The 57,209-nt window shown below is 56.2% G+C and carries 54 protein-coding genes and 1 tRNA gene (1 of these 55 running past the window's edge); 35 read left to right on the top strand and 20 right to left on the bottom strand.

Features of this window, described 5'->3' with window-relative positions:
* From TH4_RS04255 to TH4_RS04245, 3 genes are all read left to right on the top strand, one after another.
* Positions 1-675, top strand: partial view of an efflux RND transporter permease subunit gene (locus TH4_RS04255; protein WP_064780074.1) — the end only. The gene continues 2,505 nt to the left of window position 1, outside the view; 675 of the gene's 3,180 nt are visible here — the last part of the coding sequence; its start codon lies off the left edge, out of view; it ends in the stop codon at positions 673-675.
* A gap of 209 nt (positions 676-884) precedes the next feature.
* Positions 885-1,886 carry a zinc metalloprotease HtpX gene (htpX, locus tag TH4_RS04250; RefSeq protein WP_064780073.1) on the top strand — a complete coding sequence of 334 codons (1,002 nt, stop codon included), beginning with the start codon at positions 885-887 and terminating at the stop codon, positions 1,884-1,886.
* A gap of 191 nt (positions 1,887-2,077) precedes the next feature.
* Positions 2,078-3,676 carry a hypothetical protein gene (locus TH4_RS04245; protein ID WP_064780072.1) on the top strand — a complete coding sequence of 533 codons (1,599 nt, stop codon included), beginning with the start codon at positions 2,078-2,080 and terminating at the stop codon, positions 3,674-3,676.
* 77 nt (positions 3,677-3,753) lie between these two features.
* Here TH4_RS04245 and TH4_RS04240 read toward each other — a convergent pair whose 3' ends face one another.
* The gene (locus TH4_RS04240; protein WP_008888536.1) at positions 3,754-4,473 is read right to left on the bottom strand and encodes a Bax inhibitor-1/YccA family protein; all 720 of its coding nucleotides are present in this window, start codon (positions 4,471-4,473) and stop codon (positions 3,754-3,756) included.
* A gap of 259 nt (positions 4,474-4,732) precedes the next feature.
* Here TH4_RS04240 and TH4_RS04235 point away from each other — a divergent pair, with 259 nt between their 5' ends.
* Positions 4,733-6,253: a hypothetical protein gene (locus TH4_RS04235; protein WP_245227732.1), complete on the top strand. Its 1,521-nt coding sequence runs from the start codon at positions 4,733-4,735 to the stop codon at positions 6,251-6,253.
* Positions 6,254-6,372: 119 nt separating this feature from the next.
* On the top strand, positions 6,373-7,989 hold the full coding sequence (locus TH4_RS04230) for an acyl-CoA synthetase (protein ID WP_064780071.1): 1,617 nt from the start codon (positions 6,373-6,375) through the stop codon (positions 7,987-7,989).
* Between the two features lie 107 nt (positions 7,990-8,096).
* On the opposite strand, the gene TH4_RS04225 is transcribed toward TH4_RS04230, so the two are convergent.
* Both TH4_RS04225 and TH4_RS04220 read right to left on the bottom strand, forming a co-directional pair.
* Positions 8,097-10,655, bottom strand: a complete 2,559-nt coding sequence (locus TH4_RS04225; RefSeq protein ID WP_064780070.1) for an ABC transporter permease — start codon at positions 10,653-10,655, stop codon at positions 8,097-8,099.
* Positions 10,652-11,398 (bottom strand): ABC transporter ATP-binding protein, encoded by a 747-nt coding sequence (locus TH4_RS04220; protein WP_064780069.1) that lies wholly within the window; start codon positions 11,396-11,398, stop codon positions 10,652-10,654. The genes TH4_RS04225 and TH4_RS04220 overlap by 4 nt, the downstream gene beginning before the upstream one ends.
* 168 nt (positions 11,399-11,566) lie before the next feature.
* On the opposite strand from TH4_RS04220, the gene TH4_RS04215 reads away from it, so the two are divergent.
* The 7 genes from TH4_RS04215 to TH4_RS04185 all read left to right on the top strand — a co-directional run bounded on the left by TH4_RS04215 (position 11,567) and on the right by TH4_RS04185 (position 18,715).
* Positions 11,567-12,292: an arylesterase gene (locus tag TH4_RS04215; RefSeq protein WP_083996969.1), complete on the top strand. Its 726-nt coding sequence runs from the start codon at positions 11,567-11,569 to the stop codon at positions 12,290-12,292.
* An 879-nt stretch (positions 12,293-13,171) separates the two neighbouring features.
* A complete protein-coding gene (locus TH4_RS04210) occupies positions 13,172-13,876 on the top strand; it encodes a J domain-containing protein (protein WP_008888530.1) in 705 nt (234 codons plus the stop codon).
* 176 nt (positions 13,877-14,052) lie between these two features.
* The gene (locus TH4_RS04205) at positions 14,053-15,171 is read left to right on the top strand and encodes an FIST signal transduction protein (RefSeq protein WP_064780068.1); all 1,119 of its coding nucleotides are present in this window, start codon (positions 14,053-14,055) and stop codon (positions 15,169-15,171) included.
* Positions 15,172-15,310: 139 nt separating this feature from the next.
* Positions 15,311-16,351 (top strand): NADP(H)-dependent aldo-keto reductase, encoded by a 1,041-nt coding sequence (locus TH4_RS04200; protein WP_063086634.1) that lies wholly within the window; start codon positions 15,311-15,313, stop codon positions 16,349-16,351.
* 103 nt (positions 16,352-16,454) lie between these two features.
* The gene (locus TH4_RS04195; RefSeq protein WP_064780067.1) at positions 16,455-17,321 is read left to right on the top strand and encodes a pirin family protein; all 867 of its coding nucleotides are present in this window, start codon (positions 16,455-16,457) and stop codon (positions 17,319-17,321) included.
* Positions 17,322-17,348: 27 nt separating this feature from the next.
* Positions 17,349-17,945 (top strand): RNA 2',3'-cyclic phosphodiesterase, encoded by a 597-nt coding sequence (thpR, locus tag TH4_RS04190; protein WP_064780066.1) that lies wholly within the window; start codon positions 17,349-17,351, stop codon positions 17,943-17,945.
* The gene (locus TH4_RS04185; RefSeq protein ID WP_064780065.1) at positions 17,942-18,715 is read left to right on the top strand and encodes a pyrroline-5-carboxylate reductase; all 774 of its coding nucleotides are present in this window, start codon (positions 17,942-17,944) and stop codon (positions 18,713-18,715) included. The genes thpR and TH4_RS04185 overlap by 4 nt, the downstream gene beginning before the upstream one ends.
* 78 nt (positions 18,716-18,793) lie before the next feature.
* Here the strand turns inward: TH4_RS04185 and TH4_RS04180 are convergent, their stop codons facing one another.
* Positions 18,794-19,456, bottom strand: coding sequence for an NAD(P)-dependent oxidoreductase (locus tag TH4_RS04180; RefSeq protein ID WP_064780064.1), 663 nt, complete (start codon positions 19,454-19,456; stop codon positions 18,794-18,796).
* A gap of 35 nt (positions 19,457-19,491) precedes the next feature.
* Positions 19,492-20,403: an EamA family transporter gene (locus TH4_RS04175; protein ID WP_064780063.1), complete on the bottom strand. Its 912-nt coding sequence runs from the start codon at positions 20,401-20,403 to the stop codon at positions 19,492-19,494.
* Positions 20,404-20,485: 82 nt separating this feature from the next.
* On the opposite strand from TH4_RS04175, the gene TH4_RS04170 reads away from it, so the two are divergent.
* Positions 20,486-20,992: a MarR family winged helix-turn-helix transcriptional regulator gene (locus tag TH4_RS04170; protein ID WP_064780062.1), complete on the top strand. Its 507-nt coding sequence runs from the start codon at positions 20,486-20,488 to the stop codon at positions 20,990-20,992.
* A 1-nt stretch (position 20,993) separates the two neighbouring features.
* On the opposite strand, the gene TH4_RS04165 is transcribed toward TH4_RS04170, so the two are convergent.
* Together TH4_RS04165 and TH4_RS04160 are read right to left on the bottom strand one after the other, a co-directional pair.
* Positions 20,994-21,176 (bottom strand): hypothetical protein, encoded by a 183-nt coding sequence (locus TH4_RS04165; RefSeq protein WP_064780446.1) that lies wholly within the window; start codon positions 21,174-21,176, stop codon positions 20,994-20,996.
* Between the two features lie 152 nt (positions 21,177-21,328).
* A tRNA-Ser gene (locus TH4_RS04160) sits at positions 21,329-21,418 on the bottom strand.
* Between the two features lie 349 nt (positions 21,419-21,767).
* Here TH4_RS04160 and TH4_RS04155 point away from each other — a divergent pair.
* The 3 genes from TH4_RS04155 to TH4_RS04145 all read left to right on the top strand — a co-directional run bounded on the left by TH4_RS04155 (position 21,768) and on the right by TH4_RS04145 (position 24,547).
* Entirely contained in the window at positions 21,768-22,073 is a 306-nt protein-coding gene (locus tag TH4_RS04155; protein ID WP_008888520.1) for a hypothetical protein, read from the top strand.
* A gap of 127 nt (positions 22,074-22,200) precedes the next feature.
* Complete coding sequence (locus TH4_RS04150) at positions 22,201-23,193, top strand: NADPH:quinone oxidoreductase family protein (RefSeq protein ID WP_064780445.1); 993 nt, start codon at positions 22,201-22,203, stop codon at positions 23,191-23,193.
* Between the two features lie 76 nt (positions 23,194-23,269).
* Positions 23,270-24,547 carry a class I SAM-dependent methyltransferase gene (locus tag TH4_RS04145; protein WP_064780061.1) on the top strand — a complete coding sequence of 426 codons (1,278 nt, stop codon included), beginning with the start codon at positions 23,270-23,272 and terminating at the stop codon, positions 24,545-24,547.
* A 243-nt stretch (positions 24,548-24,790) separates the two neighbouring features.
* Here the strand turns inward: TH4_RS04145 and TH4_RS04140 are convergent, their stop codons facing one another.
* Positions 24,791-25,000, bottom strand: coding sequence for a DUF1127 domain-containing protein (locus tag TH4_RS04140; RefSeq protein WP_063086655.1), 210 nt, complete (start codon positions 24,998-25,000; stop codon positions 24,791-24,793).
* Positions 25,001-25,168: 168 nt separating this feature from the next.
* On the opposite strand from TH4_RS04140, the gene TH4_RS04135 reads away from it, so the two are divergent.
* The 7 genes from TH4_RS04135 (at position 25,169) to TH4_RS04105 (ending at position 33,692) form a co-directional block, all read left to right on the top strand.
* A complete protein-coding gene (locus TH4_RS04135) occupies positions 25,169-26,089 on the top strand; it encodes a LysR substrate-binding domain-containing protein (protein ID WP_008888516.1) in 921 nt (306 codons plus the stop codon).
* A gap of 266 nt (positions 26,090-26,355) precedes the next feature.
* Positions 26,356-28,251 (top strand): extracellular solute-binding protein, encoded by a 1,896-nt coding sequence (locus TH4_RS04130; protein ID WP_064780444.1) that lies wholly within the window; start codon positions 26,356-26,358, stop codon positions 28,249-28,251.
* A 3-nt stretch (positions 28,252-28,254) separates the two neighbouring features.
* On the top strand, positions 28,255-29,373 hold the full coding sequence (locus TH4_RS04125; protein ID WP_064780060.1) for a microcin C ABC transporter permease YejB: 1,119 nt from the start codon (positions 28,255-28,257) through the stop codon (positions 29,371-29,373).
* Positions 29,374-29,375: 2 nt separating this feature from the next.
* Positions 29,376-30,407 carry an ABC transporter permease gene (locus TH4_RS04120; RefSeq protein ID WP_064780059.1) on the top strand — a complete coding sequence of 344 codons (1,032 nt, stop codon included), beginning with the start codon at positions 29,376-29,378 and terminating at the stop codon, positions 30,405-30,407.
* An 11-nt stretch (positions 30,408-30,418) separates the two neighbouring features.
* On the top strand, positions 30,419-32,053 hold the full coding sequence (locus TH4_RS04115) for an ABC transporter ATP-binding protein (protein ID WP_064780058.1): 1,635 nt from the start codon (positions 30,419-30,421) through the stop codon (positions 32,051-32,053).
* Positions 32,054-32,223: 170 nt separating this feature from the next.
* Positions 32,224-32,829, top strand: a complete 606-nt coding sequence (locus tag TH4_RS04110; protein WP_245227730.1) for a hypothetical protein — start codon at positions 32,224-32,226, stop codon at positions 32,827-32,829.
* 155 nt (positions 32,830-32,984) lie between these two features.
* Entirely contained in the window at positions 32,985-33,692 is a 708-nt protein-coding gene (locus TH4_RS04105; protein WP_064780056.1) for a LysE family translocator, read from the top strand.
* Positions 33,693-33,975: 283 nt separating this feature from the next.
* Here TH4_RS04105 and TH4_RS04100 read toward each other — a convergent pair whose 3' ends face one another.
* Positions 33,976-34,323 (bottom strand): MarR family transcriptional regulator, encoded by a 348-nt coding sequence (locus tag TH4_RS04100; protein ID WP_008888509.1) that lies wholly within the window; start codon positions 34,321-34,323, stop codon positions 33,976-33,978.
* Positions 34,324-34,425: 102 nt separating this feature from the next.
* Positions 34,426-35,826, bottom strand: a complete 1,401-nt coding sequence (locus tag TH4_RS04095) for a leucyl aminopeptidase family protein (protein ID WP_064780443.1) — start codon at positions 35,824-35,826, stop codon at positions 34,426-34,428.
* A gap of 316 nt (positions 35,827-36,142) precedes the next feature.
* On the opposite strand from TH4_RS04095, the gene TH4_RS04090 reads away from it, so the two are divergent.
* From TH4_RS04090 to TH4_RS04080, 3 genes are all read left to right on the top strand, one after another.
* Positions 36,143-36,802, top strand: coding sequence for a glutathione S-transferase family protein (locus TH4_RS04090; RefSeq protein WP_064780055.1), 660 nt, complete (start codon positions 36,143-36,145; stop codon positions 36,800-36,802).
* Between the two features lie 3 nt (positions 36,803-36,805).
* A complete protein-coding gene (locus TH4_RS04085) occupies positions 36,806-37,441 on the top strand; it encodes a uracil-DNA glycosylase family protein (protein ID WP_064780054.1) in 636 nt (211 codons plus the stop codon).
* A 91-nt stretch (positions 37,442-37,532) separates the two neighbouring features.
* Positions 37,533-37,823, top strand: coding sequence for a 4a-hydroxytetrahydrobiopterin dehydratase (locus TH4_RS04080; protein WP_064780053.1), 291 nt, complete (start codon positions 37,533-37,535; stop codon positions 37,821-37,823).
* A gap of 90 nt (positions 37,824-37,913) precedes the next feature.
* Here the strand turns inward: TH4_RS04080 and TH4_RS04075 are convergent, their stop codons facing one another.
* Both TH4_RS04075 and TH4_RS04070 read right to left on the bottom strand, forming a co-directional pair.
* A complete protein-coding gene (locus tag TH4_RS04075) occupies positions 37,914-38,675 on the bottom strand; it encodes an SDR family NAD(P)-dependent oxidoreductase (RefSeq protein ID WP_064780052.1) in 762 nt (253 codons plus the stop codon).
* A 124-nt stretch (positions 38,676-38,799) separates the two neighbouring features.
* Entirely contained in the window at positions 38,800-39,330 is a 531-nt protein-coding gene (locus TH4_RS04070; protein WP_167351194.1) for a Crp/Fnr family transcriptional regulator, read from the bottom strand.
* 70 nt (positions 39,331-39,400) lie between these two features.
* On the opposite strand from TH4_RS04070, the gene TH4_RS04065 reads away from it, so the two are divergent.
* Positions 39,401-40,012, top strand: coding sequence for a hypothetical protein (locus TH4_RS04065; RefSeq protein WP_157097705.1), 612 nt, complete (start codon positions 39,401-39,403; stop codon positions 40,010-40,012).
* Between the two features lie 21 nt (positions 40,013-40,033).
* On the opposite strand, the gene TH4_RS04060 is transcribed toward TH4_RS04065, so the two are convergent.
* From TH4_RS04060 to TH4_RS04050, 3 genes are read right to left on the bottom strand one after another with little or no spacing between them, the layout of a single operon-like run.
* Complete coding sequence (locus tag TH4_RS04060; RefSeq protein ID WP_064780050.1) at positions 40,034-40,915, bottom strand: DMT family transporter; 882 nt, start codon at positions 40,913-40,915, stop codon at positions 40,034-40,036.
* A gap of 4 nt (positions 40,916-40,919) precedes the next feature.
* Positions 40,920-41,870, bottom strand: coding sequence for a DMT family transporter (locus tag TH4_RS04055; protein WP_063086684.1), 951 nt, complete (start codon positions 41,868-41,870; stop codon positions 40,920-40,922).
* Complete coding sequence (locus TH4_RS04050) at positions 41,863-42,810, bottom strand: DMT family transporter (RefSeq protein ID WP_280806644.1); 948 nt, start codon at positions 42,808-42,810, stop codon at positions 41,863-41,865. The genes TH4_RS04055 and TH4_RS04050 overlap by 8 nt, the downstream gene beginning before the upstream one ends.
* A 207-nt stretch (positions 42,811-43,017) precedes the next feature.
* Between TH4_RS04050 and TH4_RS04045 the strand changes: the two genes are divergently transcribed.
* From TH4_RS04045 to TH4_RS04025, 5 genes are all read left to right on the top strand, one after another.
* Positions 43,018-43,479, top strand: coding sequence for an Lrp/AsnC family transcriptional regulator (locus tag TH4_RS04045; RefSeq protein ID WP_008888499.1), 462 nt, complete (start codon positions 43,018-43,020; stop codon positions 43,477-43,479).
* 157 nt (positions 43,480-43,636) lie between these two features.
* Complete coding sequence (locus TH4_RS04040; RefSeq protein WP_064780048.1) at positions 43,637-45,682, top strand: potassium/proton antiporter; 2,046 nt, start codon at positions 43,637-43,639, stop codon at positions 45,680-45,682.
* A gap of 126 nt (positions 45,683-45,808) precedes the next feature.
* Positions 45,809-46,750, top strand: a complete 942-nt coding sequence (locus TH4_RS04035; protein ID WP_064780047.1) for a DMT family transporter — start codon at positions 45,809-45,811, stop codon at positions 46,748-46,750.
* A gap of 27 nt (positions 46,751-46,777) precedes the next feature.
* Positions 46,778-47,278: a DinB family protein gene (locus TH4_RS04030; protein ID WP_063086694.1), complete on the top strand. Its 501-nt coding sequence runs from the start codon at positions 46,778-46,780 to the stop codon at positions 47,276-47,278.
* Positions 47,275-47,934 (top strand): LysE family translocator, encoded by a 660-nt coding sequence (locus TH4_RS04025; protein ID WP_064780046.1) that lies wholly within the window; start codon positions 47,275-47,277, stop codon positions 47,932-47,934. Before TH4_RS04030 ends, TH4_RS04025 begins: the two co-directional genes overlap by 4 nt.
* Before the next feature lie 20 nt (positions 47,935-47,954).
* Here the strand turns inward: TH4_RS04025 and TH4_RS04020 are convergent, their stop codons facing one another.
* The 4 genes from TH4_RS04020 to TH4_RS04005 all read right to left on the bottom strand — a co-directional run bounded on the left by TH4_RS04020 (position 47,955) and on the right by TH4_RS04005 (position 51,784).
* Positions 47,955-49,172: a cation:proton antiporter gene (locus TH4_RS04020; RefSeq protein WP_064780442.1), complete on the bottom strand. Its 1,218-nt coding sequence runs from the start codon at positions 49,170-49,172 to the stop codon at positions 47,955-47,957.
* Between the two features lie 82 nt (positions 49,173-49,254).
* Positions 49,255-50,040 carry an inositol monophosphatase family protein gene (locus tag TH4_RS04015; protein WP_064780441.1) on the bottom strand — a complete coding sequence of 262 codons (786 nt, stop codon included), beginning with the start codon at positions 50,038-50,040 and terminating at the stop codon, positions 49,255-49,257.
* A gap of 59 nt (positions 50,041-50,099) precedes the next feature.
* Positions 50,100-50,882 (bottom strand): histidinol-phosphatase, encoded by a 783-nt coding sequence (hisN, locus tag TH4_RS04010; RefSeq protein WP_064780045.1) that lies wholly within the window; start codon positions 50,880-50,882, stop codon positions 50,100-50,102.
* A gap of 206 nt (positions 50,883-51,088) precedes the next feature.
* A complete protein-coding gene (locus TH4_RS04005) occupies positions 51,089-51,784 on the bottom strand; it encodes a c-type cytochrome (protein WP_064780044.1) in 696 nt (231 codons plus the stop codon).
* Between the two features lie 352 nt (positions 51,785-52,136).
* Here TH4_RS04005 and TH4_RS04000 point away from each other — a divergent pair, with 352 nt between their 5' ends.
* Positions 52,137-52,877, top strand: coding sequence for a 3-deoxy-manno-octulosonate cytidylyltransferase (locus TH4_RS04000; protein ID WP_064780043.1), 741 nt, complete (start codon positions 52,137-52,139; stop codon positions 52,875-52,877).
* A 69-nt stretch (positions 52,878-52,946) separates the two neighbouring features.
* Positions 52,947-53,807, top strand: a complete 861-nt coding sequence (locus tag TH4_RS03995; protein WP_040822211.1) for a prephenate dehydratase — start codon at positions 52,947-52,949, stop codon at positions 53,805-53,807.
* 72 nt (positions 53,808-53,879) lie between these two features.
* Here the strand turns inward: TH4_RS03995 and TH4_RS03990 are convergent, their stop codons facing one another.
* Complete coding sequence (locus tag TH4_RS03990; RefSeq protein ID WP_064780042.1) at positions 53,880-55,550, bottom strand: methyl-accepting chemotaxis protein; 1,671 nt, start codon at positions 55,548-55,550, stop codon at positions 53,880-53,882.
* 416 nt (positions 55,551-55,966) lie between these two features.
* Here TH4_RS03990 and TH4_RS03985 point away from each other — a divergent pair.
* The coding region (locus TH4_RS03985) for a DEAD/DEAH box helicase (RefSeq protein WP_064780041.1) at positions 55,967-57,209 on the top strand (1,243 nt) is incomplete at its 3' end.

Genomic DNA, 57,209 nt, shown 5'->3' with positions numbered 1-57,209 from the left:
AATGGCAACGCGGCACCTGGATATTCCAGTGGCGATGCACAGGCGGCGATCACCAAGATCCTTGATGAAACCTTGCCACCCGGCATGTCCTATGAATGGACGGAGCTGACCTATCAGCAGATCCTGGCGGGTAATACAGCGATCTTTGTCTTCCCGATCTGTATCCTGCTCGTGTTCCTGGTGCTGGCAGCACAATATGAAAGCCTGACCATGCCATTGGCGGTGATCCTGATCGTCCCGATGAGCATCCTGTCAGCCATCTTTGGCGTCTATCTGTTCGGGGGTGACAATAACATCTTCACCCAGATCAGCCTGTTTGTGCTGGCCGGACTGGCATCAAAGAACGCCATCCTGATTGTCGAGTTCGCCCGCGAACTTGAACATCAGGGCCGCAGCACCGTTCAGGCCGCAATCGAGGCCAGCCGCCTTCGTCTGCGCCCGATCCTGATGACTTCACTGGCCTTCATCATGGGTGTCGTCCCGCTGGTTCTGTCCAGTGGTGCCGGTGCCGAGATGCGCCACGCGATTGGTATTGCCGTGTTCTCGGGCATGCTGGGCGTGACGATATTTGGCCTGATCCTGACCCCGGTCTTTTATGTTCTTGTACGCATGATTGGCCGGCGCAACGACGTTCGTTCACTTGATGAGGCTGAAACACACCAGCCTGCGGAGTGACCGATATCGTTGCATAAACAGCCGGACCGTCTTTTTCCCCCGACCCCGCCGGTCCGGCTGTTTTAAATTCCCGAACGGGGCCGATGCAAGTCGGCCCCGTTTTGGTTTTCTGATGTGAGCCATATCTCAGTTTGGTTCGATGGCCCTTGCCTTGGCCGGACTTCGCCTTATCTTTCGGTCGGAATGTTTGTCGATAAGGGTTTTCGACCATGAACTATGTGCGTACAGGTTTGTTGCTGGCCGGATTGACGGCGCTGTTTGGCGCGGTCGGCATGATGATTGGCGGCCAACAGGGCATGATTATCGCGCTGCTGTTTGCAGCCGCCATGAATGTGTTCGCCTATTGGAATTCGGACGCGATGCTGCTGCGTATGCGCAGTGCCCGGCAGGTCGATGACAAAACAGCCCCCGAACTGGTGGCGATGGTGCGTGACCTTGCGCGCAATGCCGACCTGCCGATGCCCAAAGTCTATGTGATTGAAAACCCGCAGCCCAATGCCTTTGCCACGGGGCGAAACCCGGAAAACGCGGCGGTGGCGGCGACCACAGGGTTGCTCAAACTGCTTGATCGCAACGAAATCGCTGGAGTCATGGCCCATGAACTGGCCCACGTCAAAAACCGCGATACCCTGACCATGACCATCACCGCGACCATCGCCGGGGCGATTTCCGCATTGGCCAACTTCGCAATGTTTGCCGGCATGTTTGGTGGGAACCGCGACAACAATAACCCGCTGGGCGGGATCGGCATGATCCTGATTGCCATTCTCGCACCCTTGGGGGCGATGATCGTGCAAATGGCAATTTCGCGCACCCGTGAATATGAGGCCGACAAGATCGGGGCAGAAATCTGTGGCCATCCGATGTGGCTGGCCAGTGCGCTGAACAAGCTGGATAAGGGTGTTCACGCCATCCCGAACATGGATGCCGAACGCAACCCGGCGATGGCCCACATGTACATTGCCAACCCGCTGTCGGGCAAAGGTGTTGATAACCTGTTTTCAACCCACCCCAACATGGCCAACCGCATCGCGCGCCTGAAGGAAATGTCAGGCACGCCTGCAAGTAATGCACCGGGCCGTCCGGCAGGGCAGGGTGCCGGTGTTGCCAAGGCGGCCCCATCCCTCGGCCCTTGGGGTCGAAATTCATCAAAAACCGCTTCTTCCACGCCCAACGCATCGCGACAGCGCAAACGGCCCTGGGAGTCCTGAACCCGGTAAAACACTGTTTTGTTGGATGTCATTTCACCCTTTTTGGGATCGTGCACCCTATTCTTCGGTATGAGTGAAATGACAACCCACGCCATTGACCAACCTGATTTGTAGGACGAAAATGTCCCTACTAAAGTCTTGAGATCCCTGCTGTTCAGGCTCCGAGAAGCAGGGAACAGATAAGGACAACAATGGCTGGTTTCTGGTCAATGGTTGGCCTTGTGTTCAAATCCTTGATCACAGGTGCCGATACTGTCGATGATACGGGGGGTGCTCCCAGAGATATTCTGGCGACAGATGATGTCCTGTGCCGATATGCCATCGCCCGCTTCACGCCTGCTGAACCCAACGCCCATATCGGTGCAAGTTCCGTTGATGATATTTCAGATATCGTGACAGCCGCTGTCTCGTCCGTCCCCGAAAGCGAAGGGATTCGGATTGATCAGTTCTTTACACCAAATCCTGATGCAGCCGATCCGTTTCAGGCCATACGCGAAGCGCAACTAAGCGTTCTTAATATGGCGCACCGCAAGGATGCCGATACGGTCTTCTGGGGGCGTCAGGATGCCAGCACCGGGTATCTTAACCTTTATCTGGTCAGCGATGCCCTGACATCGTCGCTTTATGACCTGATGCTGCCCCAGACCTATATCTTCCGTCAGCCGACCCATTCCGACGTTGCCGAGGCATTGCGGGTGCTGTTGAACGCGCAGCTTGTCCTGACATCCCGGGGCGGCGAACAGCGCGCCCTTCAGATTGCGCGTCTGGCGGCGATCATGGAAGACCTTCAGGACCGCGTTCTGGGCGGTGAAGTCTTTTCGCACGCTGGCGCCGGTGCGGCGCTGGCCTATGGGTTCGGGGCGTTTGTCCTGTCGGAAACCGGTGATCGTTCCTATTGCGCAAGTGCGCTTCGTGTCATGGAACCCTATATCCGCCAGATGGTGGCCGATATTGCCGAGAAACCAGTGGCCGCCACCGGAAAAACCGCTGCACCAACCGGTCTCAAGGGCGAAGCTCTGGCGGAAAATGATCCGGCCGCACCAACCAGCCAGCTTTCGGAATTGCTTGATCGTGTCACGGATTTTTCCAAGGTCGATCCCCGCACCACGGCCGCACTCGCCCTTTATGGATCGCTTGTGAACTGGTCACTGATCGCAAACCTCAAGGCGCGCTCTGGCGAGTTGTCGATAGCGATCTGGCGCATGCTGGAACGCAGGATCGAACTTTCGATGGGCTCGCCGGTGGATCGTGCCCTTTCGATCTGCAAACTTGGCGAGGCCATGGTCCTGACCGGCAAGGACAAGGAAGATGCCAAGATCGTGGACAAGGGTGCTGGGCATTACCGCCGGGCGCTTGGCATGATCAATGCACGCGTTCACGGCCCGCTTTATGCGTTGATCGCCTATGGTCTGGCGGATGCGATTGTATCGTCTGCCACCATTCGCGATGTGACCATTCCCGATACGCAGGTTGTCCCGGTATTTCAGGCCGCCCTTAAAGTCTGCACACGGCGGGATCATCCCTATATCTGGGGTCGGATCATGTTTGCGCTTGCCACCGTCTATCTGACCAACGGCAATCTGCACAAGGATATCGAAATGCTCACCCACGCCCGGATGAGCTATTCACAGGCCTACGAGGCATTTAACGAAGCCGGTGCAAAGGGTGCTGCGCGTGCCGCGTCAGGCGGCTTTACCCGCTCCGAGAACTTCCTGTCGCAGCTTGGACATCGCAAGACGCTTATGGACGCAACCGGTGGTCTTGGCAAAGACACTGCAAACGCGTCCTGAGCCCATCCTGAGCAAAGACAAAAAGAAACCCCCGCAGCGGATGCTGCGGGGTTTTGACTGCGACTGCCGGGCAACTTCTATTCGCGATTGCCAAAGAAGTGCAGCAGCATGATGAACAGGTTCACGAAGTCGAGATACAGACGCAGCGCACCAAACAGGGCTTTTTTGCCTGCGGTCGTTGCATCGTCATGCTCGTGATATTCTTCCTTGATGCGCTGGGTGTCATAGGCGGTAAGGCCCGTGAAGATCAGAACACCAGCCGCCGAAATGACGAACTGCAGCATCGTGCTGGCAAGGAAGATGTTCACCACCATTGCGATGATGATACCGATCAGACCCATGAACAGGAAGCTGCCCCAGCCCGAAAGGTCTTTCTTGGTGGTATAGCCAAACAGGCTCATCGCACCAAAGGTACCCGCGGTGATGAAGAACGTGCGCGCGATCGACTCACCGGTGTAAACCAGGAAGATCGACGCAAGGGACAGACCCATCATTGCGGCGTAGATCCAGAATGTCGCCTGTGCGGCACCAAAGCTCATCTTGTGGATGCGCGCGCTCAGGAAGAACACAAGCCCGATCGGGGCCAGCATGACAATCCAGTGCAGTCCGGTGCCGAAAATAGCCTGCATCAGGGTCGGGCTGGTCGACACAGCCATTGCCACGATACCGGTCAGGGCAAGTGCGGATGCCATGTAGTTATAGACACGCAGCATATAGGCGCGGAGACCTTCATCGATCTCGGCCGCCGACCGGCCAACCGAGACGTCATAGCCGCGTTGACGCGTTTCAAAAGCCATTGAAATCCCTCTTTGATCCAATTGTGAGCAGAACATAGGTATACAATTCTGCGATGATCAAAATATGGCAGGATTTCCGGGAAAAGCAACGTTTTGACAGATTGTGCAACTCCGGGCCGCCGTCAGATGTGAACTTGTTCACCCTGGATGTTACGCTATCGTGAAATCGCATATTGGCGACACGTTTTGAAAACCGGTCTATGATGGTGCCCTTACGGGATGAACAAAACCGTCGTGAAACGTACACAGGCCCTGGATCATGTCACGTTCCATCGCACTCGATATGCCCATATTGACCCCTGTCGGGGTGTTGGCGCATGCCGTGGCAAAACTGGGCCTGGTCATTGTGTGTGTGCTGACTGCCGCGACGGTCGGGCATGCGCAAAATGCCGGTCTGAAACGTGCGGCCGGTGATGGCGATATTCCGGTTTTTACCGACACCTATGACAATGCAGAATTCTGTGCCGATGGCCGTGGCACGGGGCCGTGTGCTATCGCGCCGGTCGATGTGCCGGAATTCGACGCCAGCTTTGTTTATCGTTTCCTTGCCTATCACGCCCAGCGCCCGTTTGACCGGTTCTCCTGGCAAGCCTTCACATCGCTGATGGCGCCGCTCGATCATCCCGATCAGGCAGCCTTATGGGAAAGTTTCCCGACCCGGCGCGACTTGTTTTCCGAGGTGACCTATCCGAATCCCGCCTGTGCCGATGATCTTCCCGACGGGCATTTGCTGCTGGCAAGTTATCTGCAATCTACCGGTGATGTTCTGATTGATCAGGCGGGCAATTTCGTTCTTTTCGAAACCCGCATTAATCCGGTCGCTGCCGACTATATCATCGCAAACAACCTACAAACGCCAGCCGGGCGTGCCGACTTTGCCACGTCCGGGAAAAACATCGATTTCCCCACCGGCCATCTGCAGGCTGATGTCGCAACGAAGGTAAAACTCGCTTCTGCTGATGCGGTTGCCAATGATGCCGCAAACGCGTCCGGCCCTGCTATTCCAGCCTCTGCCCCCGGTATGATGGGGGCACAGCTTCTGAAGTTTTCCTGGCGTATTTTGCCAAATGCGGATGCGACAAGTCGGGATCGTTATTTCACCCGCCCGGCGCGAATATCACTTGCGGGCGATCAGACCATTGATGGCCGGGCGAAATGTCTTGATGTCACGGTCGGGTTGGTTGGCATGCATCTTGTCCAACGGGTCGCCAGCGGCAATGGGGATCGCTGGATCTGGTCGAGTTTCGAACATATCGACAATGTGCCCTTGGCCGCCAATGCCCGGCGCCCCAACAGCATCATCACCAAGCAACCGTTTGAAGACGGCTGTCTCGTGCCCGAAGCGGTCGAAGGCGAATTCGCCTTTTATGGCGGCCAACTGCCAGCCGGCAGCCCGGCCAATCAACCGATATCCGGGATTCTGAAATGGGCAGACAACCCGCCTTATGCGCGCCTTGCGTCCGGGGATCATCCGACCCCGCCCGATATTGTACGTTGCTGGCGGCTATTTTCCGGCACGGCTGAAAGCAACTTTGTCTGGCAGACCAAACTGAACGACAGCGTCCTTGCAAATTATATGCTGCTCGGCACGCAATGGATCGGCAATCCCGGCGGTGAACCGTTTGGTATTGGCGAAGTACCGCGCTTTTTGACCAACAGCACGCTTGAAAGCTTCATGCAGGATCAGTCTGATGCCACCTGCCTTGGCTGTCATGCCCGAGCAACGACCGATGTCGGACAGAACGCCAACTTCACCTTCCTGCTTGATCCGGGCAGCTAAATACCAGCCATCAGTGCCACGCAGACAGACCTTCCAATTTCGCACGATTGCCACTAGCATGCTCAGCAACATTTGCCGCACCCAAAAACAAAGAACAGCGGCGAATTCAGGGAGGAAACATGCTGGGCAGTCGTTCAGACTATGCGGCGGTACGTTCACGCTTTGCCTGGAACGTGCCAACCCATTTTAATATCGGTGTCGATGTTTGCGACAAATGGGCGGATGACCCGGATCGTCTGGCATTGATGCATCGCTGGCGTGATGGTACGCGCCGCGACTACACATTTGCACAGATCAAACGCCTGTCGAACCGCTTTGCCAATGTCATGCGCCGTCATGGCATCAGGCGTGGTGACAGGGTCGGGATTCTTTTGCCTCAAAGCCCGGAAACGGCGATTGCCCACGTTGCGACCTACAAGATGGGCGGCATTGCCGTGCCGCTCTTTACCCTGTTTGGGGTCGATGCGCTGGAATACCGGCTGGGCAACTGCGCGGCCAAGGCCTTGGTGACAGACCGCGAAGGGGCGGCCAAGATTGCCGAAATCCGCGATCTTCTGCCGGCCCTTGAATATGTCTATGTGATCGATGGCGCGCCCGATCAATGTTTTGATTTCAAGGCCCTGTCGTCAGAAGCCAGTGATGAATTCGAACCGGTCAATACCCGTGCTGATGAACCGGCCCTGATCATTTACACATCCGGCACCACCGGTCAGCCGAAAGGCGCGCTGCATGCGCACCGGGTTTTGTTGGGCCATTTGCCCGGTGTTGAAATGTCACATGACTTCTTCCCCGAAGACGGTGATGTCATGTGGACCCCCGCTGACTGGGCCTGGATTGGTGGGCTTTTGGATGTTTTGTTGCCCGCATGGCATCACGGCGTACCTGTTGTCGCCCACCGGTTTGAAAAATTCACGCCCGAGGATGCCTTTCGCCTGATGGCCGAATATGGTGTGCGCAATACCTTTCTGCCGCCAACCGCGCTCAAGATGATGCGCGCAGCTAGCGATGATATGGCGCAAAGGTTCAATTTTAAACTCCGTTCTATTGCAAGTGGTGGCGAAACATTGGGTGCGGAACTTCTTGATTGGGGGCGTCGTGTGTTCGGCCTCACCATCAACGAGTTTTATGGTCAGACCGAATGCAACATGGTGGTCAGTTCCTGTCAGTCGATCATGGAACCCAAACCCGGTGTGATGGGCCGTCCGGTGCCCGGCCACGATGTCGCGGTGATTGATCTGAGCGGCAAGGTGCTTGAACCCGGTGAAATGGGCCGCATTGCTGTGCGTGCACCCGATCCGGTGATGTTCCTGGAATACTGGCGCAATCCCGAGGCCACCCGCGATAAGTTTGTCGGCGAATGGCTTTTGACCGGTGATATGGGTTGTGTCGATGCCGATGGTTATATTCGCTTTGTCGGGCGGGACGATGATCTGATCAGCTCGGCCGGATATCGCATCGGTCCGGGCGAGATCGAAGATTGCCTGATTGGCCATCCGGCTGTGCGCATGGCCGGTGTGATTGGCAAACCTGATGAGCAGCGCGGCCAGATCGTAAAGGCCTTTGTCGTGCTGGCCGATGGCTTTGCCCAAAGCCCGGCGCTTGAAAGCGAAATCAAGGACTTCGTGAAAACCCGTTTGGCCGCACACGAATACCCGCGCGAGATCGCTTTCCTTGATCAATTGCCGATGACAACCACCGGCAAGGTCGTCAGGCGGGCGCTCCGCGACATTGCCTGATCCTCAATCAGTCAATTCAGATCGTTTTCGAAACGGTTTTTGCAAAAAACAAGGCCGGGTCCATCTGGATCCGGCCTTATCTGTTTCACGTTTTGGCAGTAGTGGGCCTACTCGTTGCGCAACAACGGTGCTGCCGGGCTGCGCAAGGCCTGCCATGTGCCGATAAAGCCCGCCGCCAGCGTGGCAAACAGGCCAATCGCAATCGGACCCAGAATGGTCATCGGCAGAAGAACCCAGTTGGCTTCCATGATCAGCACCAGCACTGACCAGGCGGCAACCGATCCGACCACGGCGGCAATCACCCCGGTGGCAAGGCCAAGGATGCCGTATTCCAGCGCATAGGCATAAAGGATGTTGGCCCGTGTTGCGCCAAGGGTCTTGAGCACCACGGCATCATAAATGCGCTTGCGCCGACCGGCCGCAACCGCCCCGCCAAGCACAAGCACGCCGGCGACAATTGCGATCATGCTGGTCGCATTAAGGGCCGTTCCGATCCCGGCCAGAATGGCATTGGCCGCTTCCAGCGCTTCACGTACCCGGATGGCCGAGACATTCGGGAAGTCCATGCCGATCATGCGATCAACCGGTTCTTCCATTTCGCGCGGCATATGGGCGGTGGCGATCAGGCTATAGGGGGCCTTGTCAATCAGGCCCGGTGAAAACACCATCGCGAAATTCATGCGCAGGCTTTGCCATTCGATCTCCCGCCAGTTGGCGATCTCGGCCGTGATATCGCGGCCCAGCACATTGACGGTCAATGTGTCGCCGGGCTCAAGATCAAACGCATTGCCGATATCCGCGCTGATCGACACCAGCGGCTTGGACGCATCGTTGTAATCGGCCGGCCACCATTCGCCGCGCACCAGCTTGGTTTCCGGCGGTGGGGTGGCGGCAAAGGTAAGCCCGCGGTCCCCGCGCAGGAACCAGCGATCATCACCCGGTCCGACATCGTTGGAATTAACACCATCAACCGCCGTTACCCGCCCCCGCAGCATCGGTGTTTGTTCGATATCCGAAACATTATCCTGCGCCAGAAGCTGGCCTCGGAACTGCTCGATCTGATCGGGGCGAATATCAAGGAAGAAGAAGGCCGGGGCAGAGTCCGGCAGGTTCTCATTGATCTCGTTATCAAGGTTGCCCTCGATCCCTGAAATCGTCACCAGCAACGTCAACCCCAAGCCAAGCGACAATGCAACCGGCACCGTGCTGGCGCCCGGACGGTGCAGGTTGGCAAGCGCCAGTCTGGAAAAGGCACTGCGACCTGTAATCAACCGTTTCGAAAGGGATACGATACCTTGTCCTGCAAAGGTGAAAATCACCACAGCTGCCGCCGACCCGCCGATAAAGCCAAGGGCAATCGCCTTGTCGGTCGCGGTTAGCACTGTGAGGATCAGCAACAGCACCAACGGCACACCGATATAGGGCAGGTCACGCTTGCGCACCGGACTGCCGCTAAACAGGCCGGCACTGGCACGGAACAATCGTGCCGCCGGGATTTCACGTGCGCGCAACAAGGATGGCAGCGCAAACACCAGGGTGGTCAGAACGCCAAAGCTTGTTGCAATGATCAAGGATGGCAATGCCGGACCCAGCGTCACATCAATCGGCAACCGCCCGGACAAGAGCGGCGCGATAAGCGCAGGTGTTACCGCACCGATCAGAAGCCCGATGGCAATCCCGATCAGGGCCAGAACAAGGATCTGCAGGAAATAAATCCGAAGCACCAAGCCGTGCGACGCGCCAATCGATTTCAGCGTGGCGATGACGGATGTTTTGCTTTCGATATGGCTGCGCACCGCATTGGCCACACCAATGCCACCAACCAGAAGCGCCGAAAGACCAACAAGCGTCAGGAACAGGGTCAGGCGCTCGATAAACCTCTTAAGGCCCGGGTTGGCATTGGCCGTATCGCGTATGCGCCAGCCCGCATCTTCAAACCGCTCTTCAAGCCGTTCGCGAAACGCGGTCGGGGTTTCATTATCATTGATATCCAATGCGTAATAATAGCGGATCAGACTGCCCGGCTGCACCAGCCCGGTCTCCATCAACCCGTCCATCGATACCATCAGGCGCGGGCCGAAGTTGAAAAAGCCAACCGCCTTGTCAGGCTCGGTCGCAATCACGCCACGGATCTGAACATCAATATCGCCAAGGGCAACCGTATCCCCGACATTGATGCGAAGCCGTTCAAGCAATCCGGCCTCGGTCACAGCCCCCCAGACGCCATCTTTTTGGTCAAGGATTCCGTCAAACGGCACGCCATCGGCAAGCTCCATCTCGCCAAACAGCGGATAGGCATCATCAACCGCCTTAAGCTCCACCAACCGGCGCTGGTCCGGGCCATAGGCTGTTGTGCGCATGGTCGCCAGTTCGGCCACGCGTTCGGTGTTCGCGGTTAGCCATTCGATCTGATCGCCGGTGGCTTCCTGATGGGTCAGGCGCAGTTCAACATCGCCACCCAAAAGCTTCCGCCCGTCACGCTCAAGTGCCGAAAGAACGGATTCCGAAACGTTTCCGACAGCGGCAATCGACCCGACGCCAAGCGCAAGGCACGCCAGAAAAATACGAAAGCCCGAAAGCCCGCCGCGCAACTCGCGCCGGCAGACCCGCCAGGCAATGGACCACAGGCGGTCTGCACCGTCAGAGGGGGAAACAGATGTGCTCATGACTGCGATTCCAGATGCGAAACGATTTCGCCGTCGCGCAGCATCACGGTGCGGTCGCACCGCTTGGCAAGGGCGGGATCATGGGTAATCAAAAGCAGGGTCGAGCCGCGCCGTTTGGTCAGATCAAACAACAATTCGATAATCGTTTCACCGGTCGTGCCATCAAGGTTACCGGTCGGCTCGTCGGCCAGCAAAAGCTCCGGATCGGTCGCAAGTGCACGTGCAAGCGCAACGCGCTGCTGCTCCCCGCCTGATAGCTGGCCGGGATAGTGATCGGTGCGGTGACCCAGCCCGACAAGTTCCAATTCTTCACGTGCCTTCTCAAACGCATCGGCGCGGCCGGCGAATTCCATCGGAAGCGCAACGTTCTCCAACGCGCTCATGGTCGGGATCAGGTGGAAGTCCTGAAACACGATGCCGACATGATGACGGCGATAAAGCGCCAAGCCGTCTTCATCAAGGGCGCGAAGGTCCTTGCCGCAGACCTTCACCACACCTTCCTGGGCTTGTTCCAGTCCGGCGATCACCATCAAAAGCGATGTTTTGCCCGACCCCGACGGACCGACCAGCGAGACGCGCTCGCCTGCACCAATCGCAAGATCAACACCTTTAAGGATCTCGACAATCCCGGCCGGCCCCTGCAGCCGCAGCTTCAGGTTTTGCACATCAATTGTCTGTTTTGGCTCTTCACCAGACGCGGCGACATTTTGTTCCGGTATCGTGGTGGTTTCGGTCACACTCATTTCGGGTCCTATCGGGTTGTCCGTTGCAAGATCAACAAAGCAGGCTACATAAGCTTACGGATCAGGACGTTTCTGGTTCAGACTTCTTTTGATCTGAATAACTTCTTTAAGGGTAAACGGTCGGAAACCGCTCCGGCAAGTTCGCAGCATGTAAAGGTGAGATTTGTAATGAATTTGGCGTTTGGGCAAGGTCGCACTGTAATCAAGTTCACGCATAAGTTGGTATCACGCTTTCGCAAATCCGCCGGTTTGGCCCTTGCCACGCTTGCCCTTGCAACCCTTGGGATGGCCGGGTTTGCTTATGAAACCAAGGCACAGGATAGCGACCAGACGCCAAAAACCCTTGTTTTGTTTGGCGATAGCCTGATGGCGGGCTATGGCCTTGATCATGAAAACGGCTTCGCGCCCAAACTTGAAGCGGCCCTTAAGGAAGCAGGCCACGATGTCCGGGTGATCAATAGCTCCGTCTCGGGCGATACCACGGCGGCCGGACTGGCGCGTCTCGACTGGGCGCTGGTTGAAAAACCCGATGCGGTGTTGCTCGAACTTGGTGCCAATGATGCGCTTCGCGGGATGGAGCCATCCCAGACCCGTGAAAACCTTGCAGAAATCCTTGAGAAGCTGCGCGGCATGGATGTCGATGTCCTGCTGGCCGGTATGATGGCCCCGCCCAATATGGGGACAGCCTATGGCGATGAATTCAACAGCATCTATCCCGACCTCGCCAGCCGCTATCAGGTTGATCTGTATCCATTTTTCCTTGAAGGCGTCGCCGCCGAGCCGGAGCTTAATCAGGATGACGGGATGCATCCCAATGCCGATGGTGTGGACGTGATCGTCAAGCGCATCCTGCCTGATGTCGTTGACCTGCTGCAAACCACTGACGCCAGCTAAGCGCGAAGTGCCTGCCAGGGTATATGCCGGACGCTTCATGATCTGGGGCGCAAAACCGTCGGCTTTCCAAGGGCTTGTGCGCTTCCCGACAGGTTATAAAATTTCACAAAGGCACAGATTGGCGCAATTTCGACGCTTGTGAAGCGTAAAAAACTACGTATGTAGATAGAAAACGTCAACAACCCGAAATGATTAAGCCGCCGGATCTTTACAAGGCGAAGTCAACGCGTCTAGAAGATCAAAATATGACAAATATCAATAAGTTAAGTTAGTTTCGAGTGTCTTGCGAACACCGTGAATTTCGCCTGAAAATCCTCATTTGAGGACCAAAACACACGGTTTGGTGTAAAATTAACACCTCATTTACTTTCGGTTCTGTTTCGAACAGCGTTTCTGCTACTGCGTATGTTGTTTTTCAACACACCTCTTCCAACGCTGTTATCCAATGATCGGGTTTCTGATCCTTTTTTGCCTTTCCGGCAGGAGTGGGGCATCGCAAGTGCACCATGTGATAAATCACATAATATCAATAACTTAATCCAATTTCCCGAAATCAGGCGACACTTATGGTCTGTGGATAACTCTTGGGAAACCAAACAGGTGTCCTAAGTGCCTGAAATGCACGCATTCAAACAAATATCCCGTCATATCAATGTGTTGGTAGTGTCCTGGGGACTCCGTGGATTCCCAACGAGTCGCAAATAGGCCTGTGAATGAATCGGAAGCGATTCAATTTTGACTGCAAATGCAGTTGCAGGGGGCTAAATCCGTCGATACACTTCATGCTATCGGGCGGAAAGGCGGGTTTGATTTGCGCTTTAGGTGCCCGGGTGGTTCGTATTTAAGTTATATACTTCAATGCCTTAAAGGGATTGTTCAGTGTCGTCTTCTTCCACCGTCAAACAGTCCTACACCATTCCCTGTTCTTCGATCTTTCGTGACGCTGTGCTGCAACTGGCAGAACGGCGCGGGGTGAATGCCGCCGATCTGGCGCGGTCGGTGATGTTGATTGTGCCCGAAAAGGCGATTGAGGATTATCAGGACCCCGGCGACCCGCCCAAGGGCGATCGCGAAACCATTGTCTTGAAGTCCGGCCCGGCCGAGGGACGCCCCTGGCGGCGCAAACCCCGCCTGCAATTGCGCCTGCCACCGGGATTTTCGGTGATCACCGTGCGCAAGGCGCTTCAGATGGCGATCGATTTCGATGCGGGTGATGTCAATATGCGGGTTGAGAAATCCGATGTTCTCGCCGCCGAACGTGCCGCCCTTGAAGAAGCCCGCGCACTTAAAAAACGTCAGGCAGAGCCACCTGTCGAACTTCTGCAATCGCGTGAAGAACTCGAACGTCTGCGCCAGATTGTTGATAACCTCGCCTTTGATCCGCTCGATCGCGGGGTGACCACCTTTAACGAGGCCCTGCATGTCATGGGCTTTGCGCCAAGTGCGCGGCCCGATTTGCGCGCCATCCGCGCCAAATACCGCGTGCTGGCCGCCATCCACCACCCTGACAGCAATTATGGCTCCCACCAGCGCATGACGCAGCTTAATGCCGCGATGGAGATCCTGCGCAAACATGTTTCCTGATCGGTTGTTTCGATCCGAATCACGAACCGCCGCCCAAGCCCTTGTCGAAGGGGTAGCCCAATGCTTAGATGTAACTGGGCTTAGATTTATCTGGGCTTGGATGTAAGCATCAGATTTCTGGTTATCACCCGGGCACAAGACCCGGGCACCCTGACCAGTCAGCAACGGGAGACAGCATGACGGCGGAATTTCGGGCGGCACATGCCAGCGGCGAAAACTGGGCTTCGGTCGCATCCGAGCTTGCAGAACTTCTCGAAAAAGAACCACTGCCCAAACAGGCGCTGGCCTTTTTGTATGTCTCCGAACCGCTGGCCGATGACCTTGGCAGTATCCTGACCTTCCTGCGTTCCCGCCTGTCGATTGAACACTGGATCGGAACCTCCGGCGTTGGCGTCTGCGGATCGGGCCGGGCCTATTTCGGTGTTCCGGCGGCCTCTGTCATGGTGGCCCCGTTTGCCCGTGATGAATTCCATATTTTTGAGCCGCTCAAGACCGAGGCCGATCTGGATGGGCGCGATCTGCAAAGCGCGATTGACCGGTTGCAGCCGATCTTTGGTCTTGTTCATGGCGATCCCGCTGCCCCGGAAAGTCTTAGTCAGCTGGCCGAACTGGCACGATTGGGCTCGACCTATCTGGTTGGCGGCATCGCATCGGGGGAACGCGGCGCGCCGCAGATTGCCGACCGGGTGGTTAATGGTGGGCTCTCGGGCGTTTTGTTTGATGGCAAAACCAGTGTTCAGGTCGGCATCAGCCAAGCCTGCACGCCAATCGGCCCGGTCCATCGCGTGACCGAGGGACGCGAAGGCATTATCTCCACCCTTGATGATCGCCCGGCCCTTGATGTGCTTAAGCAAGAACTCGAAGCAGATGGCGGCGAACAATCCATGGCATCCGGGCGCTATCACGCGGCCCTGATGGTGCCGGGGTCGGATACTGGTGATTTTGTCGTGCGCAATCTGATGGGGATTGATCCCCATAACAACATGATCGCGATCAGTGGCGATGTGCAGGCGGGGGACGCCATTCGCTTTGTCCGCCGTGACGGGGCCGCCGCCGAACAGGATTTGCGTCGCATGCTAAGCGATTTGCAAAAACGTCTGCCGGGCAAACCGCGCGGGGCACTTTATTGCAGCTGTGTCGCCCGGGGCCCGCATCTGTTTGGCACCGAAAGCCGCGAAATGATGATCATCCGTGATGAATTGGGTGATTTGCCGCTGACCGGTTTTTACGGCAATGGCGAAATCTGCAATGACCGGTTCTATGGCTATACCGGGGTTTTGACCCTGTTTATCTAAGACCGCAAATTTTCAAATCATAAGAAATTTGCCCGCAAACGGTTTCATCGCGCGGCCAAGCGGATATATTCATACCATTGCAAAATCATGTGTCGCCCCGATCCAACAGTGCGGGCGGCATAAGACAGGGGAATTTCATATGGAATATCGTCGACTGGGGCGTACAGACATTGATGTCAGCGTCATCTGCCTTGGCACCATGACCTGGGGCCAGCAGAACACCCAGGAAGAAGCTTTTGAACAGCTTGATTACGCCACTGCCAACGAAGTCAATTTCATCGACACCGCCGAAATGTATCCGGTCCCGGCGATGGAAGAGACCTTTACCGCGACCGAAACCATCATCGGCAACTGGCTGGAAAAACGCGGAAAGCGCGATGATCTGGTGATCGCCACCAAGATTGTCGGTCCGGCGGATCGTTTCCCGTATGTGCGTGGCGGGCCGCGTCTGACCCGCGGGCAAATCTTTGAGGCAATCGACGCTTCACTTGGTCGTCTGAAAACCGATTATGTCGATCTTTATCAGCTTCACTGGCCGGATCGGAATTCCAACTTCTTCTCCAAGCTCGGCTACACCCACGAGCCGGACGAGGAATTCACCCCGATCGAGGAAAGCCTCGAAGCGCTTGATGAACTGGTCAAGGCCGGCAAGGTCCGCCATATCGGCCTTTCGAATGAAAGCCCGTGGGGCCTGATGAAGTTCCTTGAACTGGCTGAAAAGAATGGCTGGCCGCGCGTTGTCTCGGTTCAGAACCCCTATAGCCTTCTGACCCGGCAATATGAAGTCGGTCTGGCGGAATGTTCGATCCGCGAAGATGCCGGTCTTCTGGCCTATTCGCCGCTGGGCGGTGGGGCGCTGTCGGGCAAGTATCTCGGCGGTGCGCGCCCGGATGGCACCCGCGTGACCAAATGGCCGCAATACTTTGGCCGCTATCTGACAGAAAATGGCGTCAAGGCAACCGAAGCCTATGTGAAACTTGCCAAGGACAATGGCCTTGATCCGGCCCAGATGGCGCTGGCCTATGTCAATTCGCGCCCGTTCCTGACGTCCAACATCATTGGCGCGACCAGCATGGAACAGCTGAAATCCAATATCGGCTCGGCCAACATCACCCTGTCGGACAGCGTTCTCGAAGAAATCGAAAACATCCATCAGGTCTACACCTATCCCTGCCCGTAAGGTCACAGGATGGTCAGATTTTGACTACAGAATTTGACCAAAGACTTATGAAAGGCGGCGGTTTATCCCGCCGCTTTTCCCACCACCGGAACGGAGGCGACATATGGTTAAGCTGATCTTTGGCAAGGAATCCGATTTGGGGGGTATTTCGGTGCGTCGCGTTTTACCCCATCGCGATGTGCGTTCTGTTGGTCCGTTCGTATTCTTCGATCATATGGGGCCGGTCGAATTCCAACCCGGTCAGGGCATTGACGTACCGCCGCATCCCCATACGTGCTTGGCTACCGTGACCTATCTGTTCAAGGGTGCGATCCTGCATCGCGACAGTCTGGGCAGTGATCTTGAAATCACGCCGGGCGATCTCAACTGGATGAGTGCCGGGCGCGGCATTACCCATTCCGAACGCGAAACCGATGCGGTCCGCAATTCCGTTCATGAACTTGATGGCTTGCAGCTTTGGGTCGCGCTCCCTGACGAGGCAGAGGAATCAGATCCCGCCTTTTATCACGTGGCCAAAAATGACCTGCCCGTGATCGAGGATGCCGGGCTTCACATGCGCCTTATCGCCGGTGAGGCCTTTGGCAAAACCGCCCCCGTGCCGGTAAAATCCAAGCTTTATTACCTTGATGTCGAAATGGATGAAGGCGCGCAGCTTCTTCTGCCCGGCGAAAATCAGGAAGGGGCGATTTACGTCGTCTCGGGCACGCTTCTGATTGACGGCGAAAGCTATACGCCAGAAAGCTTTATCTATGTCGCACCCGAAGAAATCCCCGATATCGTTGCCAAAACCGATTGTCGGGTGATGTTGCTCGGCGGCCTGCCGGTTGGTCGGCGCTATATCTGGTGGAACTTTGTCGCCAGCACCAAGGAACGGATTGAGGCCGCCAAAGCCGACTGGGCGGCGGGCAAGTTCCCGCGGATTGACGGCGAAGACGATGCTTTGCCGCTGCCTGAACGTTCGACCGGCTAATTACCGCATCAGAATTGGATTGAAGACATGCGTTTGTTTGTTGGTGTGGAAATTCCCCACGATATTGCGACCGACCTTTATCCGCTGGGGCGTGCGATCAAGGGGCTTGATGCCCAGACCCCGGAAAACATGCACATCACGCTGAAATTCATCGGCAATGTCGATCCCGGTCTTGCCAGCGAAATTGATCAGGCCCTGTCACAAGTGGCGTTCGAGCCCTTTGATCTGCAGGTATCGGGCCTTGATATGTTTGCATCCAACCGCAAGGTCCGGATTTTCTGGGCCGGGGTAAAGGATCAACCAGCTTTGCGCACGCTTGCCAATCGGGTGGAAAACGCGCTTCTTGCGCTTGATGAATGCCCCGATATGGATATGCGCAAATTTACCCCGCATATCACACTGGGGCGTAACCGCGATGCGGCGCGCGCATCCATCGAACAGGCGATTGTCGATCATGGCGATCTGTCATCACGGGTGTTCACCGTTGATCGTTTCTGTTTGTATGAAAGCCATTCCACAGTTGACGGTCCCGAATTTCGCGTGATCGCCGCCTATGATGGCAAGGACGGCCCGATCAAGGAGCCGGAACTGACTGACGCCTTTGTCACAGAGGATTTTCAATGAAACTTGGCTTTATCGGAACCGGTGCGATCAGCGATGCGGTCATTCGCGGTCTTTTGACGTCTGACTATCGCGTAGATGAAATCATCGTCTCACGCCGAAGCGAACATATCTCGGCAAAGCTCGCCGCTGACTTTGACCGGGTCCGGGTCGAAGACGACAATCAGGCGATCATTGATCAGTCCGATATGATCTTCTTGGCTGTCCTGCCGCAGATTGCCGGTGATGTGCTGTCCGCCCTTCGCGTGCCGGATGACAAACAGATTGTCAGTCTGATCGCCACCATCCCGATTTCTGATCTCAAAGTATGGCTTGGCACCAACGCGCAATGTGATCGCGCCATTCCGTTACCACCAGTCGAACATCATGCCTGTGTCACGGCGGTCTATCCCGGCTCACCCGATGTCATGGCCCTGTTTGAAAAACTCGGCGGGGCGGTGGCAGCCGAAACCATCGATGCCTTTGATGGCTACGCGACGGGCAGCGCCCTGATGGCGACCTATTTCACCGTGCTTGAAAGTGCAGCACAATGGATGGTCAAACAGGGCTCTGATTATGCTGACGCCAGGCGCTACCTTGCCGCGCTGTTTTCCGGGCTTGCGCAAAACACCGACAAATCCCCCGATCAAAGCTTCGCCGATCTTTATGAAGGCCACGTCACCGCCGGTGGCCTGAACGAACAGGTTGCGCAAACCTTCATCCGCGAAAAGGGCACGGATGCGCTTCATACCGCCCTTGATGAGGTTTTTGCCCGGATCAAGGCCTCTGCGTAATCACCATCAGGCAACGCAAAACGGGCGACCAACAAGGCCGCCCGTTCTTCTGTTGTTTATATAATGCGTGCTGAGCTCTCAGGCCGCCGCCCTGTTCTGATACCCCACCGTCAGGCGTTGCTGTCCGCCATTGCCCGTTTCGATCAGATCAACCATGGCATAGCCGAAATCGGCAAAGCTGATCCGGGCAACCCCGTCATGATCGGGGATCAGCGTATCGGTGCCGCGCACATATTGCCCGGTCAGCGGCCCCTCGATCAGCATCGCCGGTGGGCGCAGGCAGGTCCATTGCACATCCTCATACTGATCAAACAGCGCATCCTGCTTCGCACAGGCCTCGGCAATCGGGCGGACGGCATCGGGCAGGAAGTCCGGCGCGGTTAGAACCGTATGACCACTTTCATCAGCCAGTTTCAGGGTTGCGGCCCCACCGGTCAGGTAAATCGGGGCTTTGGTTTGACGCGCCGCATCCAGCAAAACCTTGCTCATCTCAACCAGCAAACTTTCCGATCCGCTGATCGGGCGAAGCGCGCTGACCGCCACGTCATGGCTTGCCATCAGCTCGGCAACGCGGTGCGGCTTGGCCAGCACATCAACGCTTTCGCGCGTGACGCTATCAGGCACATCGGCCAGTTTGTGGATATTGCGCGCAATCGCTGTAACGGTATGGCCGCGTTTTAAGGCTTCATGCAGGGTGGCGGTACCGACATCACCGGTGGCACCAAACAGAACAATCTTCATCGGACGTTTCCTTATATATGTGGGGCGGTTTGTTTTTATGTGGTGCGAGGGGCGGGTTCGTTGATCGCGGCTGGTGCTGGTTCAGCCACTGGTGCAGGCGCGGGACGCGCTGCCCGCTGACCCAGCCAGATGCTGGCCAGTACAACAATCACGCCTGCGATCTGAAGCGGGCTCAGGGCCTCGCCCAAGATGACCCAGCCGAGCAGAACAGCACTGGTCGGGCTTAAAAAGCCAAAGCTTGTCACCGTCGTCGGGCCAAGGCGCGCAATGCCCCGGAACCACAGGTAATAGGTCAGGGCCGCCCCGATCAGACCGAGCCACACCAACCCGGCCAGATTGGTTGCCGTCGGGACCGGGAAGCCGGGCTCAAGGATCAGGGCTACCGGGATCATAAGGATCCCGCCGGCGGTTAATTGCCAGGCGGTAAAGGTCAGTGGGGATACCGGTGGCTGCCATTTGCGGGTCATCACCGTACCAGCCGCCATGGATGCGGCACCGAAAAGGGCGGCGGCAATGCCAATCGGATCAAGGCTGCTGGTCGGGCCAAGCACAAGCATTGCGACCCCGATCAATCCGGAAATGGCGGCAATAACGCCCAGCATCGTAATCCCGGATCCAAGGGCAAAGCGCGCCAAAAACAGCACCAGCAACGGCTGGATCGCACCAAGGGTCGCCGCCACTCCGCCCGGCAGACGATAGGCCGCGACAAACAGCATTGACCAGAAAACGGCAAAGTTCAGCGCGCCCAGAATAAACACCCGTCCGCGCCAGCCAGCAGGCGGCAATTGCCGCACAACAAGCAAAAGGATCAAGCCGGCCGGCAAAGCACGCAGAAGGGCCACAGTCAGCGGAAAGCCATCGGGCAGCATTTCCGTGGTGACGATATAGCTGCTGCCCCAGATGATCGGGGCAAGAGCAGTCAGGCATAAATCGGTTGTTCGGTTCATGGTGGCATCTCCATTTATCTTGACATCAAGATATATTCAGAAATCTTGACGTCAAGATAAAATTCTGAAAAGAATCCAAACCATGGATAAAGTTGACCGCATTCTTGCGCAGTGGCGCCGTGAAAGACCCGACCTTGATGTCACCCAAATGGGCGTCATTGGCCGGATAGGACGACTGCGCAGCCATTTGAGTGCTGCACATGAACGTGTTTTCAAAAAATACGATCTGTCGCTGGCAAGTTTTGATGTTCTGGCGACCTTGCGCCGGTCCGGCCCGCCCTATGCGCTCAGCCCATCAGAGCTGATTGACTGGACCATGGTGACATCGGGCACCATGACCAACCGTCTTGATCGGTTGGAAAAGGCCGGCCTGATCACCCGCCAGCGCAACCCCGAGGACGGGCGCGGCTTTGTCATCGCCCTGACCGACAAGGGGTTTGAGCTGATTGATGCTGCCGTTACCGAGCATGTCGCCAACCAGCATCAGATGCTCGAAGCACTAAGTGCAGAAGAACTCGAACAGCTTGATAGCCTGCTGCGCAAATGGCTGGCGGCAATGAATTCTGCCGAGAATTCAGAAGACAGCTAGGTCAGTCATAAACGATCCCTGGGCTTAAAAGCTCAAAGCCTGCGATTTCAAACTCATACATGCTCGATCCGTCCGCCTTTTCGGCGCGGGCGATCAGCTTGCCATCCGCATTGCGAAAGACCGCGTGTGCTGTATGCAGGGCGCGGTAACAATGGCTGCCATCTGGATAAAGGTATTTGATCATCATGCTTCCTTGAAAAAGGACATTATGATCAAGACGCCCTGACAACCTGTTGTCAGGAGCCGTGTAAAACGCGCGACAAATCAGAACCTGACACGTGGATATGTGCCGGTTGATCTTGTCTGTATGTCTTGGAAAAATGCTTTTTATGTCAGTGGCAGAGAGGAGGGGATTCGAACCCCTGAGGGGCTTACACCCCAACACGCTTTCCAGGCGTGCGCCTTAAACCACTCGGCCACCTCTCCACATGCGATCTTTGATATATCGCGAAAGCGGGCGGACATTAGCCGAGACGCCCGCGCTTGACAAGGCCCAATCAGCCTCTTTTTTCACTTTGCGTAAATCCCACTGATTGGCCTGTAAAATGGCCTGTGTTTCTGACATTCAATCGCCGCAAACCCTTGGTAAACGGGGCGTTGTCGGCATCTTTACTTCTTGTTGATGTCTGATCCGTAAGGTTTGGTGTCAGGTGTTTGCAACTCATGGGTAATGTTTTGTTATACAAATGCATCCCTTTACCCTTTATCTGCAAACCATTAGGCTTTTTGTTGTTTTTCTAATATACCGACCCTGACAGGTCGCTTGGAGCGGATAATGTGGTTTTTCCGGGCGTTGGGATGGTTACTGCTTTTTGCCAGCATTGCTGTGCTGGTCGATGATTCCATTACCGCGCTTCAAACAGGAAGTTTTCGTCTGGTCGCCGCCGGCGAGCTCTGGTATCGCCTTGATACCGGCAGCCTGAACCTGTTGCAATCCGTCATCCAGCGCTACATTTCCGTTTGGGCATGGGACACCATCTTTGTGCCGATCCTGCTGGCACCGGCCCTGGTTGTTTTGTTTGTGCCGTCCGCCATCCTTCTTCTGCTGACCCGCAAGCGCAAGCGTCAGCGCATTTTCTGATCTTCCATTCGCCAGAGCTCTTCACTTAACCGGGTGTTGCCCGGTTTAGTCCTTTGTCGCCTTGTCTGCACGCGGTGCAGTCGGCACACTGCCAGAAATCAACATGACAGCAGGCAGGAAAACCGGGATGAAGGCATGGATGTGCAACGCATTTGGCGAAGTACCACAATGGGTGGATGCTCAGGACCCGGTCGTCCAACCCGGTCAGGTCCTGATTGATGTTGCCGCCTGCGGTGTCAATTTCGCCGATACCCTGATCCTGCAAGGCAAATATCAAAAACGTCCCGAAGGTCCGTTTTCCCCCGGCTTTGAAATCAGTGGCACGGTGCGCGCGGTTGGCGATGGTGTCAGTCATGTCAAACCGGACGATGCGGTGATGGCCATGCCCGATTGGGGTGGTTACGCCGAACAGGTCGTGGCTGACGGGCGCCTTGTCATCGCATTGCCCGCTGGTGTTGAATTCAACAGCGCAGCAGCCTTTCAGATCGCCTATGGCACAAGCTGGTTTGCATTGAAGTATCGCGCCGATGTCAAACCGGGCGAGGTCGTTCTGGTGCATGGGGCGGCTGGCGGGGTTGGTCTGACCGCGGTCGAATGTGCCAAGCTTCTGGGCGCAACCGTCATTGCCACGGCCGGTGGGACGGACAAATGCCAGATCGCGCGCGACCATGGTGCGGACCATGTCATTGATTATAAATCGGAAAACATCCGCAACCGGGTGCGCGAAATCACCGCAAGCCTTGGTCAGCCCAAAGGTGTCGATGTTGTTTATGATCCGGTTGGCGGTGATGTCTTTGATCAAAGCCTGCGCTGTGTTGCGCCCGGTGCGCGGATGCTTTTGATTGGTTTCGCCAGCGGCACCGTGCCGCAAATCCCGGCCAATATCCTGCTGGTCAAGAATGTCACCGCAATCGGTTTTTATTTCGGCGCCTATCTCGAACAAAATCCCGATATTGCACAAACGGGCATGGCAGAGCTGCTGGAACGCCTGAAATCAGGGGCGATCAGGCCGATGATCTCGGCGGTTTATCGTCTTGAAGATGCAATGGATGCCCTGACGGCCATTCGCGATCGCACGGCGACCGGCAAGCTGGTGATTGATTGCCGCCCAAACAGGTAAATAGGCGGATTTCAATACGCACATTGCTGGTATAGGATGACCCCGTCCCAACCACTTCTCTGCCGGAAATCGCCGAATGCCCGACGACAAAAACAGGCCCGATCACGTCCAGTCTTCTGCAAAGACCCGTGATCAGTATGAAACCTATCCCTATCCGGCCCGCAATCCCGAGGATGAGGACAAGCGCCTGATTACCGGATCACCGGGCAACTGGGACGAGGTCGTGCATTTTGTCTTTGGCGGGCGCGATCCATCGGCACAGACCAAAAGTGGCAAAATCAAAATCCTTGTCGCGGGTGGCGGCACCGGCGATGCGCTGGTCATGCTGGCCCAGCAGGCCCGTGACCGCAAGGCCAAGGCCGAGATCGTCTATATCGATCTGTCCGAAAGCTCGCGCGCAATTGCCGAAGCCCGTATCAAGCGCCGCAGTCTGGAAAAGAACGTCACGTTTGTGACCGGATCCTTTGTCGATCTGGCATCTGAATATGGCCCGTTTGACTATATTGATTGTTGCGGGGTGCTTCATCACCTGCCCGATCCCGATGCCGGGCTCAGGGCGCTTGCCGATGCGCTGAAACCCAATGGCGGGATGGGCCTGATGGTCTATGGCGAGTTGGGTCGTCAGGGCGTCTATCACATGCAGGAAATGATGGAACGCCTTAATGCCGAGGCCGGCGGGGCCAAGCGCCTGAATTTCGGCAAGGCGCTGTTTAATTCATTGCCCGGGACCAACTGGCTCAAGCGCAACCCGTTTGTCGGTGATCACATCCATGGCGGTGATGCCGGGTTCTATGACCTGTTGTTGCACCAACAGGACCGTGCCTATCGCGTCGACGAGGTGTTTGATTTTGTCGAGGCGGCTGGTCTGCGTCTGCAAAACTTTATCGAACCGATGCGCTACGACCCGACCACCTATTGTTCGCGCCATGATGTACTTGATAAGGCGATGCACGTGCCGTTTCGCGAACGCGCGGCCCTGGCCGAACTGATGGCGGGCAACATCACCAAGCATATCTTTTATGTCGTCAAGGCCAAGAACAAGGTCAAACCACCGGTCCCCTCGCCGGAGCTGATCCCGACTTTTACCCGGATCGAGGGGGCGACACTCGCCCGATCCGTCGCCAAGACCGGTAATATCAAGATCACATTTACCGGCCTTTCGGTGACCCGCACCATGCCCTCGGCATCGCCTGCGATCCTGTCGCGGATTGATGGCAAACGCTCGATCGGTGAAATCTACGAACTGTTTGATCCCAAACCCGAAAAGTTCGAATTCAATGCCCAGTTTGCCGTGATGTATTCGGTACTCAATGCCGCAAACCTGATGTATCTGCGCCACCCGGAAAAGAAATAGCCCAAAGCAAAAAAAATGTCGGTCACAGGGGGTGCGACCGACATTTAAATACGCACTTTCCAGCGGGGGGAGCTGGAATTGCGCTCAGGGATCTTGGGTGCAACGCCTTATTTAAGGCTGATGCCTTTCCAGGCGTCCATCAGGGCTTCAATCAGAACCTGAAGCGGGAAGGTAATTGCGCTGTGAAGCGGCGATACGTTGTTCTGCATGACAGAATACTCAGTTGGTGCGCTGTTGCGCGGGTTAAGCTTTCCAGAACGGCTTGGCGGCTTCGCGTTTTGCGTCATAGACGGTCCAGCCGATATCGCGCAGCATGTGTGCGTCCATGTCGGCCAGCTTCTGGCGCAGGTCGTGGCGTTTAAGCCAAGTGCGCGCCAAGTCCAGAAGGCTGGTGGCAGTGTGGGTACGGCGGGTGGCGACAAATGCGCCTGCTTCTTTGGTGATAGCAACCATGATTCTAATCCTCTTTAAATCAGGCCTGCTCTCAGCGATTCAGCGGCCCGCGCATCCACGATGCGTCTGTACTAATCTCGTTAAACCCAGAGTTACCCGAAAAAATACTTGCGCTCAAACCACCTTTTGTCATCATTGCATGAGTTTTCATCATGCAAAGTCACTGTCATGAAACGCCGTCCATTGCCGTTAAATGCGCTCCGTGCCTTCGAAGTGGCCGGACGTCTCGAAAGTTTCACCAAAGCGTCACATGAGCTTAACGTGACCCAAGGGGCGGTCAGTCGGCAGGTGCAGCATCTTGAGGAAGTTCTGGGTCGCCAGCTGTTTGAACGCCACCACAGAAGCCTGCGGTTGACGCGTGCCGGTCGCAACCTTCTTGAAGCCCTCACCCCGGCCTTTGACGCCATCGAAGATGCGGTTGCCAAGGTCGAAGACCGTGCCGATGACACCCATCTGTCTGTTTCGGCTCCACTGACATTTTCCATGCGCTGGATCGTGCCGCGGCTCGGGCGGTTTCAGATGGAATATCCCGATTTTCAGGTCCAGTTGGGCACCTATAACGATGATCTGGCATCGGTTGACTTCAACGAGGTCGATATCGCCATCCGCTTTGCCGATCATGGCAACGAACAGCTTGTGCACGAATTTCTGACCGGTGAACGGCTGTTGCCGGTCTGTCATCCCGATCTGGCCAAGCAACTCAAAACCCCCGAAGACCTGGCGGGTGTGACGCTGCTTCACTGCTCGGCCCAGCGCGAAGACTGGCGCATCTGGCTTGAAGGAACCGGTATCAAGGGGGTGGACGGTACCAAGGGGCCGGTTTTTGCCACCCTTGATATGGCGATGGAGGCCGCGGCAAGCGGCTTTGGTGTTGTGGTCTCCGATCCGGCGATGATCGGGGAATATGTTGTGACCAATCGCCTGACCGTGCCGTTTGATCTGCCGGTCGACAGTCCTTATGCCTATTCGCTGTGTTATCCGCGCGGGCGTCTGGAACGGCGCAAGGTCAAGGCGTTCCGTGACTGGTTGATGTCAGAGATCAAGCTTGAAACTGCGCGGCGAAAACTGACGCAAAAAGACGCCCGATAAACCAAACTCACGTGATGGTGCCTTGAAATTGAACGATTTAACGGTGACTATCAGGTGGTTCTAGTGTGGCATCATTCACAGACAACGCGGGCAGGGGGCATCGCGAAGTGACCGTCGATTGCGCCGCATGGATTAAGTTCACATAATAGTAGATTAAGTCCACATAATTGAACAGTGATCAGCTTGCATCAGGGAAAGACGACAATCACATGATTTCGTATGCAGCCAGCATGACAATGCCGGGCAGGAAGCGGCGCGGGGGCGCCATGACATCCATCCTTTTTGCCAGTGCACTGACCCTGCTTTCGGTCGCACTGCCTTTACATAACGCAAATGCCCAAGATGGTGACAAGCCGGTGATGAACCCGGCTCCGACGGTGGCTGTTGACGAGACCGATCTGGCACCGCTGACCACCCGCTCACACGGTATTTCGCTCTATGGCGATCTGAAATACGGTCCGGATTTCCACCATTTTGATTATGTGAACCCCGATGCGCCGAAGGGCGGCACGCTGGTGCAATCCTCCATCGTTGCCTTTGATACGCTTAATCCCTTTACGCTCAAGGGCAATCCGGCGGCGGGCCTTGGTCTGATCTATGACAGCCTGATGGTTTCCAGCGCGGACGAGCCCTACGCCATGTATGGCCTGATTGCCCATTCGATCGAGGTGCCGGACGACCGGTCCTATGCCATCTTCCATCTTGATCCGCGTGCGCGTTTCCAGGACGGCAGCGACATCACCGCCGAAGACGTGGTGTTTTCCTATGAAGTGCTGGTCGAAAAGGGAAGTCCCGTTTACCGCCAGTATTTTTCCCAGATCGAAGGGGCCGAGGTGATTGACGAACTGACCGTCAAATTCACGTTCAAACCAGGCAACAATCGCGAAACGCCGATGACCGTGGCGGGCATTTCGATCATGCCGAAAAAGTTCTGGGAAGGTAAGGACTTCGCCAAAACCACCTTTGAAATCCCGGTTGGCAGCGGGGCCTATAAGGTTGCCAGCATCGAAGCTGGCCGACGCATCACCTATGAAAGGGTCAAGGATTACTGGGCGGCCGACCTTCCGGTCAATCGCGGGCAGAACAATTTCAATACCATCCGTTATGACACCTATCTTGATATGGAAGTGCAGCGTCAGGCATTTCTGGCGGGCGAATACATGATCCGGTCCGAGCATTCATCGCGGGACTGGAACACGGCCTATAACACGCCTGCGGTCCAGCGTGGTGACATCCAGAAGGAATTCATGCCTGATCATTTGCCAACAGGCATGCAGGCCTATGTTCTGAACGCGCGCAATCCGCTGTTTGCCGACAAGCGCGTGCGCCGCGCACTGCAATACGGGCTCGATTTCCAGTGGCTTAATCGTGCAATGTTCTATGGGGCCTATCACCGCACCGACAGTTTCTTTGCCAACTCCGAACTGGCGGCGACCGGTATTCCGACCGGTGCTGAACTGGCACTGCTTGAACCCTATCGCGATCAATTGCCCGAAAGGTTGTTCACCGAACCCTATAAGTTGCCAAACTTTGATGCCCCGAACGGGCGCCGCGAGGCCCTGCGTGAATCCATGACGCTTCTGAACGAAGCGGGCTGGGAAGTACGCGACAAGGTTCTGGTCAACAAGGAAACCGGGCAGCCGTTCCGGTTCGAGCTGATCATTCGCCAGCCGGGGCTTGAAAAGATCGCGCTGGTGGTCAAATCGCGCCTCAAACAGCTTGGCGTGGAAATGGATATTCGCCTGATTGATACCGGCCAGTGGGTCAATCGTATTCAGGCCTTTGATTTCGAAGTTACCACCCACTGGTGGACGCAATCCCTGACTCCGGGCAACGAACAGCGCGTGTTCTGGAGCTCGGAGGCCGCCGATCAACCCGGCTCTCGTAACTTTGCCGGCATCAAGGATCCGGTGGTCGATGCGATGATCGAAAATGTGGCATCTGCCGACAGCTGGGAAGAACTGGTGGCTGCGACCCGGGCACTGGATCGCGTACTTCTGTGGGGGAATTACGTCATTCCGCAATGGTATCTGGGTGGGGACCGCATGGTCTGGTGGAACATCTTTGGTCGCCCGGACACGGTGCCGCTTAAGGGAATGTCGATAATGCGTTGGTGGATTGACCCGGAAAAGGCCGCCAAACTGCAGATGGGGGGATTCTAGGCCATGCTGAACTATATCATTCGGCGTTTGCTTCTGATCCCGGTCACGCTGTTTGGCATCATGCTGTTGAACTTCGCGATCATTCAGTTTGCCCCCGGCGGCCCGGTTGAACAGGTGATTGCCCAGCTTCAGGGAACGGCTGTTTCTTCAACCGCCCGCATCACCAATCAGGGCGGCGATAGCGGCGGTGGAAGTACTGCTTCATCCTCGGCATCTGGTAACAACTTCTCATCGACATCCAACTATCGCGGCGCGCAGGGGCTTGATCCCGAAGTCATCAGACAGCTCGAAGTACAGTTCGGTTTTGACAAACCGGCCCATGAACGCTTCTGGATGATGATGAAGAACTATCTGACCTTCGATTTCGGCCAAAGCTATTTTCAGGATCGCGATGTGGTCGATCTTGTGATCGACAAGATGCCGGTTTCGATCTCGCTGGGCATCTGGTCAACGCTGATCATTTACATCATCTCGATCCCGCTTGGCATTACCAAGGCGGTGCGCGATGGCTCGAACTTCGATATCTGGTCGTCGGCTGCGATCATTGTCGGCTTTGCCATTCCGGGCTTCCTGTTTGCCGTCATGCTGATCGTGGTGTTTGCCGGTGGGGCCTATCTTGACTGGTTCCCGTTGCGCGGACTGACATCGTCAAACTGGGAACAGCTGTCCTTGTGGGGCAAGATCGTTGATTACTTCTGGCATCTGACCCTGCCGATCATTGCGCTCACGATTTCGGGTTTTGCCACGCTGACCATGCTGACCAAGAACTCGTTTTTGGATGAGATTAACAAGCAATATGTCGTGACCGCCCGTGCCAAGGGCCTGACGGAAAAGCGCGTGCTTTATGGCCACGTCTTCCGCAACGCCATGCTTCTGATCATTGCCGGGTTCCCCAGTGCACTGGTTGGCATGCTGTTTACCGGTTCGGTCCTGATCGAGGTGATCTTCTCGCTTGATGGTCTGGGCCTGCTTGGTTTTAACGCGGTGATGACGCGTGATTATCCGGTGATGTTTGCAACCCTTTATTTCTTCACGCTGTTTGGCCTGATCATGAACCTGATCAGTGACCTCAGCTATCATCTGGTGGATCCACGGATTGACTTCGAAGCGCGGGGGAATTGATCATGTTCAATGCTGTTCTCTCACCGCTCAACCGTCGCCGCCTGTCAAACTTCAAATCCAACAAGCGTGGCTATTGGTCGCTTGTGATCTTTACCATCCTGTTTGTCATTTGCCTGATGGCCGAACTGGTCGCCAATGACAAACCGATCTTCGTCAAATATGGCGATGATTGGTACGTGCCGATCATCTCCGACCATCCCGAAACGGCCTATGGCGGCGATTTCGATGTCGAGACTGATTTCTATGATCCCTATATTCAGGGCAAGATCGCCGAAAACGGCTTCGCCATCTGGCCTTTGATCCCGTTTTCCTATGACACCATCGATTTTGAAATGCGCGAACCGCAACCGGCCCCGCCCTCAATGCGCCATTTGCTGGGCACGGATGAACTGGGCCGCGATGTTCTCGCACGCCTGATCTACGGTTTCCGGATTTCCATCTTGTTTGGTCTGGCACTGACCGCGGTCAGTTCCGTGATCGGCATTGCGGCTGGCGCTGTGCAGGGCTATTTCGGCGGCTGGGTCGATCTTGGCTTCCAGCGCGTGATCGAAATCTGGTCAGGCCTGCCACAGCTTTTCATCCTGATCATTCTGGCCAGCCTGTTTGCGCCGGGTTTCTGGACGCTTCTGTTCATTCTGGTGCTGTTTAGCTGGATGAGTTTGACGGGGCTCGTCCGTGCCGAATTCCTGCGTGCACGTAATTTCGAATATGTCCGGGCTGCACGTGCACTTGGCATGACCGACACCCGGATCATGTATCGCCATGTTCTGCCCAATGCGATGGTCGCAACCATTACCTTCCTGCCGTTCGTGTTGAATGGCTCGATTGTCGCACTCACATCCCTCGACTTCCTGTCGCTTGGCATGCCGCCCGGCTCCCCGTCCTTGGGCGAGCTGCTGTCACAGGGCAAGAACAACCTTCAGGCGCCTTGGCTTGGCTTTACCGCCTTCTTTGCCATCGCAACCATGCTCAGCCTCCTCATCTTCATCGGCGAAGCGGTGCGTGATGCCTTTGATCCGCGTAAAACGTTTTAAGGAGTAGGACAATGACAGCGCAATCCGCCCATCAGCCGCTCCTTGCTATTCGCGACCTCTCGGTCAAATTCGCTGACGTCACGGCGGTAAAGGATGTGTCCTTTACCTTGGATCGCGGTGAAACCATGGCCCTTGTCGGGGAAAGTGGTTCTGGCAAATCGGTCACCGCACTTTCGATTTTGCAATTGCTGCCTTATCCGCGCGCCAGCCACCCGTCAGGATCCATCATCTTTGACGGGCAGGAAATGGTCGGGGCCAAGGAACGCACGCTGCGTGCGATCCGCGGCAACCGGATTTCCATGATCTTTCAGGAACCGATGACCTCGCTGAACCCGCTGCACAATATCGAAAAGCAGGTGGGCGAGGTATTGTTGCTCCACAAAGGCCTGCGCGGCGCCAAGGCGCGTGCCCGCATCCTTGAATTGCTTGAACTTGTCGGTATTCCCGATCCGGCGTCACGGCTAAAAGCCCTGCCGCATGAACTGTCCGGCGGGCAGCGCCAGCGCGTGATGATCGCCATGGCGCTTGCCAACGAACCGGAACTGCTGATTGCCGACGAACCAACCACGGCCCTTGATGTGACCATTCAGGCGCAAATTCTTGAACTGCTCAAGGATCTGCAAAGCAAGCTTGGCATGGCGCTGCTCTTGATCACCCATGATCTGCAAATCGTTCAGAAAATGGCGCAGACCGTTTGTGTGATGAAAGACGGCGAAATTGTCGAGGCAGGGCAGGCGCGCGCGCTGTTTGACGATCCCAAACACGATTACACCAAAAAGCTGCTGTCGGCCGTTCCCAGTGGCGAAGCCCCGGCATTACCCGAAAACGCAACCGAGCTGCTTGAAACCAGCAACATCCATGTGCAGTTCCCGATTGGCCGCAAGGGCATCCTTGGGCGGCCCGATCATTATTTGCACGCCGTTGATCAGATTTCGCTGAGCCTTAAGCAGGGCGAAACCCTTGGCATCGTTGGTGAAAGCGGATCGGGTAAAACCACGCTTGCCATGGCGATCCTCAGGCTTCTGAAATCAACCGGCGACATCCGCTTTGCAGGTCAGGACATTCGCGATTTTTCCGGTGCTGACTTGCGCAAGCTCCGCCGTGATATGCAGGTGGTGTTTCAGGATCCGTTTGGCTCGCTTAGCCCGCGTATGTCGATCGCCCAGATCGTTGGCGAAGGCCTTGAAATCCACGCGCCCGACCTGACCCAGGGCGAACGCGAAGCCCGTATTGCCGAGGCGCTTGACGAAGTCGACTTGCCGCAAAATGCCATGGATCGTTATCCGCATGAATTTTCCGGTGGGCAGCGTCAACGCATTTCGATTGCCCGTGCATTGGTCTTAAAACCCCGCTTTATCGTACTCGATGAACCGACATCGGCCCTTGATATGTCCGTACAGGCCCAGATCGTTGAACTGCTGCGTGATTTGCAGGCACGCCATAAGATGGCATACTTGTTCATCAGTCATGACCTGCGCGTTGTGCGTGCATTGTCGCACCGTGTCATGGTCATGAAGAACGGCAAACTGGTCGAAAGCGGGGCTGCTGCCGATGTGTTTGATAACCCGCAACAGCCCTACACCAAGGCTCTGCTGGCCGCGGCTCTTGATCTCAAAGCAGCCGGTAAGGAATTTGTCAGAAACTAGGGGCAGCATTCCGGATCAAGATCGGGTACAACATATGAAAAGGCAATAATAACAGGACTATAAAGGCAGGTTTAAGGTTGAATATGTTGTCACGTGCGATCAAAAATCGAACCGGACATCGTCTTTGCGGCCATGTGCTGATCATGGCTTTGTGCTTTGCTGTGTTTTCAATGGCGACCCCCACGGCCCGCGCCAGCACCGCCTCTGCAGACAAAGCCAACACCGAAGAACCCAAAGAACCTGCCGTTCCTGAAATACCCGATACGGTTGTTGTGCCTGATCCGGTGTCGCTGACGATTGTCTTGCGCAACAGCGGCACCATTCGTCAGATCGTTTTCAACATCTGGCTGGAAGCCACCAACAGGCAGGCAGTGGACGTTATCGAGCAACGCCTGCCCAAGGTCATCAACGCCTTTCTGGTCGATCTGCAACGCCTGATGTATCGCGATACCGAGCAACGCTTTGAAAACCGCGAACCGGGCAAGCGCGGCTTTAAATATACAGCCCCCGGCCTTCTGCCGCCACCACCCCCCAAGACCGAGGAAGAACTCGCCGCCGAAGCCGAAGCCGCCAAACTGGCCGAAGAAAATGGCGAGGAAATTGCCAAGGAACCACCCTTCAGCCCGTTCCAGCCGGTCTCGAACCGCTATTTCGCGGCCCTGCAAAACAAACTTTTGCGCACCGGTCAGGGCGTTCTCCCGCCTGATACCCTGCGTTCGGTTCAGATCCGCATGTTTTATGACTTCTGGCCGGGTGACGCCAAGCCACGCAAATAACCAAACTCCTAGCCTGATAAGCGTATCGATGCTCATGCGTCGCAGCCTGCGCATGGGCCATTGTCAAACGGGCACTTGTCGATCCTTGCTGCTGTGATATCCGGGGCCACCATCATCAGAGTTGTCACCAGACTTGTCACCAAAGTTGCCCCACCATGTCGTTTGAAATCTGGCTCAGTTTCACCCTGCTTGTCTTCCTCGTCGTAATGTCGCCCGGACCCAGCATCCTGATCGGCATGTCGCATGCGCTGCGTTATGGCGCGCGGCCGACCTTGATGACGGCCTTGGGTGATGTCACCGCCAACATGATCCAGATGCTGATTGCGGCCCTTGGTTTGGGCGCTGTCCTGGCGACATCGGCAACCGCCTTTGCCATCGTCAAATGGTGTGGCGTTGGTTTTCTGCTCGTCATCGGGCTGATGTCATTCCTTCGCAAGCCCAGGGAAATCAGTATCAAGACCGGTATCGAAACGAATAATCAGGTGGGGTTTGAGCCGGCAAACGGGCTGCGCCTGTTCCGCGAAGGCTTTCTGGTCGCAGCTGGAAATCCCAAGGCGATTGCCTTTTTCGGGGCGCTGTTTCCGCAATTTGTCGATCCAGCCCAACCGCTCGCACCGCAATTGCTGATCCTTGGCGTCACCTTCGTGACACTTGATTACAGTTTCGTAATGATTTACGCGATGGGGGCTGCAAAACTGATGCCGTGGCTGGTGCGCCGCGGTGGCAATAACGTCATTGCACGGCTGTCAGGTGGCGTTTTGATCGTTGCCGCAGGGCTTTTGGCGCTGATTGAGGTGCCCGAAACCATGGCGGACACCCACCAGGTCCCGGCGCAGGCGATAACCCAGCCATCGGCACCATAACGTCGTTTTGCCCGGTCTTTTGTATTAGAATCTCTGATAAATCATTGATTTAACGAAGGAAAATATCACGCGCACAACACGCCGATTGGCGCGAATACAAACCAACTGGTCTGTATATAGCGATTTTTTGCCATATCAGATTTACTGCATTTAAAATGGGGAAGTTTTGCTGCCCTAATTGGCCGATTTTGCGAAACGTGGCCTTGGAAACGGGCTTTGGGCGTCAATTGCGGTCTGAGGTCAGACGCTTGTCGATTTGTTTTTGGTTGTTTCTGGGGCCGGATTATTCGCTCTCGAGACCCGCACCGACGATGATATCGCCAAATTCGCGCAGGAAGACCGATCCCTTGACCGTCCGCTGAACCAGAACCGAACGGCGATCTTCTTCATCGACCTTGCGTTTGACCATGCCAAGCGAGCTCAGGCGATCAAGCGCACGGGTAATGGCCGGTTTGGAGATATTAAGCGCCTCGGAAAGGCCGCGTACCGTATGCGGCGCCGGGGTCAGGTAAACGCTGAGCAACAAGGCCATCTGTCGGGCCGACAGGTCGGGGGAGTCCCGACGCACACTCTCAACAATCGCGATACGCCAAAGGTCAAGCGCCTGAGACGCTTTGATCTCGATCGACATGTTCGTGCCCAACAATTTATTTGTTACGAATACGTAATCTCTACCTGACCCCTGCCATGATGTCAAAGGCCTAATTACCAAAAAATTGAATTTACGGTTAGTTTACTTACCGTAACGATCCTTGATCAGCTTGAAGGCGGCCCGGATGCCCTGTGCTTCGCCGCCGGTCGGGCGACCGGGACGGTCAGACGGGTTCCAGGCCATCAGATCGATATGTGCCCAGCTTTTGGCGCCTTCGGCAAAGCGATCGAGGAACAGGGCGGCAATGATCGCCCCGCCAAACGGGCTGCCGGAAATATTGTTCATGTCAGCTGCCTTGCTATCAAGCTGGCTGCGATAATCATCCCACAGCGGCAACCGCCACAGCGGATCATTTTCGGTCATCCCGGTTTCCATCAATCCATTGGCCAGATCATCATCATTGGAAAACAGGGCCGGCAAACCAAGGCCAAGCGCAACACGTGCCGCACCGGTCAGGGTTGCGAAATCAAGCAGCATGTCCGGATCTTCTGATGCTGCTTCGGTCAGGGCATCGGAAAGAACGATGCGTCCTTCGGCATCGGTATTGCCAACCTCGACCGTGATGCCCTTGCGGGTTTGCAAAATATCACTCGGGCGATAGGCCCGACCCGACACCATGTTTTCAACCGCCGGGATCAGAACGCGCAACCGCACCGGAAGGTCGGCCGCCATGATCATGCGTGCCAGGCCAAGAACCTGTGCCGAACCGCCCATATCCTTTTTCATCAAAAGCATGTTGCTCGATGGCTTCAGGTCATAGCCGCCGGTGTCAAAACAGACCCCCTTGCCCACCAGCGTGATTTTCGGCGCACTTTCATCACCCCATGTAAGGTCGATCAGGCGCGGGTCGCGATCACTGCCATGGCCGACCGTATGAATGGCCGGGTAGTTCTGGGCCAAAAGATCCATGCCGACGATCGCACTGACATTGGCACCAAATTCCGCCCCAAGGCCTCTGGCGGCTTCTTCAAGTTCGGCCGGGCCCATGTCATTGGCAGGCACATTGATCAGATCGCGCGCAAGGCCGATGCCGCGCGCAATGTTTTCGGCCCGCTTGGCGGCCTCAATGTCATGCAGGGCGATTTTGGCGCGCTTGTCCTTTTTGCCGTCATCCTTGCGATAGCGATCAAACCGATAGCCCCCCAGATAAAGTCCAAGGGCGGCCTTTTCATAAAGATCATCCTTTTCCGTCAGATCATCAGAAAGCGCATAGGTCCCAGCCGGAAGGGCGTTTGGCAAACCGGCAAAATCCCAGATCGCCTTGGCATCATCGACATAGCCAACCAGAACGCTGCCAACCGCGCCGTCTTTGCCGGGAAGCAAAAGCTGCGTACCGCGCTTGCCCTCAAAGCTGTTGGCGGCAATCCACGACTTGGTCGCGTCCGGCTGCTGGGCAAGCCAGCTTTCAAAACCGCTTTCGGCAATCGGGGAGATGGTAATCGGGTTGGCAGAAGGATCGTTGGCGATGATGTGGTCGTACAATTTAAGGCATCCCTGCTGGTGACGGGTGACGAGTGATTGGTAATACGTGACGGTCGACTGAAAGGGCAGCGGCCAAAGACCAACTGCCCAAGCAAAACGAACCGGCAATATGTGTTCACAAGATATGTGACCCGATCTTACGGCTGCCATCCCCCGCGGTCAAAACTCATTCACATAATCCAACACTGCTTTGTGCTTAAAGCCACGCTTGAACGTCCGGCTTGAACGTCTGGCTTGAACCCGGCACCCAAAGGCCAGATAGTATTCGCCGCTGTCATCAAATGTGCCAATCGCGCCAACCGCCAAAGGTCCCAGAATGCAAAACCTTCCTGTGCTTTATATCGGCAATAAAAACTATTCCTCCTGGTCGCTGCGCGCCTGGCTTGGCCTGCGCGTTGCCGGTGTGGCGTTTGAGGAAAAGCTCGTACCGCTCCGCTCCGAAGAATGGCATGCCAAGGCGCCGGTCTTTTCGCCCACGGCCAAGGTCCCGGCCTACTTTGATGGCACCAAAACCATCTGGGAGGCGCTTGGCATTCTCGAATACATCGCCGACAGCCAGCCTGACACCATGCTCTGGCCGCTTGATATCGATGTGCGGGCGATTGCGCGCGCCGTCTCGCTTGAAATGCATGGCGGGTTTGGGCCCTTGCGAAGCTCCATGCCGATGAATTGCCGCAAAAGCCTGCCCGGTCTGGGGCGCAATGAAGGCGTGGACAAGGACATCAACCGCATCACTGAAATCTTCAAGATGTGCCGCACCCAATATGGGCAGGGTGGCGATTTCCTGTTTGGGCATTTCTCGATTGCGGACGCCATGTATGCACCGGTGGTAACGCGGTTCAAAACCTATGGCGTAAGCCTTGATCCGATTGGCAATGCTTATATCGAAACCATCCTTGCCCTGCCGGAAATGAAGGAATGGTACGCCGATGCCGCGACCGAGGAATGGGTGATTGACGACGCCGAGGTGAAATAACCCATGCCGGGTTTAACCGGAAAACTGCCCGAAATTGATCCAATGGGCGGGGACGCTGCCCTTGATCGGTTGCTGTCTGAGGTCCGGGCCTGCCGGATTTGTGCCGAACAGTTGCCACTTGGGCCGCGCCCGGTGGTGCGCATGGCAAAATCGGCACGCATCCTTGTGATCGGGCAGGCGCCGGGCACCCGCGTGCATGAAACCGGTCTGCCCTGGAACGATGCGTCCGGTGATCGGTTGCGCGACTGGCTGGGACTTTCGGTCGATGATTTTTATGATCCGGCCAAACTCGCCATCATGCCGATGGGGTTTTGTTATCCCGGCCGGTTTGATCGTGGTGGGGATTTGCCGCCCCGTCCGGAATGCGCGCCGACATGGCATGATGCCCTTATGCGCCATTTACCCGATATCGGCCTGACCCTTCTGATCGGGCAATATGCGCAAGAACGCTATCTCGGTCCGCGCCGGGCCAAAACCATGACCGAAACCGTGCATCACTTTGCCGATTTCCTGCCCGACGGCATCCTGCCCATGCCCCATCCAAGCTGGCGCAACACCGCCTGGATGAAAAAGAACCCGTGGTTTGAGGCCGACCTTTTGCCGGTGCTGCAATCACGTGTGCAAGGCTTGCTGACATAGACCGATTTGGGTTGCGCTGGTTTTTATGTTCCAATGCGCGCAGAAGACTGCGTCCATAAGACAAGTGGCCAACATTAAGGAGGCACAAGATATGAGCAAACTTGAAAAATCCACCATCGAAAAGGCGCTGACCGCTCTTTCGGGTTGGGCGCTTGCCGATGACGGGCTGTCGATCAAGCGCGTTTATAAGTTTGGCGATTTCAATGCCGCGTTTGGCTTCATGACGCGGGTGGCACTCATGGCCGACAAGATGGATCACCATCCCGAATGGTTCAATGTCTATAACAAGGTCGAAATGACGCTGACCACCCACGATGCTGGTGGTGTGACGCAAAAGGACATTGATCTGGCAACCTTTTGCCAAACGGCTTCTGGTCAATAAGCAATAAGCCCTGCCAAATGAATTGCGCCCTGCCGCTGGGGGACGGCAGGGCGCATTGGCTGCGGGATAAAGAAACGAAATCGTGTGGGACTATTTCGGTTCCAGCCGGACCGCGCCATCTATGCGAATGGTTTCGCCATTGATCATTTCATTTTCACAGATATGCATCGCCAGACGGCCATATTCATACGGGTCGCCCAACCGTTTCGGGAATGGCGTATTGGCAGCCAGACTTTCCTGAACCTCATCAGGCAGGCCCTTTAACATCGGCGTGCCAAACAGGCCCGGTGCGATTGAGACAACCCGAATGCCATGGCGCGCCAACTCACGTGCGGCTGGCAGGGTAAGGGATGCCACCCCGCCCTTGGACGCGGCATAGGCCGCTTGCCCGATCTGCCCTTCGAAGGCCGCGATCGATGCGGTGTTGATAATCACCCCGCGTTCGCCGGCATCATTCGGGTCATTCTGGCTCATCGCATTGGCGGCAACCCGCATCATGTTAAATGTGCCGATCAGATTGACCGTGATCACCTTGGAAAACGCGGCCAGATCGGCGGGGCCGTCGCGCCCGACAATGCGTTCGCCATGGACAATGCCGGCACAGTTCACAAGGATCGATGGCGTGCCCAGATCCGCCTGCACCTTTGCAACCGCCTGCTCGACACTCTCCGCGTTCGAAACATCAACGCCATAGCCAACACCACCCAATTTCTCGGCTGTGGCCTTGGCACCGTCTTCATTCAGATCAAATGCCGCAATCCGCGCCCCGGCATTCGCCAGTGTCTCGGCGGTTGCCGCACCAAGACCGGACGCAGCCCCGGTAACAATGGCAATCGAACCCTTGATTTGCATGACGTGAAGCCTCCCGACGCGCGTTCTTCTGATTAATTTGGTATTTGTATACCAAATTATATCTTTAACGGGCAAGCGCCGATTTAACCTTGTCGGGTGTCCAAAACTGGTCCGTCAGATCGGCTTAGCGGCGCTGCGCGATCTCGCGATAAAGTGCTTCGGGACTGACACCGATTTCAAGGGCAATCACCCGCCAATTGCCCTTTTCGGGCAGCACCCCGTCATGCCAGGCGATCCAGGCATCAAGCCGTTCAGCGACTGTGCGAAGCCGCAAAATCTCTGCCCGCTGGCGGGTTGCCTGCACCTCGCGCGCCAGATGCGCGGCAAGCGATAGTGCCATCTGATTGTTATCGGCAAGATGGGCTTCAACATCATGTTTGCGGATCATTTTGACCTGCGCATCCTGATGGCAGACAGCATCACAATGATAGTAATGCGAAAACAATGATGCCTCTGCCAAAACGCTGTTCGGTCCAGCGCGTTGCAAAACAATCTCGTCGCCGTTTTCCAAAAACCGTGCCAGCCGCATTTCCCCGCTGAGAATAAGGAAAAGATGCTCGACCGGGTCGCCTTTGCGAAACAGGACCTTGGGCGGGCTGTAATCATACAGCCTGCCATGAAAACGGTTGAGAAGATCAAAGATTGATACCGACATGATATCTATCATGTGACAATTGGCTGACCTGTTTCAAGCTTGGCGTTCATTCAAACCAAAAGGTGTTGCCATGCTTATTCTCCCCCGCCTGTCGCAAATCGCATTCCGGGTCGCGTTTCCCGCCTTGATCCTGCTCGGATTGACCATCCCGTTAACGGCCCATGCACAGGGGAATGCCCACATGCATCGCACCGACAATGCGCAGCGCGGCAGTAACATGGCCAGCGACGCAAGCACGCCATCACCCTATGTCGGTCAACAACATCGCCCGGTCAAAAGCCTGTCGGCCGACGATATGGCGGAACTGCGAAAGGGCGGTGGTTGGGGATTGGCCAAGGCCGCCGAACTGAATGGCGTGCCGGGGCCTGCCCATTTGCTCGAACTGTCTGCTCAGATCCCGTTGTCTTCAGACCAGCATGCCGCCATCACCGCGCTTTATGCCGACATGAAAGAAAACGCGATCATTGCCGGCAACAGATTGATCGAGGCTGAAGTCGCCCTGGACGCGGCATTCAAGGCCGGCGGCCTGACCGCAGAAGAACTCGAAGGGCTGATAAACACCATCACCCAAAGTTTGGGCCGGTTGCGCTATGTCCATCTGTCGACTCACCTCAAGACCCCGGAAATCCTGAGCCCCGATCAAATCGCGCGCTATAACAGTTTGCGGGGTTATGACGGGTGATGGGTGACGCGTCGTCGACCCTTATCTGGCTTTGGCAAGCTTGCGCTCACGAAGGGCGACATAGATCGCAGCGCCAATAATCATAGCCCCGCCGGGCAGGATCCAGATATCGGGCACTTCGCCAAACAGAATCAGCGCCAGCACCGCAATGATCGGCAAACGCAAATAGGAAAACCCGACAAAGAAACTGTAATCGGCCAGTTGCAGGGCTTTGACGTTACAAACCTGCATCACATTCATCATCAGGGCGGCAACCGCCATCAGGCCAAGTGCAGACCAGCTTGGCGTCTGCCAGACGAATAATGCCGGGATCAGGGAAACCGGTGTGGTGATGATCATCAGATAAAACAAAAGCGATGTGGTGGACTCCGTTACCACCAACCGCTTTGTGATCAACCCGGCACTGGCCATGCAGATCGCCGCCGCAATCGGTAAAATGCTGGCCGCTTGCATGGTATCAGACCCCGGCTGAATGATCAGGGCCACACCGACAAACCCGATAACAATCGCAAGCCAGCGGTGAATGCGCACCTGTTCGCGCAAAATAACCGCGGCCAGAATGGTGCCAAACAGGGGTACCGTGAAATTAAGCGTCGTCGCCTCGGCCAGTGGCAAATACAACACCGCCATAAACCACAAACACATCTCTGCTGCCGACAACACGCCGCGCAAGCCAAACAAAGGCAGGCGCTTGGTGGCAAGGCTGCCAATCCCGCGCTTCATCACCATCGGCAAAATCAGGATCAGGCCAAAGGCAAAGCGCAAAAACACCGCCTGATAGGGATGCAGTTCCTCGGTGGCATAGCGGATGGTGAGCGTAAAACACGCCGCCAGAATGGCCGCAAACAGCGCAAAAAAGCTTGCCCGCATCACATCGGACTGGGTGTTGAACCATGCCCGCATGCTGTCACGACTTCCTGTTGGACGGCGGCGGGTCAAGATCACTTGCCGTGGCTGAAAGCCCGCGCTTGATCCGGTTGGCTTCGCGGTTCAGCTTCGCCTCGCGCCGCGCGATATAAAGTGCGGATCCGATAATCAGGGCCGCACCCGGCACCAGCCAGATTTCCGGAACCTCGCCAAACATCACCAGTGCGATACCGACGACAAAGGGCAGGCGCAGGTAATTAAACCCGATCACAAAGCTGTAATCATAAACCCGAAAGGCGTTGGTATTACAAAGCTGGGTGATGTTGGCCATGAACGCGCCCGCCACCATCAGGCCAAGCACCTCAAGGCTCGGTGTCTCCCACACAAACAATGCCGGGATCAGGGTCAGGGGCGTGGTCAGCATCATCATGTAAAGGATGATGGCGGTCGGGTTTTCGGTCCGCGACAGTGACTTGATCGTCAATCCCGCGCTGGCCATGCAAATTGCGGCGGCAATCGGAAACAGGCTTGCCAGTTGCACGGTTTCGCTGCCCGGCCTAATGATCACCAGCACCCCGCCAAAACCGACCAACAAGGCGGCAATCCGGTATTTGCGAACTTTCTCACCCAAAAAGATCGCGGCAAGAATGGTCCCAAATAGTGGCACGGTGAAATTAAGCGCAGTCGCCTCGGCCAGCGGCATATAGGCAATCGCCGAAAACCAGAAACTCATCGCCCCCATCGACAGAACCGCACGCAGGCAGAACATCGGGAAACGCTTGGTCTTAAGCGGCGTTAATCCGGCCCGCAACGCAATCGGTGCGATGAACAAAAGCCCAAAGAAATTGCGCAAAAACACCGCCTGCAACGGATCGATATGCTCGGTCGCAAGGCGGACAAACACCGAAAAGATCGCCGCACTGATCGATGCCATCAGGCCAAAGGCAGTTGCCTGCAAATAGGGCGGAAGTCCGTTAAACCATTCACGCATCGGGCTTGTCCTTTGCGCTGGCATCCCGATCAACGCGGGTTACCGGGATGGCTTGCGGATCGGCGGGTGCTGTGGTCGGCAGGTTGGCTTCTCTCTTGGCCCTTTTGGCCAGAACCGCCTCACGCCGCGCGATATAAAGTGCTGATCCAATGATCAAGGCCGCCCCGGCCCAGGTCCAGAAATCAACCACCTCGCCAAACATCACATAGGCCAGGGCCGCAACAAAGGGCAGGCGCAGGAAATCAAAAATCATGACATAGGACTGATCGGCCGTGCGATAGGCACGCACCAGTAATTGCTGCCCCGCCGTTCCGGTCACGGCAATGATCAACAGGATGAACAATTGCCAGACGGTCGGCCCCTGCCAGTATATCAGCGCCGGGATCAGCGACAGCGGCGTCATGATCAGGCCCATCCAGGTTACGATGGCATTGGCACTTTCTGTCCGTGACAGCATTTTGACCGTGGTCATCGCGCACGCCATGAAAACCGTCGCGCCAAGGGCCAGGATCGCACCGGTCTCAAAACTTTGGCCAAACGGACGGATCACAATCATCGCCCCGACAAAACCGATCGCAATTGCGCTCCAGCGACGCGCGCGCACGGTTTCGCGCACCACAACGGCGGCCAGAACCGTGGTCAGGATCGGCAGGGTAAAGTTGATCGCAATGACCTGTGCGGCGGGTGATAGCGAAAGGGCGGTAAAAATGCACGACATCGCTCCGAAACCCAGCACCCCGCGCAGAAAATGCAGCTTGAACCGCTCGGTCTTTAATCCGCTCGCGCCATGACGCACCATCCATGGCACCATTGGCAACAATCCGAACAGGTTACGGAAAAACGATGCCTCGAACGGATGCAGGTCTGCTGTGACATAGCGGATAAAAACCGCCATTACCGCAAAACACATTGCAGCACTGATCATAAGAAGGGCGCCCATCAGGGCTGCATTGTCAGAGGCGGGGCGATGTAAAATCATTACAAGTAAAGGTTTACGCAGCTATCCGGAAAAAATCCAGTCTCGCGAACGGGATATCGCATGGCAGCGGCGCATGGCAGACCCGGCAAATTTGGCGAACAGTTCGCGCACACCCGTTTTTCGTGTAAGATCAAGGCAATCAGCAAAATCCATTCAGGGGGAAGATAAATGGATGCAATTGATCGCAAACTGATCGACATCCTGCAGGAAGACGCATCACTGTCCTATTCGGTTTTGGGAACAAAGGTCGGGCTGTCTGTTTCTGCGGTGAATGATCGTGTGCGCAAGCTGCGCGAACAGGGGATTATTCAGGCCTATCGCATTTCGGTCGATCCGCACGCCATTGGCCGTGCCTTGACCGCAATGGTCTGGCTGCGTACCGATCCGGCCAAGGGCAACAAGAAACTGGTCAAATCCCTGATCAAGGCCGATGAAGTGCTGGAATGCCATCACATGACCGGGCGCTTTGATTTTCTCGTCAAACTGCGCCTGCGTGATACCGGCCATCTGGAATCGTTTATTTCCGACACGATCAAGGAAATGCCCGGCGTCGTCGAAGTTCTGCCGGAAATTGCCTTGTCGACGGCCAAGGAAACCCTATTTGTTCCGGCACAGGCCGATCACGAATAGGGGGCCGTGCCTGACTTTACAGTTTCAGGATAATTTTGATCAGTCATCGGGGGGAGATGGCATTGCCGGTCATCATTTCCTAAGTATCACTATGTGATAGTACTGCGCGCGTAACCCGCCAAACCCATTCTGATGTCCCGACATAGGAGCCCCCGAAATGATTGAATCGATGAATCTGGTGATCCTGATTGCATCGATTCTGGTGGTGGTGGCTGTTTTCACCAGTCTGGTCAGCTTTCGTGTCGGCGCCCCGTTGCTTCTGGTGTTTCTGTTTGTCGGCCTGGCGGCGGGCGAGGACGGCATTGGCGGCATCATGTTCGACAACGCGCCGCTCGCCTATTTCATCGGCTCCATCGCGCTCGCCCTGATCCTGTTTGACAGTGGCTTTGAAACCCAGCTCCGAACGTTAAAAATCGCAGCCGGACCATCGCTTGTTCTGGCAACTTTCGGGGTGTTGATCACCACCGGGGTGATTGGCGGGGTAACCTGGCTGGTGCTTGATGTGCCTTGGCTGGTCGCCCTTTTGTTCGGGGCGATTGTCAGCTCGACCGATGCGGCGGCGGTGTTTTTCCTTTTGCGCGTTGGCGGGATCAATCTGCGTGATCGTACGCGCAGCACGCTTGAAGTTGAATCGGGTTCGAACGACCCGATGGCGGTGTTTCTGACCATCTCGCTTGTCGAACTGATCATTCTTGGCGGCGGTGAAAACATCGCGCTTGAACTCCTGCAACGCTTCATCCTTCAGATCGGTCTTGGCGCGATCTTCGGCCTTGCCGGCGGTTATGCGCTGGTCTGGATGATCAACCGGGTCAAACTTGAACCGGGACTGGTGCCGATCATTACCATGGCGTTGGCACTCAGCCTGTTTGGCGCGACCAGTATTCTCGGCGGCAGTGGCTTTTTGGCGGTTTATGTCGCGGGTCTTTATGCCGGGAACAGCAACATGAAAATGAGCGTCGGCGTCCGGCGTTTTCAGCATGTCACCACTTGGCTTGCCCAGATCGCGATGTTTGTCACTTTGGGTCTGCTGGCCACCCCGTCCGAGTTCGGCACGGTTGTCCTTCCGGGCGTCATTCTGGCGCTGGTTCTGGTGTTTGTCGCCCGTCCGGTGGCGGTCTGGCTGTGCCTGATGTTCTTTAACTTCTCGCGCAATGACACCGCCTTTATTTCATGGGTCGGTCTGCGCGGGGCGGTCTCCATCCTGCTTGCCATTGTGCCGATGGTCGAAGGCGTGCCCGAAGGGCAGCTGTTGTTTAACACCGCCTTCATCGTCGTGATTACATCGCTTCTGTTGCAGGGCTGGACGATCCGGCGCATGGCGCATTGGCTGGGCATTATTGTGCCGGCCCGCCATGGCCCGGTGGATCGTATTGATCTTGAACTGCCCGGCAATGCCAATCAGGAAATTGTTGTCTATCGCGTTCACGAAGCCAGTGCCGTTGCCACCGGCCATCGTATTCCGCGCTGGGCACGGCCAAGTCTGATTTTGCGTGATGGCGCGTCATTGCGTCCGCATTCTGCCGGGCCGGTTCAGGGTGGTGATCAGGTCTATATCATCACCCCGCCCAAGCATGTCGACCTGCTCGACCAACTCTTTGCCGGTCCGGCCGAGGGGGCCAATGACGTCGAACTGTTCGGTGATTTCAGCTTCCCGGCCGATACCCGGATTGCCGATATTGGTCGTCTCTATGGCTTTGCCGTCGACGCTGATGATACCGAACTCACCGTGGCCGAAATCCTCGAGCGTGATCTGCCCGGCGATCTCGAACTCGGTGATCGCATGCCCTATGGCACGGTGGAGCTGATCGTGCGCCGCACCGATGATGAGCACGACGTGCTCGAGGTCGGCTTGGCGGTCGAACAACAAAAAGCCAAACCAAAACGCCGCATTCCGATCTTCCAGTCGCGCAGCGAATTGCTGGCCATTTGGAAAGACTGGCAAAAACGCAAACGCGCCGAAAAGAACGCGACGCTGAGCGATCAGACATCACCGGCGGCCAAGCAGATTGATGATGGCACAGACGAGGCCGATGTGACGGAGGCACCCGACGTACCTGACACGTCCGATGACATGATCGACCATGTGGCTGACGACGCGGTTAACGAAACGTCCGGTGACACCCCCGAAGATGGCGCTGAAACCCCCGAACCAGAAGACAGCGGCAAAAAGCCCGGCAAAGCAGGCCGGTCGAAAAAATCCTGATTGGCTATGCATTAGATTTCCGGTCTTTGGATTAGTTTGGCTAATGGCTGGATCAAAAAAGCTGGTTTGGCGCCGGTTCTGAACTGCCCTAAATTGTGGCTTCAATTCTTTTGGAGTCCTTGGGCCATGTTCGGTCTTTATGCAGCAGTTGTCTTGATCTGGGGATCGACCTGGATCGCCATTCAGTATCAGCTTTCGGTCGCCCCCGAAGTGGCCGTCGCCTATCGCTTTGCCTTGGCAACGCTGATTTTGATGGCCTGGTGTGGTTTGCGGCGTTTGCCGATGCGCTTTGGCTTGCGCGATCATTTCTTCATGGCGGTTCTGGGCGTCTGTCTGTTTTCGCTGAACTATGTCCTGATCTATGTCGCCAGTATCCATCTGACGTCCGGGCTTCTGGCGGTGGTGTTTTCAACCATCGTCATCATGAATATGATTAATGGCGTGATCTTTTTCCGACGCCGTCCCGAAACCCGCACTTTGATCGGGGCCGGGATCGGGCTTACCGGCATTGCCATGGTCTTTGCCAATGATCTGGCGGCCTTCGATCTGACCACCGGCGGCAGCATCGGGCTTCTGGTCTCCCTTGCTGGAAGTTACATCGCATCGCTTGGCAATATGGCGTCCGCACGCAACCATGCGCGCGGTGTGCCGGTCATGCAGGCCAATGCTTATGGCATGCTTTATGGCACGGTCTTGCTGTTTGGCTATATCGCGCTTGCCGGGATCCCGGTGTCGTTTGATACCAGTGCCAGATTCTTGGCAGCTTTGGTCTATCTCGCCCTGTTCGGATCGGTTCTGGGCTTTGGCTTCTATCTCACACTTTTGGGCAAAATCGGGCCGGATCGTGCGGCCTATAGTTCGGTGATGTTCCCGATTGTTGCCCTGTTGTTGTCGACCTGGTTTGAGGATTTCCACTGGACGGGCAATATAATCTGGGGTGTGGCGCTGACATTGGTCGGCAACGTGGTTATTCTGACCAAACGGGTTCCCAAACCGGCGACCAAGGTGCTCGAACAGGTTGCTCCGGTACCGCCAACTTGCGCAACAAACCCGACGGCGAAGCCCTGATCGCAGACCTGAAGACGGAGTAACAAGATGAACGGTGCGGCCTATTTCGAACGCATGGCGCAATATAATCTCTGGGCCAATTCGCGTGCCTACGGGCTTTGCGCGAAATTGCCAGCGGCCGAACTCGATGCCCCGCGCACGGCCTTCTTCCCGTCGATCCTGCGCACGCTCAATCATATCCTGGTGGCTGATCGCATCTGGATGAGCCGCCTGCTTGGCAGTCCCGTGGCCATGCCGCTCAATACGGTGCTTTATGAAAACTTCGATGAACTCCACCACGCCCGCGTGGCCGAAGATCAGGCGATCATTGAGTTCACCAACGGCCTGACCGATGCCGAAGTAACCGCCGATCTTACCTATCACTCGGTCGCGGGCGATGCCTATACCATGCCGCGCGATCTGGTTTTGGCGCATATGTTCAATCATCAGACCCACCATCGTGGGCAGCTATCCAACATGCTGATCGAGGCCGGATTGGGCCCGCTTGAGATTGATCTGGTCTTTTTCGCCCGGGATCAGTTGCGATGATCGAACTTCTCGTTGCCTATACGCCGTTTCTGATTGCCGCCCTGTTGCTTAACATCTCTCCGGGGCCGGACATGGCCTATATTGTCGGGCAAACCGCGGTACATGGTCGCAAGATCGGCCTGTTTTCATCGCTTGGCGTGATTTCCGGTGCCTTTGTCCATGTTCTGGCGGCAACTTTTGGTCTTTCGGCCATTCTTGCGACCTCGGCGCTGGCCTTTGCCATCGTTAAGTGGATTGGCGTTGCCTATCTGGTGTGGCTTGGCATCGGCGCACTGCGCAGCAGTTTTGCCAAATCAGAAACTGCCGCGCAATCGGCTGAACCAGCCGCCCCGATTTCGACCAAACCGATGACCGCCTTTGGCGCCTGGCGTCAGGGGGTGATGATTGATGTGCTCAATCCCAAGGTGGCGATTTTCTTCATGGCCTTCCTGCCGCAATTCATTGATCCAAGACGTGGCAATGGCGCGGTGCAGTTTCTCGTACTCGGCCTGATGGTGCTTCTGATCGCCTTTGTGGTTGAGGGCATGCTGGTTTTGGCGGTGGCCTCGGCCGCTGGCCGGATCAAGGGCAGTCGCAAGCTGGGTGCCTGGTTGAACCGCGCACTTGGCGGCATGTTCATTGCCCTTGGCATCCGTCTTGCCATCTCCCAACAATAGCCTGAAAAAATCAACCTTGCTTAGGATTTCCGCGCCAGATAGCTGACCAACGCACGCGATGCCGGGGCGGCGGTAATGCCATGGGCAACCACGCTGATGCAAACAATCATGGTGCCGGCGGCAAATAGTGGCCTGAACGCGCCCGGATCAATCATCGTCGCCATGATCAGCATATAAATCACCGATGCAATCCCGCGCGGCCCGAACCAGCCGATATAAAGCTTCTCGCCCAGGCTATAGGGACTGCCAATCATGCAGATCCACACACAAAGCGGCCGCAGGACAGCAAGGCTCGCAATCGAAAACAGCAGCATCGTCCAGGTCCAGCTTTCATAAAGCGCTGGCACAACGATCAGGCCAAAGACAAAGAATGTCAGCATGGTCAGAAGCTCTGACTCGGCCTCGCCAAAGCTTTCGATCGCGTCCTTGACCTTGTCGCTTGAGATATTAAGCGCAAGCCCGCCGGCAAAGGCCGCGACAAAGCCATTGCCGCCCAATTCTTCGGCCAGCAGGAATATGAAAAGGGCGGCCAGAACGCCAAGCAACCGTTCAAACCGCGCAACGATGGTGCGGTGCTTGACCGCGTGATTGACCACCTGACCAATCACATAGCCACTGACCACCCCGATCACCGCCCCGATTGAAATCTCAAGCAGCGCCTCGGCGACCCAGCCCTGATGTCCGTTGCTCAGAAGATTGGCTTCCAGCAAAACCGCCGTGGTAAAGACCGGCAGGACCAACCCGTCATTAAGCCCGCTTTCAATATTGATGCCCTGGCGCACCGGTTCGGGCACGCCCTTGTTTTCAAGGACGGGTCGGCCAAGGGCGGCATCGGTCGGGCTGACAATAAGCGCAAGGATCAGGGCTGGCACCAACCCGATAGAGGCATCAAGCCCGACAATAAACGCCCAGGTCACCCCGATGGTCAGCGGCAACCCGATCAGTAGCAAGCGGATCGCAATATTGCGCGCCGCACTTTCCTTGCGGTAATCGAGCACCGCGGCATCGAGAAATAAAATGATCGCCAGCGTCATCTCGGCAAAGCCGGTGGCAAAATGAATGCTGCCCGAAAGCGCATCCATCGGCGCGCTGTGCCAGATGCCCAGCGGCAGGGCGACCAGCATCCCGGTCAGGACCATCATCATTGGCGATGAAATATTGCGGCGTTGCAGGCGGCGCGATTGCAGGCCATACACCAGCCCGGAGCCGAGAAAAAGAATGATCACCCATTCAAACATGGCGCTGCCCAACCTGTTGCCCTGATCAGCAAGTGTGCCCGAAAGGTGCCTGATCGCCAAATGTTTAAGGTATCACACAGCCTTACGCGATGGCCTTTTGCAAAACCGCCAACCCCTCGGCATGGGCGCGGCTGTCACCACTGGCAATCACAAGATCGCCGCTGTGCATCGTAAGGGCATTGCCTTCCCAATCGGTAATGGTCCCGCCCGCACCCTCGATCACCGGCACGGCGGCACAGAAATCATAGGGTTGCAGGTTGGACTCCACCAATACATCGCCAAACCCCATGGCAATCAGGCCATAGCCATATGAATCAATGCCGTAAATCGGCTGCTTGGCTGCACCAAAGGCCGCCTCATATCCGGCAATCGCCTTTGGATCGACGAAAAGATCCGGCCCGGTGGTGAAAATGGTGGCATCTTTCAGGTGTTGGCATTCACGTGCCGTGACTGCCTTGCCATTAAGCGTCGTCGGTTGCCCTTCGACCCCGATCCAGCGTTCATCCAAAATCGCCTGATCAATTACACCCAGCACCGGCTTGCCATTGCGGCACAGCGCAATCAGGGTGTTGAAGCTGGGTTTGCCGGTGATGAATGATTTGGTGCCGTCAATCGGATCAAGGATCCAGACATATTGGGCATCAAGGTTTTCCTGCCCGTATTCCTCGCCCAGAATGCCATGGTCGGGCAGCTCCGCATTGATCAGGTCGCGCATGGTGCGCTCGATCGCGCGGTCGGCATCGGTCACAAGGCTGGCATCGCCCTTTTCATCGATAGAAAGCGGCTTGCGGTAATAGCTTTGCAGCACCGGGCGCGCTGCATCGGCAAGCTTGTGGGCCATGGCAAGAAACGGGTGGTCGTTGGTCATCGGATATCCTGTGTCGGCAAGGTCTGTGATCTGGTGGGGCGTTCCGGCAATGAAGGCTGTCAGGCCATCGCGGCCTTGATCGTCGCCAGAACATCCTGATGGCAACGGGCATCGCCACTGGCAACCACATCACCTGCACTATCGATATCAAGCGGCTTGCCCGACCAGTCGGTCATCACACCGCCTGCACCCTCGACAACCGGCACCAACGCACAAAAATCATACGCCTGAAGGCCGATCTCAACCACCGTATCGGCCAGACCGAGTGCTGTCAGGCCATAGGCATAGGCATCGACGCCATACATCGGCACCCGGCAGTTCTTCGAAACCGCCTGATAGGCCTTGGCCGCATCGCCCTTGAACAGTTCAGGCGCGGTGGTAAAGAAGGTCGCACTCTTAAGGTCTTCGCATTCCCGCGCACTGATCTCAACGCCATTCATCGTGCTGGCCTGTCCCATCACGCCGACCCAGCGTTCATCGGTAATCGCCTGATCAATGATGCCCAGAACCGGGGTTCCCTTGTGGCAAAGTGCAATCAGGGTCGCAAAGCTCGGCTTGCCGGAAATAAACGATTTGGTGCCGTCAATCGGATCGAGCACCCAGACATATTCCGCATCGGTATTTTCCCGGCCATGTTCCTCGCCCAGAATGCCGTGATCGGGCAGTTCGGCATTCAGGATATCGCGCATGGTGCGTTCGACCTCGCGGTCGGCAATCGTCACCGGGCTGTCATCGGCCTTCACATCGACCGCGACCGGGGTGCGGTAATATTTGCGCACGACCGGGCGTGCGGCATCGGCCAGTTTGTGGGCGATTTCCAAAAACGGATCGAGATTTTCCATAAAGGCATTCCTGCAGGCGGTTGATGTCTGGCGGCGGGGTATGGTTATGGCCGGTACTATTTCCGCTTTGGGCCCAGAAGGCAAGGACGCCATATATAAAGTCCCAAACGACAAACCCCCAAACGCAAACAGGGGACAGTTTCCTGTCCCCTGCATGTTCTGTGCTGACCATAAATCTCGGTCAGGCGATGTCTTTGGCTGCGTGCTTACTGCGCGGTGGCCGCGTCAACCGCGTCGCCGGCTTCCTCAACTGCGCCTTCAACGGCGGCTGCGGCATCATCAACGGTTTCTTCAACCGCTTCGGCGGCTTCGTCAACGGCTTCTTCTGCGGCCTGGGCGGCTTCAACCGCTGCCGGATCCGGAAGCGCAACCGGGTTGTCAGACTTGGTGTTCAGCCAGGCAATAACCGCGGCACGATCTTCGGCCTTTTTCAGACCGCCAAAGCTCATTTTGGTGCCATCAATGTAATCGCGCGGCTTGTACAGGAACTCGTTCAGCTCCTCAAAGCCCCACGAACCACCATGGTTGGCCATCCCGTCAGAATAGGAGAAGTCATCCTTGTGCGCGAACGCGGCACCAACGATGCCATAAAGGTTCGGGCCGGTTTTGTTCGGGCCGCCTTTTTCGACGTCATGGCAGGATGCGCATTTTTTGAAGACTTTCTCGCCTTCACCCATGTCGGCCGAGGCCAGCATGGCAAGAATCGGTTCCGGGCCTGCCGGTTCTGCCGGTGCAGCAGCAGGGGCATTTGCTCCCGCCATCACATCTTCGGAGAACGGATATACCGGTGCTTCCAGTTCTTCAGGACTGACCAGTGCGCTGCCGACCTTGCCGACAACCACTACCAGAAGCACAGCACAAATAACGCCGGCGACGATCTTGTTGATTTCCATCGTGTTCATGACGGGACCCCGTTACAGCCTAATCACTCTCAGGTTTTATCTTTATGTTCTACCCATGCGTCCCCGGCAATCCTCGATCAAGAGAAACACACGTGTAACCGCAGGCAAAACTGGTCGGTGGGAAACTATACGTTTCAGCGATTTGCATCAACCTTTCTTAAACACCAAGGTGAACAAGCTTGCCTTAGAACTTTCGTCTAGTGTTCCGCAAAACGCGATTCCGCCTTTCGTCCCCCCACCAAAACCGGCTAATGTCGCGCCGATTAAGAACCTGTGTTCTGCCATTGCTTGTTCACACCACGCTTTGCGCAAGATCAAAAACGGGTGATTTCTGCCTGATCGGAGTGAAGAAATGTCGACCCCGCGCAATCCTGTTGTTGTAATTCCCGCCCGCATGGCGTCCACGCGTTTGCCCAATAAGCCGCTTGCCGATATCTGTGGCGAACCCATGATCGTTCAGGTCTGGCGTCGCGCGACGGAGGCCGGAATCGGTCCGGTTCTGGTTGCCTGCGCCGAACAGGAAATTGCCGATGCGGTTACGGCTGCCGGGGGTATTGCCGTTCTGACCGATCCTGATTTGCCCAGCGGATCGGACCGCGTCCATCAGGCACTCCAGACATTCGACCCCGAAGGCAAGTTTGATGCGGTGGTCAATGTGCAGGGGGATCTGCCGACCATTGATGCCGCCGACATCCGTGCGGTGTTTGAACCGCTGAATGACCCGGATGTCGATATCGCAACGCTCGCGGCTGAAATCAAACGGGATGAAGAACGCACCAATCCCAATGTGGTCAAGGCGGTCGCGGCCTTTGGTACCGGGCGTGTCGCGCGCGCACTCTATTTCACCCGCGCAACCGCCCCTTATGGCGACGGGCCGCTCTATCATCACATCGGTCTTTATACCTATCGCCGGGCTGCGCTGGATCGGTTCGTTTCCCTGCCCCCGGCAGAACTCGAACAACGTGAAAAGCTTGAACAGCTCCGCGCGCTTGAAAACGGCATGGTGATCGCGGTCGCCCTTGTGGATGGCGTGCCGCTCGGTGTTGATACACAAGAAGACCTTGAACGCGCGCGCGAAGTGCTGGGTGCATAGTTGCGGTTCTTGGCATCAAGTGCTTTAAGTTCTTAACGACAACAATTTGACCATTCAGGAAACAGCCAGATGACTGCGCAACAAAGGATCGCTTTTCAGGGAATGCACGGTGCCTATTCGGATCAGGCAGCCCGTCGCGCCTTTCCGGGTGCAACGACAGTACCGTACAGGACCTTTGAAGGCGCCTTTAGTGCACTCGAAGACGGCGATGTCGATCTGGCCGTGATCCCGATTGATAACACACTGGCCGGGCGTGTTGCCGACGTTCACCACATCCTGCCAGAATCCGGTGTGCATATTATCGGTGAAACCTTCCTGCGCATTAACCATGCGCTGGTTGGCGTACCGGGTACGAAGATCGAAGACATCAAGGAAATCCACAGCCACGTTCACGCGCTTGGCCAATGCCGCAAACTGCGCAAGGAACTTGGTGTCAATGCCGTGGTCGGCCCGGATACCGCGGGCTGTGCCAAGGAAGTCGCTGATCGCGGTGATAAATCGATTGCCGCCATCGCACCGGTTTTGGCCGCCGAGATTTATGGTCTTGATGTGCTCCGGACCGAGGTCGAAGACGCCGAACACAACACCACGCGCTTCATCATTCTGGCGCGTGAACCGCTCGACATTCCCAATGACGGCACCCCGGTGGTGACAAGCTTTGTCTTCCGCGTGCGCAACGTCGCGGCTGCCCTTTACAAGGCACTCGGTGGTTTTGCCACCAACGGCATCAACATGACCAAGCTTGAAAGCTACATGGTCGAAGGCCACTTCACAGCGACCCAGTTCTTTGCCGAGGTCGAAGCCCACCCCGAACAGCTTGGCCTGCGCCACGCGCTCGAAGAACTGCAATTCTTCTCGCACGAAGTCCGCATTCTGGGTGTTTATCCGGCGCATTCCTTCCGCAAGGAAAACAACCTTCCGGCCGAATAAGCGGAAAACAGAACGCGCAAAACAAAAAGGGCCGGACAAATCAATGTCCGGCCCTTTTTTGAAATCAGGTTCTTACGATCCGGCCTGGTTCTTCAAGTCGGTCGAGAAACGATGAATGATCTTGGTCAGTTCGGCAGAACGATCAGAAAGCTCTGCTGATGCTGATTTCAGTTCGTCGGCATCGTTGGTCGTGCCCTGGGCGTTCTTCATGGTTTCATCAACGCTCTGGGAAATCTGTTTCACACCATCCGCACTGCGGTTGGCATTGCCCGAGATTTCCTGCGTTGCTGCACCCTGTTCTTCAATGGCCGCCGCAATTGCGGTTGATGCGCTTCGGACCTGTTCGATGGTTTCCGAAACCCGCGAAATGCCGGTGACCGCACGTTCGGTGCCGTCAACAATGTCATTGATCTGGGCGGCGATTTCATCCGTCGCCTTGGCCGTCTGGGTGGCAAGGTTTTTGACCTCGTTTGCCACAACCGCAAAGCCTTTGCCGGCTTCACCCGCACGCGCAGCCTCAATGGTGGCGTTTAGCGCCAGAAGGTTGGTCTGACCGGCAATATCGTTGATCAGGCCAATGATCTCTTTGATCTTCTCAACCGTCTCGGACAGGCCGGCAACGTCATTTGACGCGCTCTGGCTTTCATCGGTTGCCCGTTCCACAGTGTTCGACATCTGCGAAATCTGAACGTTGATCTCGGTGATCGAGGATGACAGTTCCTCGGTCGCGGCGGCAACCGCATCGACGTTCTGGGAAACTTCACCGGCCGCAGATGCCACCTGCTGGCTCTGGCCCAGAATGCCATCCGCACTCTGTGACATGCTCACCGCAAGATCGGCACTGCGTTGAACCGAACGATCAACGGCCTTGGCGATACCACCGACTTCGCTTTCAAGCTTCTCGGCGATGGCGCGGATATTGCTGCGGCGTTCTTCTTCGGCTTTCTGTTTCTGAACCGCGGCATCGGCTTCAAGCTGCTGGGCCTGTGCCGACTTGTCACGAAGTGCCAGAACACCGGCTGCCATGTCGCCAATTTCAACGAACCGGGATTCGGTTTCGACCGGTGCCTTGTAATCGCCATCGGCAATCGTACGAATGCTGCTGTTCAGGCCGACGATGCTGCGCGTGATCCGCGTGCCGACAAGCCAGGACAAAACACCGGCAATGATGATTGCGATAACCGAAATGATCGCAATGCGCTGCATGACAGAAATGAATTCTGCCTGAACATCGTCCATATAGACGCCAGCGCCAAGGGCCCAGTTCCATTCCTTGATCGGGCGCACATAGGCGGCCTTCTCGATCAGTTTGTCACCTTCACCCGGCTTCTTGGTTTCATACAGGATCACATCGCCGCCTGCTTTGGCTGCGGCAACAATCATGTTGCGCACCTTGCTGTCGGGATTGCACTTGCCAACATCTTCCGGGCTCAGCGGATCAAGCTGCATGCAGTAATTATAATCGGTGGCATAGATATAGTTCTGCCCGTCAAACCGGTATGCATTAAGCACATCCAGGGCCGCAGCCTTGGCTTCGTCTTCGGTCATCTCGCCGCTTTTGGCTTTGGCGATATAATTATTGACGATCGTGACCGCACCCTCGGTCAAATTCGAAATCTGCTCAAATTTCGCATTTCGAAGACTGGTTTGATAGTTCAGGGCGACTGTGGCGATAATTGCCAGCAGCACCAAAAGGCAGATGGCGGGAATGGAAAATATCCCCGTGACGACCCGAAATCGCATGATTATCCCCTTCCAAGCGATTGTAGTGATCGCACTATATGCACATGATTTGAGAACCAAATGATTAATATTGCGTGCGATATTTGTTACATGGTTATGACGGTCACAAACCCCAATAACCGGGGGAATGCGTTTTTGCATGGCTGATCGGCGCGGGGATTGATTGACTTATGGTCAAATGCCCTGTATCACCCCGCTCATTCCTTCGCTTGCAAAGACAGAATGAGCTGTCAGGAACTGTATGAAAAGGCGAGGGCGGGTTCGGCGTGATGACGTCGATGCCTCACATCATTTGCCTCTCATGCAGGGTCCGACGCAGTGGCTGCTCTTTGCCGCGCACCGGTCATGACTTCGTTTGGGCAGGCACCCACAGGCGTTAACATGGCGCCGACCGGATAAACGAAGGACTTTCCTTTATGACGAATTTTAATGGGCTCAACCTGATCGAGCCCCTGCTGCGCAATGTTGAAGCTGCCGGTTTCTCCGCGCCGACCGAAATTCAGGCCGCGACGATTCCTGCACTTCTCGAAGGCAAGGACCTGATGGGTATTTCCCATACGGGTGGCGGTAAAACCGCTGCATTCTGCCTGCCGTTGCTGCAGCGTCTTGCCGAAAACCCGCAGCGCCCGAAACCGGGTCAGCCGCGCGCGGTTATTCTGGCTCCGACCCGCGAACTGGCGACCCAGATCGGCCAGTGCCTGCGTGATTTCAAAAAAGGCATCCGCCTGTTTTCCTCTGTTGTCTTTGGTGGCTCCCCGATGGGCCCGCAGATTCAGGAACTGCGCCGTGGCGTGGATATCCTGGTTGCGACCCCGGGTCGTCTGCTGGATCACATGTCGCGCAACACGGTGCGTTTCGACGATGTCGAAATCTTCATTCTGGATGAAGCCGACCGTATGCTTGACATGGGCTTCTCCGAAGACGTTCTGACCGTGGCGGAGCTTCTGCCGAACAATCATCAGACCGTGATGTTCTCGGCAACCATGCCGGCCGAAGTCAAACACCTGACCGACCGTCTTCTCAAGGATCCGGTCAAGGTTGAAACCGCACCGCAGGCGAGTGTCACCGAACGTGTGACCCAGGTTGGCATGTTCGTGAAACGTCACGACAAGACCAAGCTTCTGGTTCAGATTCTCAACCGTGATGACACCGACCGCGTTCTGGTCTTTACCAAAACCAAGGCCGATGCCGACGAACTGTCGTTCCAGCTCCGCGATGAAGGCATTGATAGCGATGCCATCCATGGCGACAAACAGCAGCGTATCCGTCAGAAAATCCTGCGGAACTTCCGCAATGGTCAATTCCCGGTTCTGATTGCGACCGATGTTGCTGCACGTGGTATCGACGTTCCGGGTATTACCCACGTTGTGAACTATGATCTGCCGCAAGATGCCGAAAGCTATGTCCACCGTATCGGTCGTACCGGTCGTGGCAGTGCCGAAGGTATTGCGATTTCATTCTGCGAGCCGCGCGACATTCGCCTGCTTCGCAACATCGAACGCCTGATCAAACAGGACGTTAATATCGACGAAGATCACGAATTCCATGCTGCCCCGCCGCCCCGTTCGTTCGGTGCCGGTGGTGGTCCTGGCGGCCGTGGTGGTCGCGGTGGCCGTGACGGTGGTCGTGGCTTTGGCGGCGGCGGTCGCGGTGGTTTCG

Source organism: Thalassospira tepidiphila MCCC 1A03514, from assembly GCF_001662875.1.
Classification (GTDB): Bacteria; Pseudomonadota; Alphaproteobacteria; order Rhodospirillales; family Thalassospiraceae; genus Thalassospira; species Thalassospira tepidiphila.
Note: the sequence above shows the minus strand (reverse complement) of the source record. Positions and strands in the feature narration are given on the sequence as shown.

Bases quoted from the DNA above. Each gene is read 5' to 3' on its own strand.
- htpX (WP_064780073.1), top strand. From the start codon at position 885: ATGAACTATGTGCGTACAGGTTTGTTGCTGGCCGGATTGACGGCGCTG.
- TH4_RS04245 (WP_064780072.1), top strand. From the start codon at position 2,078: ATGGCTGGTTTCTGGTCAATGGTTGGCCTTGTGTTCAAATCCTTGATC.
- TH4_RS04240 (WP_008888536.1), bottom strand. From the start codon at position 4,473: ATGGCTTTTGAAACGCGTCAACGCGGCTATGACGTCTCGGTTGGCCGG.
- TH4_RS04235 (WP_245227732.1), top strand. From the start codon at position 4,733: ATGTCACGTTCCATCGCACTCGATATGCCCATATTGACCCCTGTCGGG.
- TH4_RS04230 (WP_064780071.1), top strand. From the start codon at position 6,373: ATGCTGGGCAGTCGTTCAGACTATGCGGCGGTACGTTCACGCTTTGCC.
- TH4_RS04225 (WP_064780070.1), bottom strand. From the start codon at position 10,655: ATGAGCACATCTGTTTCCCCCTCTGACGGTGCAGACCGCCTGTGGTCC.
- TH4_RS04220 (WP_064780069.1), bottom strand. From the start codon at position 11,398: ATGAGTGTGACCGAAACCACCACGATACCGGAACAAAATGTCGCCGCG.
- TH4_RS04215 (WP_083996969.1), top strand. From the start codon at position 11,567: ATGAATTTGGCGTTTGGGCAAGGTCGCACTGTAATCAAGTTCACGCAT.
- TH4_RS04205 (WP_064780068.1), top strand. From the start codon at position 14,053: ATGACGGCGGAATTTCGGGCGGCACATGCCAGCGGCGAAAACTGGGCT.
- TH4_RS04200 (WP_063086634.1), top strand. From the start codon at position 15,311: ATGGAATATCGTCGACTGGGGCGTACAGACATTGATGTCAGCGTCATC.
- TH4_RS04195 (WP_064780067.1), top strand. From the start codon at position 16,455: ATGGTTAAGCTGATCTTTGGCAAGGAATCCGATTTGGGGGGTATTTCG.
- thpR (WP_064780066.1), top strand. From the start codon at position 17,349: ATGCGTTTGTTTGTTGGTGTGGAAATTCCCCACGATATTGCGACCGAC.
- TH4_RS04185 (WP_064780065.1), top strand. From the start codon at position 17,942: ATGAAACTTGGCTTTATCGGAACCGGTGCGATCAGCGATGCGGTCATT.
- TH4_RS04180 (WP_064780064.1), bottom strand. From the start codon at position 19,456: ATGAAGATTGTTCTGTTTGGTGCCACCGGTGATGTCGGTACCGCCACC.
- TH4_RS04175 (WP_064780063.1), bottom strand. From the start codon at position 20,403: ATGAACCGAACAACCGATTTATGCCTGACTGCTCTTGCCCCGATCATC.
- TH4_RS04170 (WP_064780062.1), top strand. From the start codon at position 20,486: ATGGATAAAGTTGACCGCATTCTTGCGCAGTGGCGCCGTGAAAGACCC.
- TH4_RS04165 (WP_064780446.1), bottom strand. From the start codon at position 21,176: ATGATCAAATACCTTTATCCAGATGGCAGCCATTGTTACCGCGCCCTG.
- TH4_RS04155 (WP_008888520.1), top strand. From the start codon at position 21,768: ATGTGGTTTTTCCGGGCGTTGGGATGGTTACTGCTTTTTGCCAGCATT.
- TH4_RS04150 (WP_064780445.1), top strand. From the start codon at position 22,201: ATGAAGGCATGGATGTGCAACGCATTTGGCGAAGTACCACAATGGGTG.
- TH4_RS04145 (WP_064780061.1), top strand. From the start codon at position 23,270: ATGCCCGACGACAAAAACAGGCCCGATCACGTCCAGTCTTCTGCAAAG.
- TH4_RS04140 (WP_063086655.1), bottom strand. From the start codon at position 25,000: ATGGTTGCTATCACCAAAGAAGCAGGCGCATTTGTCGCCACCCGCCGT.
- TH4_RS04135 (WP_008888516.1), top strand. From the start codon at position 25,169: ATGAAACGCCGTCCATTGCCGTTAAATGCGCTCCGTGCCTTCGAAGTG.
- TH4_RS04130 (WP_064780444.1), top strand. From the start codon at position 26,356: ATGACATCCATCCTTTTTGCCAGTGCACTGACCCTGCTTTCGGTCGCA.
- TH4_RS04125 (WP_064780060.1), top strand. From the start codon at position 28,255: ATGCTGAACTATATCATTCGGCGTTTGCTTCTGATCCCGGTCACGCTG.
- TH4_RS04120 (WP_064780059.1), top strand. From the start codon at position 29,376: ATGTTCAATGCTGTTCTCTCACCGCTCAACCGTCGCCGCCTGTCAAAC.
- TH4_RS04115 (WP_064780058.1), top strand. From the start codon at position 30,419: ATGACAGCGCAATCCGCCCATCAGCCGCTCCTTGCTATTCGCGACCTC.
- TH4_RS04110 (WP_245227730.1), top strand. From the start codon at position 32,224: ATGGCGACCCCCACGGCCCGCGCCAGCACCGCCTCTGCAGACAAAGCC.
- TH4_RS04105 (WP_064780056.1), top strand. From the start codon at position 32,985: ATGTCGTTTGAAATCTGGCTCAGTTTCACCCTGCTTGTCTTCCTCGTC.
- TH4_RS04100 (WP_008888509.1), bottom strand. From the start codon at position 34,323: ATGTCGATCGAGATCAAAGCGTCTCAGGCGCTTGACCTTTGGCGTATC.
- TH4_RS04090 (WP_064780055.1), top strand. From the start codon at position 36,143: ATGCAAAACCTTCCTGTGCTTTATATCGGCAATAAAAACTATTCCTCC.
- TH4_RS04085 (WP_064780054.1), top strand. From the start codon at position 36,806: ATGCCGGGTTTAACCGGAAAACTGCCCGAAATTGATCCAATGGGCGGG.
- TH4_RS04080 (WP_064780053.1), top strand. From the start codon at position 37,533: ATGAGCAAACTTGAAAAATCCACCATCGAAAAGGCGCTGACCGCTCTT.
- TH4_RS04075 (WP_064780052.1), bottom strand. From the start codon at position 38,675: ATGCAAATCAAGGGTTCGATTGCCATTGTTACCGGGGCTGCGTCCGGT.
- TH4_RS04070 (WP_167351194.1), bottom strand. From the start codon at position 39,330: ATGTCGGTATCAATCTTTGATCTTCTCAACCGTTTTCATGGCAGGCTG.
- TH4_RS04065 (WP_157097705.1), top strand. From the start codon at position 39,401: ATGCTTATTCTCCCCCGCCTGTCGCAAATCGCATTCCGGGTCGCGTTT.
- TH4_RS04060 (WP_064780050.1), bottom strand. From the start codon at position 40,915: ATGCGGGCATGGTTCAACACCCAGTCCGATGTGATGCGGGCAAGCTTT.
- TH4_RS04055 (WP_063086684.1), bottom strand. From the start codon at position 41,870: ATGCGTGAATGGTTTAACGGACTTCCGCCCTATTTGCAGGCAACTGCC.
- TH4_RS04050 (WP_280806644.1), bottom strand. From the start codon at position 42,810: ATGGGCGCCCTTCTTATGATCAGTGCTGCAATGTGTTTTGCGGTAATG.
- TH4_RS04045 (WP_008888499.1), top strand. From the start codon at position 43,018: ATGGATGCAATTGATCGCAAACTGATCGACATCCTGCAGGAAGACGCA.
- TH4_RS04040 (WP_064780048.1), top strand. From the start codon at position 43,637: ATGATTGAATCGATGAATCTGGTGATCCTGATTGCATCGATTCTGGTG.
- TH4_RS04035 (WP_064780047.1), top strand. From the start codon at position 45,809: ATGTTCGGTCTTTATGCAGCAGTTGTCTTGATCTGGGGATCGACCTGG.
- TH4_RS04030 (WP_063086694.1), top strand. From the start codon at position 46,778: ATGAACGGTGCGGCCTATTTCGAACGCATGGCGCAATATAATCTCTGG.
- TH4_RS04025 (WP_064780046.1), top strand. From the start codon at position 47,275: ATGATCGAACTTCTCGTTGCCTATACGCCGTTTCTGATTGCCGCCCTG.
- TH4_RS04020 (WP_064780442.1), bottom strand. From the start codon at position 49,172: ATGTTTGAATGGGTGATCATTCTTTTTCTCGGCTCCGGGCTGGTGTAT.
- TH4_RS04015 (WP_064780441.1), bottom strand. From the start codon at position 50,040: ATGACCAACGACCACCCGTTTCTTGCCATGGCCCACAAGCTTGCCGAT.
- hisN (WP_064780045.1), bottom strand. From the start codon at position 50,882: ATGGAAAATCTCGATCCGTTTTTGGAAATCGCCCACAAACTGGCCGAT.
- TH4_RS04005 (WP_064780044.1), bottom strand. From the start codon at position 51,784: ATGAACACGATGGAAATCAACAAGATCGTCGCCGGCGTTATTTGTGCT.
- TH4_RS04000 (WP_064780043.1), top strand. From the start codon at position 52,137: ATGTCGACCCCGCGCAATCCTGTTGTTGTAATTCCCGCCCGCATGGCG.
- TH4_RS03995 (WP_040822211.1), top strand. From the start codon at position 52,947: ATGACTGCGCAACAAAGGATCGCTTTTCAGGGAATGCACGGTGCCTAT.
- TH4_RS03990 (WP_064780042.1), bottom strand. From the start codon at position 55,550: ATGCGATTTCGGGTCGTCACGGGGATATTTTCCATTCCCGCCATCTGC.